53 protein-coding genes, 1 tRNA gene, 1 pseudogene and 1 other annotated feature (1 of these 56 only partly in view) are annotated in these 57,318 nt (G+C 55.2%); of the genes and pseudogenes, 28 read left to right on the top strand and 27 right to left on the bottom strand.

Translation table 11 applies throughout. From position 1 onward, the window contains the following. Nucleotides 1-982, top strand: partial view of an NADP-dependent phosphogluconate dehydrogenase gene (gene gnd / locus MWH02_RS13040; protein WP_271460794.1) — the 3' portion only. 428 nt of this gene lie to the left of the window's left edge; only the last 982 of its 1,410 coding nucleotides appear in the window; its start codon lies off the left edge, out of view; its stop codon occupies nt 980-982. 33 nt (nt 983-1,015) lie between these two features. Here the strand turns inward: gnd and MWH02_RS13035 are convergent, their stop codons facing one another. The 12 genes from MWH02_RS13035 to hisL form a co-directional block, all read right to left on the bottom strand. Further along, nucleotides 1,016-2,131, bottom strand: coding sequence for a succinylglutamate desuccinylase/aspartoacylase family protein (locus MWH02_RS13035; protein ID WP_271460793.1), 1,116 nt, complete (start codon nt 2,129-2,131; stop codon nt 1,016-1,018). 112 nt (nt 2,132-2,243) lie between these two features. Next, nucleotides 2,244-3,041 (bottom strand): ABC transporter substrate-binding protein, encoded by a 798-nt coding sequence (locus MWH02_RS13030; protein ID WP_271460792.1) that lies wholly within the window; start codon nt 3,039-3,041, stop codon nt 2,244-2,246. Between the two features lie 66 nt (nt 3,042-3,107). Beyond that, a complete protein-coding gene (locus tag MWH02_RS13025) occupies nt 3,108-3,584 on the bottom strand; it encodes a YbaK/prolyl-tRNA synthetase associated domain-containing protein (protein WP_271460791.1) in 477 nt (158 codons plus the stop codon). Nucleotides 3,585-3,672: 88 nt separating this feature from the next. Continuing rightward, nucleotides 3,673-4,284: a bifunctional phosphoribosyl-AMP cyclohydrolase/phosphoribosyl-ATP diphosphatase HisIE gene (gene hisIE / locus MWH02_RS13020; RefSeq protein WP_101763386.1), complete on the bottom strand. Its 612-nt coding sequence runs from the start codon at nt 4,282-4,284 to the stop codon at nt 3,673-3,675. After that, nucleotides 4,278-5,054, bottom strand: a complete 777-nt coding sequence (gene hisF / locus MWH02_RS13015; protein WP_137386100.1) for an imidazole glycerol phosphate synthase subunit HisF — start codon at nt 5,052-5,054, stop codon at nt 4,278-4,280. Before hisF ends, hisIE begins: the two co-directional genes overlap by 7 nt. After that, a complete protein-coding gene (gene hisA / locus MWH02_RS13010) occupies nt 5,036-5,773 on the bottom strand; it encodes a 1-(5-phosphoribosyl)-5-[(5-phosphoribosylamino)methylideneamino]imidazole-4-carboxamide isomerase (RefSeq protein WP_192411542.1) in 738 nt (245 codons plus the stop codon). The genes hisF and hisA overlap by 19 nt, the downstream gene beginning before the upstream one ends. Next, nucleotides 5,773-6,363: an imidazole glycerol phosphate synthase subunit HisH gene (gene hisH, locus MWH02_RS13005; RefSeq protein WP_101763389.1), complete on the bottom strand. Its 591-nt coding sequence runs from the start codon at nt 6,361-6,363 to the stop codon at nt 5,773-5,775. The genes hisA and hisH overlap by 1 nt, the downstream gene beginning before the upstream one ends. Beyond that, a complete protein-coding gene (hisB, locus tag MWH02_RS13000; protein ID WP_271460790.1) occupies nt 6,363-7,430 on the bottom strand; it encodes a bifunctional histidinol-phosphatase/imidazoleglycerol-phosphate dehydratase HisB in 1,068 nt (355 codons plus the stop codon). The genes hisH and hisB overlap by 1 nt, the downstream gene beginning before the upstream one ends. After that, nucleotides 7,427-8,503, bottom strand: a complete 1,077-nt coding sequence (gene hisC, locus MWH02_RS12995; protein WP_192411543.1) for a histidinol-phosphate transaminase — start codon at nt 8,501-8,503, stop codon at nt 7,427-7,429. The genes hisB and hisC overlap by 4 nt, the downstream gene beginning before the upstream one ends. Continuing rightward, the gene (hisD, locus tag MWH02_RS12990; protein WP_271460789.1) at nt 8,500-9,807 is read right to left on the bottom strand and encodes a histidinol dehydrogenase; all 1,308 of its coding nucleotides are present in this window, start codon (nt 9,805-9,807) and stop codon (nt 8,500-8,502) included. Before hisD ends, hisC begins: the two co-directional genes overlap by 4 nt. A 4-nt stretch (nt 9,808-9,811) precedes the next feature. Beyond that, the gene (gene hisG / locus MWH02_RS12985) at nt 9,812-10,711 is read right to left on the bottom strand and encodes an ATP phosphoribosyltransferase (protein ID WP_008104821.1); all 900 of its coding nucleotides are present in this window, start codon (nt 10,709-10,711) and stop codon (nt 9,812-9,814) included. Between the two features lie 53 nt (nt 10,712-10,764). After that, nucleotides 10,765-10,886: a sequence feature (His leader region), on the bottom strand. Further along, a complete protein-coding gene (gene hisL, locus MWH02_RS12980) occupies nt 10,862-10,909 on the bottom strand; it encodes a his operon leader peptide (protein WP_100396937.1) in 48 nt (15 codons plus the stop codon). Its footprint overlaps the feature before it by 25 nt. Nucleotides 10,910-11,604: 695 nt before the next feature. On the opposite strand from hisL, the gene MWH02_RS12975 reads away from it, so the two are divergent. Further along, nucleotides 11,605-12,054: a carboxymuconolactone decarboxylase family protein gene (locus MWH02_RS12975; protein WP_271460788.1), complete on the top strand. Its 450-nt coding sequence runs from the start codon at nt 11,605-11,607 to the stop codon at nt 12,052-12,054. 246 nt (nt 12,055-12,300) lie between these two features. On the opposite strand, the gene MWH02_RS12970 is transcribed toward MWH02_RS12975, so the two are convergent. From MWH02_RS12970 to MWH02_RS12960, 3 genes are read right to left on the bottom strand one after another with little or no spacing between them, the layout of a single operon-like run. Continuing rightward, entirely contained in the window at nt 12,301-12,780 is a 480-nt protein-coding gene (locus tag MWH02_RS12970; protein WP_271460787.1) for a carboxymuconolactone decarboxylase family protein, read from the bottom strand. A 15-nt stretch (nt 12,781-12,795) separates the two neighbouring features. Then, entirely contained in the window at nt 12,796-13,404 is a 609-nt protein-coding gene (locus MWH02_RS12965) for an FMN-dependent NADH-azoreductase (RefSeq protein WP_271460786.1), read from the bottom strand. Beyond that, complete coding sequence (locus MWH02_RS12960) at nt 13,401-13,838, bottom strand: GNAT family N-acetyltransferase (RefSeq protein WP_271460785.1); 438 nt, start codon at nt 13,836-13,838, stop codon at nt 13,401-13,403. Before MWH02_RS12960 ends, MWH02_RS12965 begins: the two co-directional genes overlap by 4 nt. A 109-nt stretch (nt 13,839-13,947) precedes the next feature. On the opposite strand from MWH02_RS12960, the gene pdxR reads away from it, so the two are divergent. Further along, nucleotides 13,948-15,327 (top strand): MocR-like pyridoxine biosynthesis transcription factor PdxR, encoded by a 1,380-nt coding sequence (gene pdxR, locus MWH02_RS12955; RefSeq protein WP_271460784.1) that lies wholly within the window; start codon nt 13,948-13,950, stop codon nt 15,325-15,327. 259 nt (nt 15,328-15,586) lie between these two features. Here pdxR and MWH02_RS12950 read toward each other — a convergent pair whose 3' ends face one another. Together MWH02_RS12950 and MWH02_RS12945 are read right to left on the bottom strand one after the other, a co-directional pair. Beyond that, nucleotides 15,587-16,615, bottom strand: a complete 1,029-nt coding sequence (locus MWH02_RS12950; protein ID WP_271460783.1) for an HlyD family secretion protein — start codon at nt 16,613-16,615, stop codon at nt 15,587-15,589. A 40-nt stretch (nt 16,616-16,655) separates the two neighbouring features. Further along, complete coding sequence (locus MWH02_RS12945) at nt 16,656-18,218, bottom strand: MFS transporter (protein ID WP_271460782.1); 1,563 nt, start codon at nt 18,216-18,218, stop codon at nt 16,656-16,658. A 149-nt stretch (nt 18,219-18,367) separates the two neighbouring features. Between MWH02_RS12945 and MWH02_RS12940 the strand changes: the two are divergent. After that, a pseudogene (locus MWH02_RS12940) lies at nt 18,368-18,682 on the top strand (helix-turn-helix domain-containing protein); the annotation flags it as partial. 254 nt (nt 18,683-18,936) lie between these two features. Next, complete coding sequence (locus MWH02_RS12935) at nt 18,937-19,764, top strand: SDR family oxidoreductase (RefSeq protein WP_271460781.1); 828 nt, start codon at nt 18,937-18,939, stop codon at nt 19,762-19,764. A gap of 88 nt (nt 19,765-19,852) precedes the next feature. Here MWH02_RS12935 and MWH02_RS12930 read toward each other — a convergent pair whose 3' ends face one another. From MWH02_RS12930 to puuD, 3 genes are read right to left on the bottom strand one after another with little or no spacing between them, the layout of a single operon-like run. Further along, nucleotides 19,853-21,130 (bottom strand): NAD(P)/FAD-dependent oxidoreductase, encoded by a 1,278-nt coding sequence (locus MWH02_RS12930; RefSeq protein WP_271460780.1) that lies wholly within the window; start codon nt 21,128-21,130, stop codon nt 19,853-19,855. Nucleotides 21,131-21,154: 24 nt separating this feature from the next. After that, nucleotides 21,155-21,712, bottom strand: a complete 558-nt coding sequence (gene puuR / locus MWH02_RS12925; protein ID WP_271460779.1) for an HTH-type transcriptional regulator PuuR — start codon at nt 21,710-21,712, stop codon at nt 21,155-21,157. Further along, nucleotides 21,709-22,473 carry a gamma-glutamyl-gamma-aminobutyrate hydrolase gene (gene puuD / locus MWH02_RS12920; RefSeq protein ID WP_271460778.1) on the bottom strand — a complete coding sequence of 255 codons (765 nt, stop codon included), beginning with the start codon at nt 22,471-22,473 and terminating at the stop codon, nt 21,709-21,711. The genes puuR and puuD overlap by 4 nt, the downstream gene beginning before the upstream one ends. A gap of 213 nt (nt 22,474-22,686) precedes the next feature. Here puuD and MWH02_RS12915 point away from each other — a divergent pair, with 213 nt between their 5' ends. After that, the gene (locus MWH02_RS12915; RefSeq protein WP_304623368.1) at nt 22,687-24,102 is read left to right on the top strand and encodes a glutamine synthetase family protein; all 1,416 of its coding nucleotides are present in this window, start codon (nt 22,687-22,689) and stop codon (nt 24,100-24,102) included. 371 nt (nt 24,103-24,473) lie between these two features. After that, on the top strand, nt 24,474-25,832 hold the full coding sequence (locus MWH02_RS12910; RefSeq protein WP_101763400.1) for an APC family permease: 1,359 nt from the start codon (nt 24,474-24,476) through the stop codon (nt 25,830-25,832). A gap of 193 nt (nt 25,833-26,025) precedes the next feature. Here MWH02_RS12910 and ygbI read toward each other — a convergent pair whose 3' ends face one another. Next, nucleotides 26,026-26,787 (bottom strand): DNA-binding transcriptional repressor YgbI, encoded by a 762-nt coding sequence (gene ygbI / locus MWH02_RS12905; RefSeq protein WP_222212121.1) that lies wholly within the window; start codon nt 26,785-26,787, stop codon nt 26,026-26,028. 259 nt (nt 26,788-27,046) lie between these two features. Here ygbI and ltnD point away from each other — a divergent pair, with 259 nt between their 5' ends. From ltnD to MWH02_RS12880, 5 genes are all read left to right on the top strand, one after another. Beyond that, nucleotides 27,047-27,955 carry an L-threonate dehydrogenase gene (gene ltnD / locus MWH02_RS12900; RefSeq protein ID WP_101763402.1) on the top strand — a complete coding sequence of 303 codons (909 nt, stop codon included), beginning with the start codon at nt 27,047-27,049 and terminating at the stop codon, nt 27,953-27,955. Between the two features lie 2 nt (nt 27,956-27,957). Continuing rightward, the gene (gene otnK, locus MWH02_RS12895; protein WP_271460777.1) at nt 27,958-29,217 is read left to right on the top strand and encodes a 3-oxo-tetronate kinase; all 1,260 of its coding nucleotides are present in this window, start codon (nt 27,958-27,960) and stop codon (nt 29,215-29,217) included. Next, nucleotides 29,214-29,840, top strand: a complete 627-nt coding sequence (gene otnC, locus MWH02_RS12890; protein ID WP_271460776.1) for a 3-oxo-tetronate 4-phosphate decarboxylase — start codon at nt 29,214-29,216, stop codon at nt 29,838-29,840. The genes otnK and otnC overlap by 4 nt, the downstream gene beginning before the upstream one ends. Beyond that, nucleotides 29,840-30,619: an HPr family phosphocarrier protein gene (locus MWH02_RS12885; protein WP_271460775.1), complete on the top strand. Its 780-nt coding sequence runs from the start codon at nt 29,840-29,842 to the stop codon at nt 30,617-30,619. The genes otnC and MWH02_RS12885 overlap by 1 nt, the downstream gene beginning before the upstream one ends. 119 nt (nt 30,620-30,738) lie before the next feature. Continuing rightward, nucleotides 30,739-32,091 (top strand): GntP family transporter, encoded by a 1,353-nt coding sequence (locus tag MWH02_RS12880; RefSeq protein WP_101763406.1) that lies wholly within the window; start codon nt 30,739-30,741, stop codon nt 32,089-32,091. A gap of 128 nt (nt 32,092-32,219) precedes the next feature. Here the strand turns inward: MWH02_RS12880 and sbcB are convergent, their stop codons facing one another. After that, complete coding sequence (sbcB, locus tag MWH02_RS12875) at nt 32,220-33,641, bottom strand: exodeoxyribonuclease I (protein ID WP_271460774.1); 1,422 nt, start codon at nt 33,639-33,641, stop codon at nt 32,220-32,222. Nucleotides 33,642-33,843: 202 nt separating this feature from the next. Between sbcB and dacD the strand changes: the two genes are divergently transcribed. The 5 genes from dacD (at nt 33,844) to MWH02_RS12850 (ending at nt 37,620) form a co-directional block, all read left to right on the top strand. Further along, a complete protein-coding gene (dacD, locus tag MWH02_RS12870) occupies nt 33,844-35,010 on the top strand; it encodes a serine-type D-Ala-D-Ala carboxypeptidase DacD (protein ID WP_271460773.1) in 1,167 nt (388 codons plus the stop codon). Between the two features lie 308 nt (nt 35,011-35,318). After that, nucleotides 35,319-36,377 carry an FUSC family protein gene (locus MWH02_RS12865; protein ID WP_101763409.1) on the top strand — a complete coding sequence of 353 codons (1,059 nt, stop codon included), beginning with the start codon at nt 35,319-35,321 and terminating at the stop codon, nt 36,375-36,377. Nucleotides 36,378-36,538: 161 nt separating this feature from the next. Continuing rightward, the gene (gene tmaR, locus MWH02_RS12860) at nt 36,539-36,859 is read left to right on the top strand and encodes a PTS system regulator TmaR (RefSeq protein WP_008110563.1); all 321 of its coding nucleotides are present in this window, start codon (nt 36,539-36,541) and stop codon (nt 36,857-36,859) included. A 141-nt stretch (nt 36,860-37,000) separates the two neighbouring features. After that, nucleotides 37,001-37,189 carry a type II toxin-antitoxin system HicA family toxin gene (locus MWH02_RS12855; protein ID WP_007891008.1) on the top strand — a complete coding sequence of 63 codons (189 nt, stop codon included), beginning with the start codon at nt 37,001-37,003 and terminating at the stop codon, nt 37,187-37,189. Between the two features lie 17 nt (nt 37,190-37,206). Continuing rightward, nucleotides 37,207-37,620, top strand: a complete 414-nt coding sequence (locus MWH02_RS12850; protein ID WP_101763410.1) for a type II toxin-antitoxin system HicB family antitoxin — start codon at nt 37,207-37,209, stop codon at nt 37,618-37,620. A gap of 87 nt (nt 37,621-37,707) precedes the next feature. On the opposite strand, the gene MWH02_RS12845 is transcribed toward MWH02_RS12850, so the two are convergent. The 3 genes from MWH02_RS12845 to MWH02_RS12835 form a co-directional block, all read right to left on the bottom strand. Beyond that, nucleotides 37,708-38,535: a glycosyltransferase family 8 protein gene (locus MWH02_RS12845; protein WP_271460772.1), complete on the bottom strand. Its 828-nt coding sequence runs from the start codon at nt 38,533-38,535 to the stop codon at nt 37,708-37,710. Between the two features lie 18 nt (nt 38,536-38,553). Beyond that, entirely contained in the window at nt 38,554-39,936 is a 1,383-nt protein-coding gene (locus MWH02_RS12840) for a D-arabinono-1,4-lactone oxidase (RefSeq protein WP_271460771.1), read from the bottom strand. A gap of 74 nt (nt 39,937-40,010) precedes the next feature. After that, the gene (locus MWH02_RS12835) at nt 40,011-40,652 is read right to left on the bottom strand and encodes a TetR/AcrR family transcriptional regulator (protein WP_271460770.1); all 642 of its coding nucleotides are present in this window, start codon (nt 40,650-40,652) and stop codon (nt 40,011-40,013) included. A 214-nt stretch (nt 40,653-40,866) separates the two neighbouring features. Between MWH02_RS12835 and MWH02_RS12830 the strand changes: the two genes are divergently transcribed. The 5 genes from MWH02_RS12830 to MWH02_RS12810 all read left to right on the top strand — a co-directional run bounded on the left by MWH02_RS12830 (nt 40,867) and on the right by MWH02_RS12810 (nt 46,075). Next, nucleotides 40,867-41,694 carry a MetQ/NlpA family ABC transporter substrate-binding protein gene (locus MWH02_RS12830; protein ID WP_271460769.1) on the top strand — a complete coding sequence of 276 codons (828 nt, stop codon included), beginning with the start codon at nt 40,867-40,869 and terminating at the stop codon, nt 41,692-41,694. Nucleotides 41,695-41,706: 12 nt separating this feature from the next. Beyond that, nucleotides 41,707-42,837, top strand: coding sequence for a methionine ABC transporter ATP-binding protein (locus tag MWH02_RS12825; protein WP_271460768.1), 1,131 nt, complete (start codon nt 41,707-41,709; stop codon nt 42,835-42,837). Then, a complete protein-coding gene (locus MWH02_RS12820) occupies nt 42,818-43,474 on the top strand; it encodes a methionine ABC transporter permease (RefSeq protein ID WP_192233454.1) in 657 nt (218 codons plus the stop codon). The genes MWH02_RS12825 and MWH02_RS12820 overlap by 20 nt, the downstream gene beginning before the upstream one ends. A 97-nt stretch (nt 43,475-43,571) precedes the next feature. Next, nucleotides 43,572-44,771: a M20 family metallopeptidase gene (locus MWH02_RS12815; RefSeq protein WP_271460767.1), complete on the top strand. Its 1,200-nt coding sequence runs from the start codon at nt 43,572-43,574 to the stop codon at nt 44,769-44,771. A gap of 11 nt (nt 44,772-44,782) precedes the next feature. Then, complete coding sequence (locus MWH02_RS12810) at nt 44,783-46,075, top strand: NtaA/DmoA family FMN-dependent monooxygenase (RefSeq protein WP_271460766.1); 1,293 nt, start codon at nt 44,783-44,785, stop codon at nt 46,073-46,075. 75 nt (nt 46,076-46,150) lie between these two features. Here MWH02_RS12810 and MWH02_RS12805 read toward each other — a convergent pair. Continuing rightward, nucleotides 46,151-46,226 (bottom strand) — tRNA-Asn (locus MWH02_RS12805). 507 nt (nt 46,227-46,733) lie between these two features. Here MWH02_RS12805 and MWH02_RS12800 point away from each other — a divergent pair. The 6 genes from MWH02_RS12800 (at nt 46,734) to MWH02_RS12775 (ending at nt 53,896) form a co-directional block, all read left to right on the top strand. After that, nucleotides 46,734-47,657 (top strand): sugar ABC transporter substrate-binding protein, encoded by a 924-nt coding sequence (locus MWH02_RS12800; protein ID WP_101763419.1) that lies wholly within the window; start codon nt 46,734-46,736, stop codon nt 47,655-47,657. Nucleotides 47,658-47,690: 33 nt separating this feature from the next. Continuing rightward, nucleotides 47,691-49,175, top strand: a complete 1,485-nt coding sequence (locus MWH02_RS12795) for a sugar ABC transporter ATP-binding protein (protein WP_101763420.1) — start codon at nt 47,691-47,693, stop codon at nt 49,173-49,175. A gap of 14 nt (nt 49,176-49,189) precedes the next feature. Continuing rightward, a complete protein-coding gene (locus MWH02_RS12790; protein WP_101763421.1) occupies nt 49,190-50,221 on the top strand; it encodes an ABC transporter permease in 1,032 nt (343 codons plus the stop codon). 569 nt (nt 50,222-50,790) lie between these two features. Further along, entirely contained in the window at nt 50,791-51,708 is a 918-nt protein-coding gene (gene nac, locus MWH02_RS12785; protein WP_101763422.1) for a nitrogen assimilation transcriptional regulator NAC, read from the top strand. A 268-nt stretch (nt 51,709-51,976) separates the two neighbouring features. After that, nucleotides 51,977-52,936 carry an HTH-type transcriptional regulator Cbl gene (gene cbl / locus MWH02_RS12780; RefSeq protein ID WP_101762578.1) on the top strand — a complete coding sequence of 320 codons (960 nt, stop codon included), beginning with the start codon at nt 51,977-51,979 and terminating at the stop codon, nt 52,934-52,936. Nucleotides 52,937-53,050: 114 nt separating this feature from the next. After that, nucleotides 53,051-53,896: a GNAT family N-acetyltransferase gene (locus MWH02_RS12775; protein ID WP_271460765.1), complete on the top strand. Its 846-nt coding sequence runs from the start codon at nt 53,051-53,053 to the stop codon at nt 53,894-53,896. A 229-nt stretch (nt 53,897-54,125) separates the two neighbouring features. On the opposite strand, the gene MWH02_RS12770 is transcribed toward MWH02_RS12775, so the two are convergent. Further along, on the bottom strand, nt 54,126-57,318 hold a 3,193-nt coding region (locus tag MWH02_RS12770; RefSeq protein ID WP_271460764.1), incomplete at its 5' end, for an Ig-like domain-containing protein.

The raw sequence follows: 57,318 nt of genomic DNA, 5'->3' as shown, positions 1-57,318 counted from the left end.
TGGCCAGAAAGAAGCGTACGAACTGGTTGCTCCAATCCTTGATAAGATTGCTGCACGTGCAGAAGATGGTGAAGCCTGTGTGGCTTATATAGGTCCCAATGGTGCCGGCCACTATGTGAAGATGGTTCACAATGGCATCGAATACGGCGACATGCAGTTGATTGCAGAAGCTTATGCATTGTTGAAAGGTGCATTGGGCCTGAATAACGAAGAGCTGGCCGAAACCTTTACAGAGTGGAACAATGGTGAGCTGAGCAGCTACCTGATCGACATCACCAAAGATATCTTCACTAAGAAAGATGAAGACGGTAAATATCTGGTTGATGTCATTCTGGATGAAGCAGCTAATAAAGGCACCGGTAAATGGACCAGCCAGAGCTCATTGGATCTGGGTGAGCCACTGTCATTGATCACCGAATCTGTATTTGCCCGCTATTTGTCTTCTCTGAAAACCCAGCGTGTTGCAGCTTCCAAAGTACTCAGCGGCCCGCAGGCGAAAGCCTTTACCGGAGATAAAGCTGAGTTCGTAGAAAAAGTGCGTCGTGCATTGTACCTGGGCAAAATCGTCTCATATGCTCAGGGCTTCTCTCAACTGCGTGCTGCTTCCGAAGAAAACAACTGGGATCTGCATTACGGCGAGATTGCTAAGATTTTCCGCGCTGGTTGCATCATCCGTGCTCAGTTCCTGCAGAAAATTACTGATGCTTATGCTAATGATGCAGACATCGCAAACCTGCTGCTGGATCCATACTTCAAGAATATCGCTGATGAGTACCAGCAGGCGCTGCGTGATGTAGTGTCTTACGCTATTCAGAACGGTATTCCGACGCCGACCTTCTCTGCTGCTATTGCATACTACGATAGCTATCGTTCAGAAGTTCTGCCGGCGAATCTGATTCAGGCTCAGCGTGACTACTTTGGTGCGCATACTTACAAGCGTATCGATAAAGACGGTGTGTTCCATACCGAATGGCTGGACTAACAGCATTAAGGCTTCCTTCGGGAAGCCTTATTTTTACCCAACCAACAACTCCCCCCGTCTCCCAGCATTCTCCCCAGCCAACCGCACCACCAACATCCCCGCCGTCACAAACTTGGTCAAATTCCTCGCATACAACACGCCACCAAACTCAGCCACCAGCGGCATCACCTGGTCAGTAATCGGATCAACAACCTCAGCCACCACTTCCCCCGCCTTAATCCACTCACCCAAATTACGTCGGTAAAACACCAATCCAGATTGCGCCGCATGGATATACTCACATCCCGCCAGCGCCGTCGCTGGATGAATCAGGGCAGGGGATTCACCCACTTCACCGGCAATATATCCGCCCTCAATCAGTGCATTGATAATCGCGTCAGCATCTTTCTCCGCCATCTCAGGCGATACATCCGCCACACCGCGCAGTTCCAGCGTCACCGGCAGCAAGCCGCGCGGCATTGGATACTCATCGCCAAAGCGCTCTGCCAGCGTCAGCCACGGCTCGCAGCAAGCCTCATCAAACGGTTCGCCGCCCGAAATCTGCGCCAGTAACTGCACTTCACTACCTAACCAACGCGCCAGCGGTTCAATATCCGGCCACGCGTGCGGCGTGGTGTAGAGGTGCGGCAGCGCATCCCAGTCACAATGTAGATCAATCATCAAATCGGCCTGGCTCGCCATACGCATCAGCGTAAAGCGCTGGGCATCCAGTTCGGTGCGGGCAATGCGGTCACGATAATGGCGATCAATCGCTTCCCTGATCAGGCGTTTATTTTCGTATTCACTTTGTGTCAGGGAATCAGCAAGTTCTTCAGCCAGCGCTTCACCCAATGCCGGGAAGCGGCGGTTAAAATCTTGTCCTGATAACGTATGGAAACGCCCGAGATGGCTACCGTGCCAGTGTTGTCCCATGGCTAAAGGATTCGCCACCGGCACCAATGTGATTTTAGATTTGAGTTGTCCGGCAGATTCCAGCGCCAGCAATTTCTGTTTCAAGTACCATGCCACCGCCATGCCCGGCAGTTCATCGCCGTGCAGCGCAGCCTGAATATAGACGCGTTGCTGTGAATCCGTACCGAAGTGGAAGCTGACAATTTCGCGTTGCGTGCCCAGCGAGGCGCTTAATAGAGGATGATGTTGTTGTTGCATAACGCTATCGATGTCCTTTATTCATGGCACGCTTTCAGCGACGCCAGATGCATTTTCTGATGGAATTATAGTGCTGAGTGCAAAAAGGGCGGCAAAAAAGCCGCCCAAAAGATTACTGCTGGATGGAGATGTCAGTTGCGAAGTACTTTTTCTGAATTTTATCGAAAGTGCCGTTCTTCTTCAGTTCGGCAAACGCGTTATCCAGTGCGGTTTTCAGTTCGGTGTCGCCTTTACGCAGACCAATCGCGGTGCCCGGACCGATAATCGGATCCTGCACAATCGGGCCGGCCAATTCGAAATCTTTGCCCTGCGGATGTTTCAGGAAACCATTGGCGGCTTGAGCAGCATCGGTAAACACCACATCAAGACGACCCGAAATCAAATCGCTCTCAACTTGTGCCTGATCGCCATAAGGTACAACCTGCACGCCATGCGGCTGCCATTTGGCCAACGCATAACGCTCCTGCACGGTGCCTTGCTCAACGCCCACGGTTTTGCCTTTCAGCGATTCAGCAGTTGGCAGCAGGCCAGAACCTTTACGCGCAATCAGCTGGGTATGGGTGTCGTAGAGCGGCACGGTGAAATCAATCTGCTTCAGACGTTCTTCGGTGATACCCATATCCGACAAGATGGCGTCGAACTTACGCGCTTTCAGCGCAGGGATCATGCCATCGAACTGGCTCTCCACCCACACGCATTTGGCCTGCATCTGCTCGCACAGCGCATTACCGAGGTCGATATCAAAACCGACCAGTTTGCCCTGCGGCGTTTTGGATTCGAAAGGAGGATAGGTGGGATCAACCGCGAAACGCACCTGATCAATTTTTGCCTGCGCACCAAACGCGCAACCTGCCAGCACAGCCAGCGCCAGCGTCTGACGCAGGCGGGCGGTTAAACGAGAACTTGCCATAATATCGGTCTTCTTTTGATGTGATGTTGAGTCAGAAAGAGTACCGCTCAGGGCCTGGCAAGGCAATTAGAGGATTATTTTCATCACGTTACCATTATGCAGCGCCCGATAATCCGCAACATTCAGCACCACCGATTGCTCCAGCAATCCGGCATTGAAGGCGATTTCGTCATAGCGTTCAAACAGCAGTGGATCGACCACCAGCTGTAAATCAGGATGGAAGCTAAACGGCGGAATAGCCCCAAATACGCAGCCGGTCAGCGTATCCACTTCCGCAGGCGAGGCCAGCGAAGCACGGCGACCGCCAACCGCTGCAGCAACCTTGCTGAGATCCGCTTGCTGATCGGCAGGCAGCACCGCCAGCACATGCTGTTTGATACCGTTGCCTTTCACATGGCACACCAGCGCCTTCGCACCTTGACCCACTTGCGTACCACGAATCGCTGCCACCGCTTCGCACTTGCCGGTCGCTTCATGCTCCATCACGCGATAGCGCGCCTGATGTTGGTCAAGCAGGGCGATCAATTTTTCATGTGTGGTCATGGTGTTTTCCATGCTGATGAATAGCGTAGGGTGCGCATTTATGCGCGCCTGGGACATTGGTCGCCATGAATGGCGACCCTACGAAACGTTATTTATGACGCGCCCGCAGATTATTGATGATGGTGCTCAAATCCAGCTCCTGATCCTGCAGCAGCACCATCAGGTGATACAGCAAATCAGACGCTTCATTGGTCAGCTCGTGACGATCGTTAACCGTTGCCGCCAAAGCCGTTTCCACGCCTTCTTCCCCCACTTTCTGCGCGATGCGCTTGGTGCCGCTGGCGTACAGCTTCGCGGTGTACGAACTCTCTGGATCGGCGCTTTTGCGCGAAGCCAGCAGCTGCTCCAGCTGATAGAGGAACGTCCAGTCTGGCGCAGCCGGTGAGAAGCAGCTGGAAGTGCCGAGATGGCAGGTTGGGCCAATCGGATTGGCCAGCACCAGCAGCGTGTCGTTGTCGCAGTCCGGCGTAATGCTCGCCACTTGCAGGAAGTGGCCCGAGGTTTCGCCTTTGGTCCATAAACGGTTTTTGGTGCGTGAGAAGAAGGTGACGTTGCCCTCACTCAGGGTTTTTTGCAGCGCTTCTTCGTTCATATAACCGTGCATCAGCACTTCGCCGGAAACGTTGTGCTGGACGATAACGGGCATCATGCCCGCGGTTTTGACCCAATCCAGCCTGGCCAGTTGTTCTGCAGTTAACACGCGCGAATCTCCACACCGTTGTCGATCAGGAAGTTTTTCAACTCGCCGATATTGATAATTTGTTTGTGAAACACCGAAGCCGCCAGCGCGCCATCGACGTTCGCCTGCTCAAAGGCGTCGAGGAAGTGCGGCATAGTGCCTGCGCCGCCGGAGGCGATCAGCGGCACTTTGCAGACATCGCGCACTTTCTTCAGCTGCACCAGATCGTAGCCGTTACGCACGCCATCCTGATTCATCATGTTGAGGACGATTTCACCCGCGCCCAGCTTCTGCACTTCCTGCACCCAATCCAGAGTTTCCCACGTGGTCACTTTGGTACGAGCTTCGTCACCGGTGTATTGATTGACGTGATATTTGCCGCTCGCTTCGTCAAACCAGGTATCGATGCCCACCACGATGCACTGCACGCCAAAGCGATCGGCCAGGCGCGTAATCAGCGTCGGATCGGCTAAGGCCGGCGAGTTGATGGAAATCTTGTCGGCACCAAACTGCAGAATGCGCGCCGCGTCTTCTTCGCTCTTAATGCCGCCCGCCACGCAGAAAGGAATATCGATCACTTCCGCCACGCGCGACACCCAGCTTTTGTCCACGACGCGGCCATCTGATGAGGCGGTGATATCGTAGAATACCAGCTCGTCCGCACCTTCCTGCGCATAACGCTGCGCCAGCGGCACAATGTCACCGATGATTTCGTGGTTGCGGAACTGAACGCCTTTCACCACTTGCCCGTCACGCACATCGAGACAAGGAATTATCCGTTTTGCCAGCATGCGATTGCCTCCGCCACCGTGAATTTATCTTCCAGTAACGCGCGACCAACGATCACGCCCTGTGCGCCGCTGCCGCGTAACGCCGCGATGTCATCCAGCGAACCGATGCCGCCTGAAGACTGAAAAGCGATGTCCGGGAAGGCCGCAGACACTTCTTTATACAGCGCGACGTTGGATCCGCTCAGCGTACCGTCGCGCGAAATGTCAGTGCACAACACATGCTTGAGGCCAACCGGCTGATACCAGCCAATCACCTCTTCCAGCGTAACGCCCGCCGCTTCCTGCCAGCCGCTGATTGCCACCTCTTTGCGGTTGTTGGCATCAATGCGCACATCTAATGCCAGCACAATGGCGTCGGCGCCAAACTCGTTAAACCAGCTTTTGACTTCTTCCGGTTGCTTCACCGCGGTGGAACCGACCACCACGCGCGTGGCACCCGCTGCCAGCAGCGCCGCCACATCATCGCGATGGCGGATGCCGCCGCCGACCTGTACCGGCACGGTCACACCGCGCAGTAAGGTGGTGAGCAGGGGAATCTGACGTTTGGCCGGATCTTTCGCGCCGGTCAAATCCACCAGATGCAGCACTTCAGCACCCTGGCGTTGGTAATCCTGTAAGCGCGGCAGCGGATCGCTACCGTAATCGCGCTGCTGGCCGTAGTCGCCCTGATGCAGGCGCACCACTTTGCCGTCGATTAAATCTAATGCGGGGATAATCATCACATCTCCAGGAAATTTTTCAGCAGCTGCGCGCCGGCTTTGCCTGAACGCTCCGGGTGAAACTGAACGCCGAAGAAGTTATCTTTTTGCAGGGCAGCGGTGAACGGATAGCCGTAATCGCACTGGGCGATGGTGGCGGCATTCACCGGCATGGCGTAGCTGTGCACGAAGTAGAAGTAGCTGCCATCGGGAATGTCGCGGAACAGATGATGGCCCGCTTTGGCGGTGATCTGGTTCCAGCCCATGTGCGGCAGCGGTAAATCCTGCGTGTCCATCAGCGTGACGGGCTCATCAACCAGGCCGAGCGTGGTGACGCCGCCATTCTCATCGCTACCGCGACCGAGCAGCTGCATGCCGAGGCAAATACCGAGCACCGGCTGAGTACAGGCTTTGATTAAGTCGATGAGATCGCGCTCCTGCAGCTGATTCATCGCCGCCTGCGCGGTGCCCACGCCGGGCAGCAGCAGCTTGTCAGCATGCAGCACCACATCCGGGTCGCGGCTCACCTGCGGCGTATACCCGAGGCGCTCAATCGCCCACTTCACCGACGACAGGTTGGCGCAGCCGGTATCGAGGATCACCACGTTCATCACAGCACTCCTTTCGAGCTCGGCAAGGTGTTGCCTTCCACGCGAATCGCCTGGCGCAGCGTGCGGCCAAAGGCTTTGAACAGGCTTTCAACACGATGGTGATCGTTGCGGCCTTTGGTTTTCAGGTGCAGCGTGCTCATCATCGCGTAGGAGAGGGAGCTGAAGAAGTGCTCGACCATCTCGGTGCTGAGATCGCCGACGCGCTGGTAGCTGAACTCGGCTTTGAATTCGATGTGCGGACGGCCGGAGATATCCAGCGCGCAGCGCGCCAGGCACTCATCCATTGGCAGCACAAAGCCGAAACGGCCGATGCCACGTTTGTCGCCCAGCGCTTTCAGCAGCGCTTCGCCGAGCGCCAGACCGGTATCTTCCACGGTGTGGTGATCATCGATGTAGAGATCGCCTTTCACATCAATGTTCATGCGGAAGCCGCCGTGCACCGCAATCTGGTCCAGCATGTGATCAAAGAAGCCGACGCCGGTGTTAATTTTGCTGCCGCCTTCACGATCCAGCCACACTTCGACTTTGATCTGCGTCTCTTTGGTGTTGCGTTGCACCAGCGCGTAACGATCGCGCTGGGTCAGGCGCGCCTGAATCGCATCCCAATCTTCGCCTTCCGCACCGTAACGCAGGCCCTGAATGCCCATGTTCTGCGCCAGCTGAATATCGGTGAGACGATCGCCAATCACGTAGCTGTTGGCGGTATCGAGCGCACCGGCGGCCAGCCAGGCTTCCACCATTTTGGTCTTCGGCTTGCGGCAATCGCAGTTATCTTCCGGCATATGCGGGCAGATCAGGATGTCGCTGAAATTCACGCCTTGTGAGCGGAGAATCTGCATCATCAGGTTGTGCGGGCCGTCAAAATCGGCCTGCGGGAAGCTCTCGGTGCCGAGGCCATCCTGATTGGTGATCATCACCAGCTGATAGCCCGCTGCCTGCAACGCCAGCAGAGCCGGAATGGCGTTCTTCTCAAACGCCAGCTTCTCCATGCGATCCACCTGATAATCGGTGGGTGGCTCAGAAATGATGGTGCCGTCGCGGTCGATAAAAAGGATCTTCTGACTCATGCTTGCTCCACTGATAAGGCTTGCAGCGCGGCGATCAGGCGCTCGCACTCTTCACGGGTGCCGATGGAGATGCGCAGGCATCCCGCAAGGCCGGGGTTTTTATTTTGGTCGCGCAGAATAATGCCTTGATCCCACAGCGTTTTAAACACTTTTGGCGAATCAGTGAAGCGCGCCAGAATATAGTTGGTTTCACTCGGGAACACCTGCTGCACTACGCTAATCTGCGGCAACTGCTCAAACAGCCAGGCACGATTGGCGTTCAGCTCGGCAACGTGTTGACGCATCAGCGCAATGCCTTGTTCGCTCAGCGCTTGCCCAGCCACATCCGCCACCGGCGTCGCCAGCGGATAGGGCGCAATCACCTTCATCAGCAGATCGATCACCGGCTTGTTCGCCAGAGTGAAGCCGCAGCGCAAACCGGCCAGCGCGAAGGCTTTGGACAGCGTGCGCAGAATCACTAAGTGCGGATATTCCTGCAGCCAGCCCGCCAGCGTCGCGTCCGGGCAGAACTCGATATAGGCTTCATCGGCCACCACCAGCGCTTTACCGGCGGTCATCGCCAGCAATTCGCGGATGTCATCCTGATTGATCAGGTTGCCGGTCGGATTGTTCGGGCTGCACATATAGACGACTTTCACGCCGTCGAGCTGGTCAGCAATCGCCGGCAGATTCAGCTGCCAGTCATCGAGTGCCGCCACGGTGCGGTATTCAATGCCGATGGTTTCGGCGCTGACGCTATACATGCCGTAGGTTGGCGGGCAGAACAGAATCGCATCTTTGCCCGGCTCGCAAAACGCGCGCATCAGCAGTTCGATACCTTCATCCGCACCGCGGCTGACCAGAACCTGCTCCGGCGTCAAACCGGCGTAAGCGGCATAGCGCTCAATGACAATCTTTGGCTGGCATTCCGGATAGCGGTTCAGCGTCTGCTGCGACAGCTCAAACGGCACCGGCAGCGGGAATTCGTTGGCATTCAGCCACACATCACCGTTACCACCCAGACGACGCGCCGATTGATACGGCGTCAACGCTCGCACGTTGGCGCGCGCTAACTCTTCAATATTCAGGCTCATGCTTGCTCCTTTAGCGCGGCAACACGCAGGGTAACGGCATTTTTGTGGGCTTCCAGCTGCTCGGCGGCGGCCAGCGTTTCAATCGTCGCGGCAAGATTGAGGAAGCCTTGCGGCGTCAGCTCTTGCACCGTCATACGTTTCTGGAAATCGGCCAGGCCAAGGCTGGAACAGGTTGCGGTGTAACCGTAGGTCGGCAGCACGTGGTTAGTGCCGGACGCGTAATCGCCGGCCGATTCCGGGGACCAGTCGCCAAGGAATACCGAACCGGCGCTGGTGATGCTTTCGACCAGATCGCGCGGCTGGCGCGTCTGAATGATCAGGTGCTCCGGGCCGTACAGGTTGGAGATCTCAACGCACTGCTCCAAATCGCGCAGCACAATCAGGCGGCTGCTCGCTAACGCCTGACGTGCGGTAGCCGCACGCGGCAGCTGCGCCAGTTGCTCTTCAACCGCTTGCGCCACGCCTTCGGCCAGTTGCAGCGATGGCGTCAGCAGAATCACCTGCGAATCCGGGCCGTGTTCCGCCTGCGACAGCAAATCGGATGCCACGAACGCGGGCGTGGCGCCTTCATCGGCAATCACCAGCACTTCCGATGGGCCGGCTGGCATATCAATTGCCGCGCCATCTAAACGCTGGCTGACCTGACGTTTGGCTTCGGTGACATACGCGTTGCCTGGGCCAAAAATCTTGTCCACTTTCGGCACGGTTTCGGTGCCGAAGGCGAGGGCGGCGATGGCTTGTGAACCGCCCACCTGAAACACCTCTTTCACGCCACACAGCTGTGCCGCGTAAAGAATTTCATCGGCAATTGGCGGCGGCGAGCACAGCACCACGCGACCGCAACCGGCGATGCGTGCCGGTGTCGCCAACATCAATACGGTTGAGAACAGCGGGGCGGAACCGCCAGGAATGTACAAACCCACCGATTTGACCGGACGGGTAATCTGCTGGCAGCGCACGCCAGGCTGAGTTTCCACATCCACTTCCGCCAGAATCTGCGCGTTGTGGAATGTCTCGATATTGCCCACAGCCACGGCCATCGCCTGCTTCAACGTGTCGCTCAAACGATCGCTGGCCGCTTGCATCTCTTCAGCGCTGACGCGCAGGTTATCCACCTGCGCTTTATCGAAGCGCGCGCTAAATTCACGCAGCGCCGTATCGCCGCTCTCTTTCACATTAACTAACACGTCGCGCACGATCTGGCTGATAGTTTCTGAAGCCGAAATCGCCGGACGCATCAGCAGCGCTTGCTGCTGCTCTGCGCTGCATTGCTGCCAATCAATGGGTGTCATCAGCGTGCTCATGGTATTACTCCAACATTTTTTCAATTGGCAGCACGAGGATCGAGCTGGCACCCAGCGACTTCAGCTTTTCCATGGTTTCCCAGAACAGCGTTTCGCTGCTCACCATGTGCATCGCCACGCGGCTCACATCGCCGGCCAGCGGCAGCACGGTTGGACGCTCAGCACCCGGCAGCAACGCAATCACCTCATCCAGGCGCTCGCTTGGCGCGTGCAGCATGATGTACTTGGATTCACGCGCTTTAATTACGCCCTGAATACGCGTCATCATTTTGTCGACCAGCTCTTGCTTGGCGGCAGGCAGTTCGCCATCGCGCTGAATCAGCACCGCTTTAGAGCGGTAGATCACTTCCACTTCGCGCAGGCCGTTGGCTTCCAGCGTGGCGCCGGTTGAAACCAGGTCACAAATCGCATCGGCCAGACCCGCGCGTGGTGCGACTTCAACCGATCCGTTCAGCAGGCAGGATTTAAAGGCGACGCCTTGTTTATCGAGGTATTTTTTTAGCAGGTGTGGATAAGAGGTGGCGATGCGAGCATTATTCAGGCATTGCGGGCCGGTGTACTCTTCATCAACCGGCATCGCCAGCGACAGGCGACAACCGCCGAAATCCAGACGACGCAGCGTGAAGTAACGCGGATCTTCGCCCTGAGCACGACGGTTCAGCAGTTCCTCTTCCAGCACGTTTTCACCGACGATACCGAGATCGACCACGCCATCCATTACCAGGCCAGGGATATCGTCATCGCGCACACGCAGGATGTCGATCGGCATGTTCTCCGCAAACGCAATCAGACGCTGCTGCTGAAGGTTAATTTTGATACCGCAGCGTGCCAGCAGTTCGCGTGATTCATCACTTAAACGGCCAGATTTCTGCATAGCTATGCGAATACGGGTGTTATCTAACATGGTTCCTGTCCTCTTATTCAATCCTGTCTGAACGTGTTGGTTGGCGTTCGCCCATAAAAAAACCCCCGGAAGATGATCTTCCGGGGGCTCTCTTTGCGTTCGCACCACTGGAAGATCCTAATCGTCTCCCAGCACACATCGCCTGAAAGACTAGTCAGGGTGATGGTGATGATGGTGGTTGAACTGAACGCGTGTCATAGTAAATTCCGTTGCTGAATGAGTATTCATTTGCGTGCTGAATAACCTAACGAAGATGGTGACAATTGGCAACCCTTTTTTAACCGTCTGTTAATCCTATGCAGTAATGTCCCTTTTGGCGAGTTTGTTGGGGGTTGTTGCCTGTTCTACCCCGTTCCCGTCAGAAACGCTCTCAGGCCTTCTGAGCTGTGCGCGTAATGAGACGTTATGGTAAATACCCTGAGGGCATGTCCGCTATAAGCGAGAGGTAGACGAATAGAACAAATTTCATTACATATGAATTAAACATTTCTTCCCTGGAACGTCGATTGTCGTTTGGGATAGCCAGGCTTTAGCCTGTTGGTAAACATCAGTTCAGCCAGAAGAAAGAGTTTTCCGACAATGTATCCTGCATTTTTTACCATAATGTTGAAGGGCTCCACCATGTAACCTCCTCAGGTGCCATTTCTGCATAAAGACTAAAACTGGCCATTCAAACAATCATCATTGTTGAATCAAAGTTAAACCCATATTAGTTTCATGGCATTCCATTTTTATCATGTCCTACACATTTTCCTCTCCTTTGTGTCTTTTTTATATGTCAATTTTGATTATGCTGACTTAACACAGAAGTATCCATCAGCAACCCTTCTGAAGAAGGTGAGGCATATTTCCGTAGATAAATCAATCAACTAACACTTTCTAAAGGAAAGCAAATGAAACGTCCAAATTGGTTCCAAGTATCTGCAGAAGGCTCAAAAGCACTGGGAGCGCTGCATCATTTCGCCACAACAGGAACAAATCTCCCGGAAGAGTTAATACATTTGGTTTTTTTAAGAGTATCTCAGATTAATGGCTGCGCGCATTGTATTGATATTCACACCCGCGATCTTATGAAATGTGGCATGTCGGTAGAAAAAATAGTTCTGATTCCCGTATGGGAGGAAGCTACATATTTATTCTCGGATCTGGAGCAAGCGGCACTGGCATGGGCTGAAGAAGTTACCCGAGTAAGTGAGACACATGCTTCGGATGAAGCGTATTCTGCAGCGCTTTCAGTATTTGGTGAAAAAAATTTGGTCGAATTGACTATCGTTATTGCAACAATGAATGCACTTAATCGTATGGGCGTCAGTTTTCGAATGAAGCCGCTGGCCAAGGCGTAAATTACCATTCGTTTTCTTCTCGCGATTGGTTACTCATTTCCCCCAAAGTAAAAACTGCCGAAAGGCAGTTTTTACTTTTTTAACAGTTAGCGATGAATATAATCGATCTTAATATTCTTTTAAGCATGTATAATATTTGGTTAAAAATACACTATGAATACTATTCGTGTGCGATTATTACAACATATGTAAGCTAATTATTAAAAAATAAAGCCGCCAACAAGAGGTGTTGCTGGCGGACATATATTAATTTAATTCAGCACGATCCAGACCGTAAGCGCTATCCATCGATCCTGGTGCCATCTGTGATAAAATCTGGAGACGATTCCAGGCGTTAATTACAGCAATGGTGAATGTTAACTCTGATACTTCTACTTCAGAGAAATGTTCGCGCAATTCGCTGTAAAGCACTTCGCTTACACCACTATCACCAATGCGTGTCAACGCTTCGGTCAGTGCCAGAGCCGCTTTCTCTTTGGCGCTGAATAATGGCGATTCCCGCCAGATTGCAACGTGATAAAGGCGCAGTTCACGCTCCCCATGCATTTTTGCTTCTTTAACATGCATATCCAGACAAAACGCACAATGATTCAGCTGTGAGGCACGGATATCCACTAAGTGCTTAAGTTTTTTATCCAGCGAGATTTTTCCTAATGCCATAGAAGCATCGGCAAGTGTTTTAGCCAGTGCGGGAATGGTTTTAAAATGATTCACACGTGACGACATATTGTAATCCTCTTTTTAAAATAAACGATCAATGGTTTGCAGTGCATGAGGTAACGCTGTATTACGAGCGACGGGGTCATGCGTGCCGTCTACCCGAATAAGTTGCACGTCGGTAATGCCAATATATTCAAGCGCTACGCGAATGTATGGCGTGAACTGGTCGTCCGCTGCAAATGGACCGTGGGCAAATACGCTGCCGCTGGCGACTACGCAATACACCTTTTTGCCGCTGACGAGCCCTATTTTTTTGCCCTCTGGCGTAAAGGCGAAAGTTCGTCCGGCGCGGGTTATATGATCGAACCAGGCCTTTAACACAGAAGGCAGACCGAGGTTCCACATCGGTGATGAGATAACCAGCGTGTCACAATCTAAAAGCTGATCTACCAGTTGTTCCGAAGTCTGAATAGCGGTGAGCTGAGCTTCACTGCGTAGGTCTGGTGGGGTAAAAAAACCAGCAATGGTAAATGCATCAAGATGTGGTAGCGGCCGTTGAGCCAGGTCCAGCACTGATTCTTCAAGCTCGGCATGATGCGCGCGTAATTTTTCTACCAGGCGCTCAGACGCCGCGCGGGATGCCGATCCTGATAAATCCGGGCTGACTTTAATGTGAAGCAGTTTCATCATTTTTTTCCTGAGGTGAGATCGCGATAAAAGTGCAGGCCGAGGGCGGTATATCCGACCCGTTGATAGAATGCCTGGGCTCCTGAATTACTAATGGCGGTATCAAGGACCATCTGACCGCAACCGTATTCACGTGCGATTACCGCTAAGTGATTCAACAGCGTTGCACCTATCCCCTGACCGCGAGCCTCGTCCACTGTTACCAGATCGTCGATGTAACAGAATTGCCCGTGAATGAAGTTTTCGAGCAGTCGATAACCGGCCAGCGCCATTGTTTTGCCATCCTGCTCCAGTCCTGCAAGCCGATAGCCTTGCGCCTGCTGGCGCTGTACCTGGGCGATAAATTGTTTCTCATTCGTCAGTTGGCTGCGTAGCTCCTGCATCAGTGCAAAGCAACGGGCAAGGTCAATGACGGTGTCGTAATGTACAATCTTCATGACGCCTCATAGTGAGTAGCTTGTTTAATAGTCATATCTTAATCTTGTATGTCTTGTTGAAAAGGGTCATTATTCGATTTAATTGATAGGACATTAAGGGGTGCATTTGATGGGGTACAAAGAGATTTATGCCCGCTATCGTCAGCAAATTCAGGACGGCCTTTTGAAACCGGGGGAGCGCGTTCCCTCGATTCGTTCGCTAGCGAGCGAGTTGCAGGTCGCGCGAAAAACGGTGGAAACCGCGTATGAAATTCTTACTGGAGAAGGCTATTTCGTTAGTCTGGGGCCGAAGGGGACCTATATAAATCCGGAACTCCGGCTGACCTCAACGCTCAGCGAAGACAATTATGTATCGTCTCTTTCACCTAACACGCCGGTTACTGAAAGGAAGGGTGATCTGCGGCTCGGCATTCCTGCACTGGATGAATTCCCCCATAAAAAATGGCTATTAATATCGGGAAAAGCGGCGCGAAGTCTGCGTCCGGAAGAAATGCTAATGCCCCCGGTAATGGGCTTTCAGCCGCTACGTGAGGCCATTTCAAGTTATCTCAATATTTCAAGAGGGTTGAATTGCCGGCCGGAGCAAATCTTTGTCACCAGCGGCTATCGGGCCAACTTACGGTTAATTCTGTCGGTACTTGCACAGCCTGACGATAAAGTGCTGTTTGAAGATCCTGGCTACTTTTATGGTCAGCAATTATTGAAGCGAATGGCATCCAATCTACACTATATACCTGTTGATCGGCAGGGCATGGATGTTGATTATCTTCAGCGCTATCACAACGATGCACGCTTTACTATCGTTACACCCACTCATCAAAGTCCGCTCGCAGTTAGCCTCTCATTACCGCGTAAGCATCAGCTGCTGGCCTGGGCACAGCAAAACAGTAGCTGGATAATCGAAGATGATTATGACGGAGAGTTTCATTACACACGAAAAGTAATCCCGGCGTTGAAAAGCCTCGATACGCATGACCGGGTTATTTATACCGGTACGTTTAGTAAAACGATAATGCCAGCTATGCGTATCGGCTATATGGTATTACCACAGGAGACGGTAGCCCATTTCAGTGAACTGGGCGAAATCCTTGAAACGGGTCTGCCATTACTGCCACAAAAAATCCTTGCGCAATTTCTTAGTGAAGGGCACTTCTACCGGCATATAAAAAAGATGCGCTTACTCTATCAGCAGCGGCGTCGCATGATGCTTGAAGCAATTGAAACGAGCTTTCCAGGGTTATTTGAATTTGAGCTTACAGATGGCGGGATGCATATCGTTGCCTTCCAGCAACGTGGAATTGCAGATACTGCATTAGCTGCATTATGGACACAGCACGAGCTTTACGTCCGGCCACTCTCGAGTTGGTATGCGCAGACACAAAAACGTTATGGTTTAGTAATTGGATACACTAATATTCGCTCAACCGAAGAGGCGCAGAAAATTTTGCAGCGGGTTAAGGAAAAAACACTGGCGCTTATGAAGGATTAAGTTTTTTTGATAGCCAGGCGTGAAGGATAACATCTTGTTAAACAGTATTGTTGCCTGAGAAAAAATAATTAGTCGATCACTCCCTGTAAATGAGGGGCGACTAAATATGAGCGTGATGGTACATACGTTTTTTGTAACAGGAACTTAGCCTGGTGTCAGTGCCATTTATTCCCTACAGGATATCACGTCCAGATGATGGGATAATCGTTTTCACGACAGACGTTCAAAAATAGAGAGGTTTTTGTGAATATCGGGAACATTAGCGGATCTCAATTTCAGGAACGGCTGACATCCCAACGCGCAATAATTTTGCATCGGGTTGATTGCCATCCAGCACTATTTTCACCGGTAAACGCTGAACGACTTTAGTAAAGTTACCCGTTGCATTGTCTGGCTGGATGGCAGAAAACGTTGCGCCGGTTGCAGGAGCAATACTGTCGACATGTCCGGTAAAAGTTTTGCCAGGCATGGCATCAATTTTAATTAAGACCTTTTGTCCCTGCTGAACATTTGCCAGCTGTGTTTCAAGATAATTGGCAGTAATGTAAGTTTGATGTAGCGGAACCACGGCCAGCAGACGTGTCCCTGCGTTAACGTAGGCACCGAGGCGCACCGAACGCTGGCCTACCATCCCATCGACTGGTGCAACAATACGTGTATAAGAAAGATTAACTCTCGCCTGGCTGACCTTTGCCTGCGCGACTGCAACATCGGCTTCCGCCTGACGTAGTGCAGCCCTCAACACGCCTACCTGTTTTTCTGCTGAGGTCAGAGCAGCTTCGTTCTGACGAACGACTGCGGATGCAGAACGCTGCGTTGAATGGGCTTTTTGTTGTTCGTCCGCAGCGACGGTACCTCTTTGATAAAGCTTGTTAAAACGTTCAGCGTTCTGACTGGCGTACTGCGCCGATGCCTGACTGGCTAAAAGGGTCGCTTTAGTCTGAGCAATAATAGATTGTTGCTGCTCCAGTTGTGCAAGGCTGCTCAGGTGTTTTGCTTGACTAAGCTGCAAATTAGCTTGCTCCATTTCAAGCGCTATTTTGTAGTCACGGTCATCCAGAGTGGCCAGCGTTTGCCCTGCTTTAACGCGTTGGTTATCTACGACATAGATATTTTTGATATAACCCGATACTTTTGGTGCTACCAGTGTGTAATCCGCATTCACATAGGCATCATTGGTACGGGTATCATTATTCAGCATTGTCGACCAGACGAAAAATATCATCGTCATCATCAGAATTAATAATGCGCTGAGCAGAATTGTCCTTCTGGGTACAGAAAACTTCATTTAACCACCTCTATTATGGCATGGCAGGTTGAAAACGTGTCTAGGGTGGCCAGACACGTTTTGGCAACCAGACAGTGAGTAATAACAGCAGGACGGCAAAGCCAGTCATCAGCAGATAGCTGTCGCCCAGACTCAGAACAATTGCCTGATGTTTTAATAAGGTGATAAATCCAGCGATGTTCTCGGTGTTGCTGATGCTGCCGTCGTGTAATAAAGGAATGCTGCTGCTGGCCTGCTCACTGACCGGTGTCGATATCAACCATGGGCGGTTGGCTACGTTATTGACCAGAACATTAGAATGAAATTGTTCTCTGTGATTTATAAACCATTCCACTAAAACGCCAGCAGCGATGCTTGAAAAAACCCGTACGGTATTGAACATAGCAGAGGCATAATGTCCTTCCGGGGGCGCCACAACGCTGGTTGCGCTCATAAGCAACGGTAAAATAATTGACGGTAATCCAATCGCCTGCAGAACCTGTATGGCCCAGAAATTCTGGCGTGTCCAGTCGCTGGTTATCTGCATACCCATCAGGCTGGCAGCAATCATCAGAGCAATCCCGAAAGCTATCAGCCAGCGACAATCAACCCAGCGCAGACTAAGAAGTGCGGCAACAAGCGGGGTGATAATTAACTGCGGGAGCCCAATGGTCAAAGCCAGTGGGGCAAATTGCACTGTTCGAAAGCCCTCTACTTTACCAAAGAAACTAGACGGCAAAGCCGAGCCAGCCAGCGCTAGTACCAACACTACAGCGAGCGCCATCAGGCCATATGAAAAGTTACTTCTCTCCAGCATCTGTAATTTGAACAAAGGGAGGGGATGAAACCATTCATTAATCAGGAAAATCGCCAGGCACACGACGGCGCTGGATAACAGACCACTAAATAAAGGCGATTCAAACCAGTCCAGACGTCCACCCTGAGTGATAGCGATTATTAAAAACGCCATTCCAGAACAGCCCGTAAGCATACCAAACAGGTCGATCTGTTTAAATCGGTCGAGGTGAATCGGGTCCTGCGGCAAACCCCAGCCAATAAATAGCATCGAAATCAAAATGGCGGGAACCACTTGCCAGAACATGAACATCCAGCTCACATCATCTGTCCAGAATGCCGCCAGTGAAGGGCCCACATTTGGACCAAAAGTCGCAGTCAGAGCATAAGCGCCAAGTCCATAAAGTTTTATCGATGGTGGCAGAAAACGTAGCGCCACAGTCATGAGTAAGGGAGGGAGGGCGCCGCTAAACAGGCCCTGTATCGTTCGCAGTAGAATAAACAGCGGCGCATTCGGCAGTAAGGGTAAAAGTATGCCGCAAACCATAAAACCGCCAGCGCAAACAAGCGCGAATTTACGCAGCGAAAAAGTCACAGCAAACCATGGTGCGATCATCATCGCCACTACTTCTGCGGCCTGGTAGGCAGAGGTGAACCAACTGGCTTGATCATAAGTCACGCCAATTCCGGCACGCACATCCGCAAGCGCTATATCTATAACCCGACCATTAAGTCCGGAGGTTAAGGCTGCAATCAGCACCCCCATAAACCCTATTGCAAGGCGCCAGGTAAAGGGGGGCGAGGGTGGGGTAGAACGCTGTGCATTCATACAAAGTTCCCGATTATTTGTTCGATGCAATGTACCACAATGTGATACATTGAGGCATCTTACATTGCGATAGCATCCATTGCAATGTGATAATTAATACGTGAACTGAGGTAACAGGCTGTCCGTCACCGGACAATAAGGAGCTCTATATGGCCGTAAATGCTTCAAGCTTTGAGGATGAAAAACCCGGCGGGATTCAGGTTATAGCGCGCGCAGCGGCAATTTTGAATGTGCTGGGTAAACACCCTGGCGGCATGAGTCTGGGGGAAATTGCGCAGGAGGTTGCTCTCCCTCGTTCAACGGTGCAGCGTATTGTCGCGGCTTTAGATAGCGCTCAACTTGTGCGTAGCAGTGGGGCTGGAGGCCTGCGTCTGGGACCTGCACTACTCAAACTTATTTCCAGTGTGCACAGCGATGTCGTGGATCTTGTGCGGCCTTTCCTGGAGCGACTTTCATTCAGAACCGTTTCGCACCGATTTCCTCGAGGCGATCTCCGTCATGTTAAGCGATGTCATCAATGTGCGCTCCTGGCACTTAGCTGCCATAGACAGTTAAGCAACTCACAGGACATTTCTGCCTTGCAATGAAGGTGCCGTTTCTGCTTTGCGTTGACACCCTTTTTTAACCGTCAATTTCCGGAATCTCCCGAAACAGTTTGCGCTGGTTTGGCACATCTACCCGCACTAAGATGAAGTGTGAGCCCATAGCAGGAGTCGATATGAAAAAGGTCGCGATTGTAGGTCTGGGGTGGCTGGGTATGCCGCTGGCGATGGCGCTAACGGCACGCGGCTGGCAGGTCACCGGCAGTAAAACCTCGCCGGATGGCGTGGACGCCGCACGCCGCTGTGGCATTGAAGCCTTCCAGCTGGTGCTAACCCCCGAACTGGAGTGTGAAGCTGAAGAGTTAGATACGCTGATGGCAGTCGATGCGCTGGTGGTGACGTTACCTGCCAGCCGCACGGTGAAAGGCGGTGAAGATTACATGCAGGCGGTGCAGAACGTGGTGGATACCGCGCTGGCGAAGAAAGTGCCGCGCATTATTTTCACCAGCTCAACCTCAGTGTACGGCAGCGGTGAGGGCGTAATGAAAGAGAGCAGTCCGCTGCAGCCGGAAACCGTCGCCGGCAAGACGTTGGTGGAGCTGGAAAATTGGCTGCACGATCTGCCCGGCACCAGCGTGGACATTGTGCGTCTCGCGGGATTAGTGGGGCCGAATCGTCATCCGGGGCGTTTCCTTGCCGGTAAAACCGGGCTGGAAAACGGCGGTCATGCGGTCAATCTGGTTCATCTCGATGATGTGGTCGATGCGATTGTGCTGTTGCTGCAAACCCCTAAAGGCGGGCATGTCTACAATTTGTGTGCCTCGAAACATCCGTCGCGCGACAGTTTTTATCCTAGCGTTTCGAAGCAGCTGGGGCTTGAGCCACCGACGTTTGTCGCTGAGCCAGTGCGTTCAAACGGCAAGGTGATTGATGGCTCGAAGATCGCGAGTGAGCTGGGTTTTGAGTATACGTATGACGACCCGATGAAAATGCCGGTGGAGTGATTTCCCCTCTCCCGCAGGCGGGCGAGGGAATCTTTTGCTCCCTCTCCCGTGGGAGAGGGCCGGGGTGAGGGCATCAGCGCGCAGCAGATTAAACCCCAAACCGATCCCTTAACGCATACCACGCCGCTCCCATCGCGGTAAGCGGCACCTTAAACCGTCTCCCACCTGGAAACGGCAGATGCGGCAATTTTGCGAACGCATCAAATCTCTCGGCGTGCCCACGCAGCACTTCAGCAATCAGCTTCCCCGAAAGATGGGTACAGGTCACGCCGTGTCCGCTGTCGCCCTGCATAAAGAACGCATTCTTCTCCACCTGCCCAAACTGCGGCATGCGCGATAGCGTGAGCAGGAAGTTGCCGCTCCAGCGGTGGCTGATTTTGATGTCACGCAGCTGCGGAAAGGTGCGCTGCAACTTGGGGCGAATCAGCGCTTCAATGTCATCCGGCTCGCGTGCGCCATAAACTACGCCGCCGCCGTAGAGCAGGCGGTTATCGGCGGTGAGGCGAAAGTAGTCGAGCAGATAGTTACAATCTTCAACGCAATAATTGTTTGGCAGCAAGCCCAGCGCCTGATCGCGCGTTAAAGGTTCGGTGGTGACGATCTGCGAGCCGCACGGCATGCTTTTGCCCGTCAGGCGCGGTTCAAGCTGTGACGGCAAATAAGCGTTACCGGCAAAAATCACGAAGGTGGCGCTGACTTCGCCCTTAGCGGTTTTTATGCGATGCGGTGCGCCATATTTCACTTCAATCGCCGCCGACTGCTCATAAATGCGCCCGCCGTGACGGCGAATCGCTTCGGCTTCGCCCAGCGCCAGATTAAGCGGATGAAGATGCCCGCCGCGTTTATCGAGTAAGCCACCGACGTAGCGATCGGTCGCCACTTCGCGCCGAATGCCGCGTTCGTCGAGCAGCTCCAAATCGTGATTGCCGTAGCGTGCCCAAAGGGCTTTTTGGCTACGCAGATGGCCCATTTGCCGCTGATTCAGTGCGGCAAAAATGCCGCCGGGACGATAGTCGCAGGCGATAGCGTAACGGTCGATGCGGTCGCGAATAATCTCCGCGCCTTCAAACATCATGCTGCCAAGCATTTGTGCGGTCTGTTTGCCGTAGCGCTGCTCAATCACATCCACGTCGCGGCTGTAGGAGTTGACGACCTGGCCGCCATTGCGGCCGCTGGCGCCAAAGCCGATTTTCGCCGCTTCAAGCAGCACCACGTCGTAACCGGCTTCGGTGAGAAACAGCGCGGATGAAAGTCCGGTAAAGCCGCCGCCAATGATGCAGACATCGCACTGCACTGACTCTTGCAGCTCTGGCCACGGCTGGTGGGCGTTGGCGGTAGCGGCGTAATAACTTCCCACATGTTGCATGACATCCTCCTTAAGCGCGAAACCTTAGAAATTGGCGGGCGTATGCGCGCTAACAATGCGACACGGCTGATCTGAGGTATTGGTAAAACTGTGCGGCAAGCCGGTATCAATCACATAGCTTTCACCGCGATAGAGATGGTAACTCTGGCCGTTGACCACCAGCGTGATTTCCCCTTCCAGCACGGTGCCGGTTTCCTCGCCGGGATGGCGTAACTTCTCGCCGGTGCTGGCACCAGGTTCATAACGCTCCAGCAGCATCGCCAGCGCGCGTCGTGCAGATCCGTTATCGATCAGCAACAGCGATACGCCCAAGCTGCCGATCTCCACGCACTCTTCCGGGCGTACAATCACCCGCGGCGTGGCATTGATTTTGGGTTCAGAGAAAAACTCTGAGAGCGAAAGCCCATAAACTTTCAGCAGCTTCTGTAAGGTGCTTACGGCCGGGCTCACTTTGTCCTGTTCGATAGTACTGATGGCGCTGTGCGTTAAACCTGATAACTCAGCGACGCGACGCTGAGACAATCCCAACTCCTGCCGGATCTGCGATAAGCGACGTCCGGGTGCCAGAGTGGCATCATTCATGGCTGTTTTTCCTTGTGATAACAGACAGCGGCGTGGATAAAAGCCTCAAACAAACGGCGCGAGACCGGATCGCGTTCGGAGTGCCATTCCGGATGCCATTGCACCGCAAGGGCGAAAGGGTGCTTTGGCAGGCTTACGGCTTCAACCAGCCCGTCGGGCGCGCGCGCTTCGATACGCAGCTGTGGACCGGTTTCGCGGATGCCTTGCCCGTGCAGCGAGTTGACCGCAAAAGGTTCGGCGCTGCCGAGCAGCTGGCTCAGCATGCCATCCACTTCTGGCTGCACGGTATGTGCCGGCGCGTATTGCTCATCCAGCGGCAGCGCGTCGTTTTCGCGGTGCTCCTGAAACAGATGTGTCATATGCAGCTGGCGATGCAGCGCACCGCCATTAGCGACCACCAGCTCCTGCAAACCGCGGCAGATGCCGAACATCGGCATCTTTTTACCGATCGCATGGGTGATGAGCCCAAAGGCGAGGCGATCGCGCGCCGGATCGGCATGCGTCTCTTTACCGTCTGCGCCATAATGCCAGGGCTCGATGTTGCTGGGGCTGCCGGTCAGCAAAATGCCATCCAGCACGGTCATACTGTTTTCTAATAGATGAGGTGCCTGCATCAGTTGATGCGGCAATGGCAGCGGCACGCCACCGGCAAGCACGATAGCGTCGAGATATTTGTTGTGAACCGTTTGCCCTGGATGGTTGCCGATTAAGTTCTGGCACATCACTACGCCAATCAAGGGCTTGTCAAAAATAATGCCCATAACGTCTCCGCGTTGCTGTTCAATATTTTCGCCGGAAATGCGCGGCTGGCCTTAAAAGTGTGCAATATTTTGTCAATCTAGCAACCGATCGTTCATTCCTCAAACAGAATTGTTACATTTGCACACTTTTTGCGTTAGCGCTATGTTAGTGGAGTGGCTGTTATTTTGAGCATTGCGCGCACCAATATTAAACGGTAAAGGGCGGGTGGGATCATGACGAACCTCGTAGAAGTAGAAGACTTCACGCGACACAGTGAAGAGAAACGAACAAGCGCGTTCCAGCTGGAGGTCAAAACCTGGCTGGAACGCCATCCTGAAACGCAGTATGTCGATATTCTTCTTAATGATTTAAATGGGGTATTTCGCGGTAAACGCATTCCCATCTCCGCATTGGCAAAACTGGAAAAAGGGTGTTACTTCCCGGCCTCGGTTTTCGCTATGGATATCCTCGGTAACACCGTCGAAGACGCCGGACTGGGTCAGTCACTGGGCGAACCCGACCACCTCTGCATGCCGGTGCCCGGCACCTTAATTCCTTCTGCCGCCGATCCCACGCACGTCGCTCAGCTGTTGCTGACCATGTGTAACCAAGATGGCACTCCCTTTGACGTTGAACCCCGTAATGTCCTTAATCGGCTGTGGCAACAGCTGCGCAATCGAGGATTGTTCCCGGTGGTAGCGGTAGAGCTGGAGTTCTATCTGGTGGATAAAAAGCGTGATGCGGAGGGCTTCATTCAGCCGCCGTGTTCGCCGGGCAGTGACGAACGCAATATGCAGAGCCAGGTGTATTCGGTGGATAATCTCGATCACTTTGCTGACGTACTGCGGGACATCGATCATCTGGCCAAGCTGCAAGGCATTCCCGCCGATGGCGCGCTGGCGGAAGCGTCGCCTGGCCAGTTCGAAATCAACCTGCATCACACACGCGACGTGTTGAAAGCCTGCGATCACGCTATTCAGCTGAAACGGTTGGTGCGTCAGGTGGCGGAAAATCACGGCATGACCGCCACTTTCATGGCCAAGCCTTATGAAGAGTACGCAGGCAGCGGCATGCATGTGCACATCAGCATGCTGGATGCCGCCGATCACAACGCCTTTGCGCTTGATGACGGCAGCGATTCACCGCTGATGAAACGCGCGCTGGCGGGCATGATCGATTTAATGCCGGCTTCGATGGCGTTGCTGGCGCCGAACGTGAACGCTTATCGCCGCTTCCTGCCGGAAGCCTATGTACCGCTGCAGGCGTCATGGGGACACAACAACCGCACGGTTGCGCTGCGTGTGCCTTGTGGCGATGCGGACAACCATCGCATCGAGTATCGCGTGGCCGGTGCGGATGCAAATCCCTATCTGGTGGTGTCAACAATTCTTGCCGGTATTTTGCACGGTCTGGATAATCAGCTACCTTTACCGCATGCGGTGCAGGGCAATGGACATGAAGCTGAAGGGCTGGCATTACCGATTCGGCAGAGTGATGCGCTGTATGAATTCGAGAATAGCTATCCGCTGCAAAAGCTGCTGGGCGAGCGTTTTAGCGGGGTGTGGCACAGCTGCAAACAGTACGAACTGATGCAGTTTGAGCGCTTAATCACCTCGACGGAAATCGACTGGATGCTCAAGAATGCCTGAGTGCCGGAAGAATTGATCTAACGTCTTGTGCCGATGGCATAAGTTGGGGCAAAATACGCGCCCTGCAAAATGAGAACTAACCGACGTTAACCGCGTCGGTTATTTTTTTGCATGATGTACTCACTGACATTCACACGAGGCCGGACACGCATCCGGATAGATAGATACTGACAAACACGCTTGTGCGTGAGATTTGAGGAAAACAAAGATGGGACTGTTTAACATTGCACCAGCGCAGGCTGGTTCTCGCTTCCGTGATGACTACGGCGCCGCGACAATCGTAAACACTAATATCACTTCTCACTGCAGCAAATTGCGCAGTAGCCCTGTAGCCCAACCGATCGCGGTTGTCGTCTGCGGGGGCCTGAACAATGTCGCTTAACACCTCTGCCGCACCTCAGCGTGCACACCTGAAAAAATCTCTGACCCTGATCCCGGTTGTCATGATGGGCCTGGCGTATATGCAGCCAATGACCCTGTTTGATACTTTTGGTATTGTGTCTGGATTGACCGACGGCCACGTCGCCACCGCTTATGCTTTCGCCCTGATCGCGATTCTGTTTACTGCCGTGAGCTACGGCAAGCTGGTACGCCGCTTCCCATCTGCGGGCTCCGCTTACACCTATGCTCAGAAGGCAATCAGTCCGCACGTCGGCTTTATGGTTGGCTGGTCATCACTGCTGGACTACTTGTTCATGCCGATGATCAACATCCTGCTGGCGAAAAGCTACTTTGAGACGCTGGTGCCGGGCATTCCGTCGTGGATTTTCGTGGTGCTGCTGGTGGCCTTTATGACCATCTCCAACCTGCGTGGGATCAAAACCGTTGCCAACTTCAACAGCGTGATCGTGGTGCTGCAGGTGGTAGTGATGGTAGTGATTACCGGCATGGTGGTTTACGGTGTGGCACACGGTGTTGGCGAGGGGACATTGACCAGCAGCAGACCGTTCTGGTCTGAGAATGCGCACGTAGTCCCGATGATTACCGGTGCGACCATTCTCTGCTTCTCGTTCCTTGGCTTTGACGGTATCAGTTCGCTGTCAGAAGAGACCAAAGATGCTGAACGCACGATCCCGCGCGCAATTTTCCTCACCGCGCTGATTGGTGGTGTGATCTTTATCGGTGTTTCTTACTTCCTGCAGCTGTACTTCCCGGACATCTCGCGTTTCCAGAATCCGGACTCTTCACAGCCAGAGATTATGCTGTTCGTGGCGGGTAAAGCGCTGCAAATTGGCATCCTGATCTTCTCGGTGGTGACGGTGCTAGCATCCGGTATGGCCGCGCACGCAGGCGTTTCACGTCTGATGTACGTGATGGGCCGCGATGGCGTGTTCCCGCAGCGTTTCTTTGGCTTCGTGCACCCGAAATACCGCACGCCGTCACTGAACGTGCTGCTGGTGGGTGCGGTCGCGCTGATGGCGATCAACTTCGACCTGGTAACCGCAACTGCGCTGATTAACTTCGGTGCGCTGGTGGCGTTCACCTTTGTGAACCTGTCGGTGATTGCGCAGTTCTGGATCCGTGAGAAGCGTAACAAGACGCTGAAAGATCACATCAACTATCTGGTGCTGCCGGTAATGGGTGCCCTGACAGTGGGTGCGTTGTGGATTAACCTGGAAGAGACCTCCATGGTGCTCGGCCTGGTGTGGGCAGCGATTGGTATTATTTACCTCGCCTTTGTGACTCGCACCTTCCGCAACCCGGTTCCACAGTTCAGCGAAGAAGTGTGATTTGATCGACGTCGCTGTCCCCCATCCCGGCCTTCCCCCGCAAGCGGGGGAAGGAGACGCTGCCACATGCACCTCCTCACTCGCATAGAGCACCATCTTCCTCCCCCATTTATGGGGGAGGACCGAGGAGGGGGACAGCAAGCACGGACCAGGGATAGGGGACAGCGAGCACCGACCGAAGGGACAGCACGCACTATCCCGCCAACACCAACTCCCAACGCCCCGCACCTAACGCCTCGCGTCCCGCTTTACTCAACCCCGCATCGGTAATCAAGGTATCAAACCGCTCCAGCGGCAACGCCAGGTGCGTCGCAATCTTGTTGTACTTCGAACTGTCGCTTAACAACACGCGCTTACTACTCACATCGCTCGCCGCCAGCTTCACCGGCACCTTATCCTCATCCGGCGTAAACAGCCCGCGCGGGCCCCAGCAGGACGCGGAGATAAACGCGATATCAATCGCCAGCTGGCGCAAACTTCTGGCGGCCGCTTCACCGACGCTGGAACGGTTCTCACGACATACCGTGCCGCCGGTGTGAATCAACTTGCAGCCGCTGCTCTCCATCAGCAGGCGCGCAATCACGAAATCGTTGGTCACCACCAGCAAGTCATCACGCTCAAGCAACTCGCGCGCCAGCGCCAGTGTGGTAGTGCCGGCATCGAGATAGATGCAGCTATTACGCGGAATATGACGCGCGGCATACTGCCCAATCGCCATCTTCTCGCCGCTGTACATATTGGTCTTCGCCAGATGCGACGGCTCCGCCGCCAGACGATCCGCCGAGCGCACGCCGCCCGAAACAGACAATACCGCACCTTGCTCTTCCAGCTTCTGCACATCGCGACGTATCGTCATATGCGACACACCCAAGCGCTCAGTGAGCTCGGCAATGCTAACCACGCCGCGTTCGCCAACCAGCGCTAAAATTTGTTGATGACGTTCAACCGGAATCACCTTGCTCTCCCTGAATTATCATTTTTTCACATTGTAGATCATCGATTCACAGCCCGCAGCACAATTTATCTTGGCGGAATCTAAGCAGAAATCCCATCTGGACTGACTTCGAAGCGCTGACCTCCGGCTGTGAATCCATGTTAATCGTTGAGCAGCTAAGTTAATTTTTGTGATATCACGCACGTTTATTCGCCACTGACTGCGGCAGACTTAACACCAATGAACAAATTATCACTTAAATTAACAATGGAGGTTTGCTATGTCAGCAACCGTGAATAACATCGGCGTGATTGGTTTAGGTTCCATGGGCATGGGTGCAGCGCAGTCTTGCATCCGTGCAGGATTAAATACCTGGGGTGTTGATCTCAATCCGCAGGCGCTGGAAACCCTGCGTCAGGCCGGTGCACGTGATGCGCAAACCTCCGCTGCCCGCTTTGCCGCTGAACTCGATGCGGTGCTGTTGCTGGTGGTGAACGCCGCGCAGGTTAAAGCAATCCTGTTCGGTGAAAACGGCGTGGCGGCGCAGCTCAAGCCCGGCACCGTGGTCATGGTCTCTTCTACCATCTCTTCACAGGATGCGCAGGCGATTGAACAACAGCTGGCGCAGCATCAGTTGCTGATGCTGGATGCACCGGTTTCCGGCGGCGCAGCCAAAGCTGCAGTTGGCGAAATGACGGTAATGGCGTCCGGCAGCGATGAAGCTTTTGCCCTGCTCAAGCCTGTACTGGATGCGGTGGCGGCGAAAGTCTATCGCGTGGGCAGCGAAATCGGTCTCGGCTCAACCGTAAAAATCATTCACCAGCTGCTGGCGGGCGTGCACATTGCCGTGGGCGCTGAAGCGATGGCGCTGGCCGCGCGCGCTGGAATCCCGCTCGACACCATGTATGACGTGGTGACCAACGCCGCCGGTAACTCATGGATGTTCGAGAACCGCATGCGTCACGTGGTGGATGGCGATTACTCGCCGAAATCAGCGGTCGATATCTTCGTTAAAGATCTCAATCTGGTGGCGGATACCGCCAAGTCGCTGCACTTCCCGCTGCCGCTGGCTTCTACTGCGCTCAATATGTTTACCGAAGCCAGCAACGCCGGCCACGGTCGTGAAGATGACAGCGCGGTGATCAAGATCTTCAGCGGCATCACGCTGCCGCAGGCGAAGGAGCAATAATCATGCGTTTAGGCGTTATTGCAGACGATTTTACCGGCGCAACCGACATCGCCAGTTTCCTGGTGCAGAACGGTTTGCCGACCATCCAGTTCAACGGCGTGCCGGAAAGTCATGACGCGCTGAGCGCGCAGGCGATTGTTATCAGCCTGAAGTCGCGCTCATGCCCGGCGCAGCAGGCGATCGATCAGTCGCTGGCGGCGCTGCAGTGGCTGCAACAGCAGGGCTGCGATCGTTTCTACTTCAAATATTGTTCCACCTTTGACAGCACCGAGCAGGGCAATATCGGCCCGGTGACTGATGCGCTGCTGGCGGCGTTGGGCGAAACGCAAACGGTGATCTCGCCGTCGCTGCCGGTTAACGGTCGTACGGTGTATCAAGGCTATCTTTTTGTCGCCGATCAGCTGCTGTCCGAATCGGGCATGCGCCATCATCCGGTAACGCCAATGACCGACAGCAATCTGGTGCGTTTGATGACGCGCCAGGCCAAAGGCCAGGCCGCAGTGATCAACGCCGCGCAGCTCGATCAAGGTGCTGATGCGGTGCGTGCGCAGCTGGATACCCTGAAAGCGCAGGGCATCAACTATGTGGTGCTGGACGCGCTGCACGAGCAGCATCTGCTGACGCAGGGCGAAGCGCTGAAAGAGACGCGCCTGGTGACCGGCGGTTCAGGCCTGGCGATCGGTATCGCCCGCGCCTGGGCAACGCAGCAGCAGAACAGTGATGCTGAACACGCCGGGCGCCCACAAGGCGATCGCGCGGTGGTGATCTCAGGCTCCTGCTCGCAAATGACCAACCGTCAGGTGCAGGCGTATCGTCAGCAAGCGCCCTCGCATGAAGTGCTGGTGGAGCGCTGCCTCGATAACGCCGAAAGCTATGCACAGGAGCTCTGTGACTGGGTGGAAGCCAATTATCAGTCCGAACTGGCACCTTTGCTGTTTGCTACCGCCGATGCCCAGCAGCTGCAAGCCATTCAGCAGCAATACGGCGCAGCGCGCAGCAGTCAAGCGGTTGAACAGCTGTTTGCTGCGGTAACCCGTGAACTAAAAACCCGCGGCTGGCAGCGCTTCATCGTTGCTGGCGGAGAAACCTCGGGCGTGGTGGCACAAAGCCTTGGCGTCACCGCATTCCACATTGGCCCAATGATTTCGCCGGGCGTGCCGTGGGTACGCGATATCCATCAGCCGCTGTCGCTGGCGCTGAAATCAGGCAATTTTGGCGACGAACAGTTCTTTGCCCGCGCACAACAGGAGTATTCAGCATGACGGAACAACAAGCACGCGAAGAAATGGTACAGCTCGGCGCGTCCTTCTTTCAGCGCGGTTACGCCACCGGTTCAGCGGGCAATTTGTCGCTGCTGCTGGAGGATGGCAACTTGCTGGCGACGCCAACCGGCTCCTGCCTCGGCGAGCTGCAGGCCGATCGCCTGTCGAAAGTGACGATTCAGGGCGAATGGATCTCCGGCGACAAGCCCTCGAAAGAAGTAGCTTTTCACCGCGCGCTCTACCTGAACAATCCCGCGTGCAAAGCGGTGGTGCATCTGCACAGCCACTATTTGACGGCGCTCTCCTGCCTCAACGATCTCGACACAGCAAACTGCATCCGTCCGTTCACGCCGTATGTGGTGATGCGCGTTGGCGATGTGCCGGTGGTGCCGTATTACAAGCCGGGCGATCAGCGGCTGGCAGACGATCTGGCCAATCTGGCCTCGCGCTATAACGCCTTCCTGCTGGCCAATCATGGTCCGGTGGTGGTGGGCAAATCCCTGCGCGAAGCTGCCAATAACACTGAAGAACTGGAAGAGACCGCGCGTCTGATGTTTACGCTCGGTGACCGCTCGATTCGTTATCTGACCGATAGCGAAGTCGCGGAATTGAGGGATTTCTAATGCCTAAGTTTGCAGCTAATTTATCTACGCAGTTCGGTGAGCTGCCGTTTATCGAGCGCTTTGCCGCCGCGGCCAACGCCGGTTTTCGCGCCGTTGAATTCCTGTTTCCGTATGACTTTCCGGCCGAGGTGATTAAAGCCGAGCTTGAAAAACATCAGCTGGAACTGGTGCTGTTCAACACCGCCGCAGGCAACGTGCAGGCGGGCGAGTGGGGCGTTTCTGCCATTCCGGGCCGTGAACAGGAAGCGCGTGCCGATATCGATCGGGCACTCGAGTATGCGCTGGCGCTCAACTGCCAGCAGGTGCATGTGATGGCGGCAACCGTGCCAAACGGTGCCGATCGTGCAGCCTATGAAGAGACTTTCGTGCGTAATATGCATTATGCCGCCGAGCGTTTTGCGCCGCACGGCATTCGCCTGCTGCTGGAAGCACTTAATCCAGTGACCAAGCCGAATTATCTCTACGCCAGCCAGTATCAGACGCTGGCGATGATGGCGCGTATCGATCGGCCCAACGTCTTTACCCAGCTCGATCTGTTCCATGCACAGCTGGTGGACGGCAATCTGACGCATCTGATTCGTGAATACGCTGGTCGTTATCGCCATATCCAGATCGCCTCGGCGCCGCATCGTCACGAGCCGGATGAAGGCGAGATCAACTATTCCTATCTGTTCAACCTGCTGGATGAAGTGGGTTATGACGGTTGGGTGGGATGTGAATACATCCCGCGCGGCCGCACTGAAGCCGGCCTCGGCTGGTTCGCGCCTTACGCTAAATAATTTTTGTTTAACCACCCAGCACAGGGATTTTCAGCACTGTGCTGGGTAAGTCATACCTGAATTCGTCAATACCAGATAGAGCTGTACCCAAACTATACTAATTAAATCAGAGGATTATCATGTCTACCGCGTTGTTGTTAGCCATTGCTACCGCCAGCATTGTGATCTTGCTGCTGCTGGTTATTAAAACCAAAGTTCACCCCTTTGTGGCGCTACTGATTGTCAGCTTGCTGGTGGCGATTGCGACCGGCATTCCAGCCGACAAAATTATGGAAACCATCTTTAGCGGGATGGGTAACTTGCTGGGGCATATCACCATTATCATCGTGCTGGGGGCGATGCTCGGCGCAGTGATTGAAGCCTCGGGCGGTGCCGAGTCGCTGGCGCAACGTTTCAGTAAATCGCTGGGTATCAAGCGTACCGTGGCGGCGCTGACCATGGCGGCGTTTATCCTCGGCATTCCGGTGTTCTTCGAGGTCGGCTTCATCATCGTGATTCCGCTGATTTATGGCTTCACCAAAGTGGCGCGCGTGTCACCGCTGAAGTTTGGCTTGCCGATGGCGGGCGTGATGCTGACGGTGCATGTGGCGCTGCCAACCCATCCCGGCGCGGCAGCGGCGGCGGGCATTCTGCACACTGATATGGGCTGGCTGATGATGCTCGGTATCCTGATCTCGATTCCGGTCGGTATCGTCGGTTATTACGTCGCGAAAGCGATGAACCTGCGCCAATATCATCTTTCCGTTGATGTATTAGAACAGCTGCAGCTGGCGAAGCCGGAAGGTAAGCCGAAGAACGACGCGCCAGCGCCGGGTGCACTGACCATTACCGGTCTGATTGTTGTGCCGATTCTGTTGATCGTCATGGGCACCGTCGCGCACACCACGCTGGAAGAAGGCAGCACGCTGCGTGCGGTGATGACGGTGATCGGTACGCCAGCCATTGCGCTGCTGATTGCGCTGGGACTGGCTGCGTGGCTGCTCGGCGTGCGTCGTGGCTGGAGCAAAGAGAAACTGGAAGATCTCACCGGACGTGCGATTCCCAGCTCCGCCAGCGTGATTTTGGTCGCGGGCGCGGGCGGTGCGTTTGGTAAGGTGCTGGTGGAATCGGGCGTGGGCAAAGCGCTGGCGTTGACGCTGGAAACCTTGCATCTGCCATTAGTTCCGGCGGCCTTTATTCTGTCGCTGGCGCTGCGTGCTTCGCAGGGATCGGCAACGGTGGCGATTCTGACCACCAGCGGCTTGCTGAGCCAGGCGGTGGGCGATGTGACGGATATGCAGCGCGTGTTGGTGACGCTGGCGGCCTGTTTCGGCGGGTTAGGCTTGTCGCACGTCAATGATGCGGGTTTTTGGGTGGTGACGCGCTATCTGGGCTTGTCAGTGGCCGATGGCCTTAAGACCTGGACGGTATTGACGACGGTGATGGGGCTGAGCGGTTTTGCACTGACGTGGCTGGTGTGGGGGATGATTTAAGGGTTTTCCCTCACCCTAACCCTCTCCCACAGGGAGAGGGAACCGATCGAGCGCTCACGCCAGCATCTGGCAGCGTCTCCCTCTCCCTGTGGGAGAGGGCCGGGGTGAGGGCATCAAATCGCAGAGGACTATGACACCAGCTCCTGCGCATACAAATACAGCGCCTTCAGCTGCGCCATCTTCTCCGTATTCCCCTCATGCAAACTCGCCAGCGACTCCAGCTCCAGCAAGAACGCCTGCACGCGCTCGGCATTCAGCGCTTCGCGGCGATGCTGCAACCAGCGCTGCTGTTCGGCGTCATCCAGGGTGCCAGGGAAGTTGCGCGCACGGTAGCGGAACAACAATTTAGCAATGCGCTTGTCGTCGAAGGTCAAATCCAGCGCCGGTAAGTTCTGCGGCGGCGTCTGGCGGATGATATTCATGCCAGCGCGATCGGCATCGCTAAAGAAGCCGTCATACAACTGCGCGTCAACATCATCTGACGGGGTAAACGGCTCGGCGTCGGCAAACAGCGCCACCACTTTCTCACGCACTTCCGCGTGGTCACGCAGCAGCTTGAGGTTTGCAAGGCACTGCTGACGATCGATGTTGAGGCGCGCGGCATCTTCCGGACGCAGCGTGCTGGCAGGCGCCAGCACCGGACACTTATTAATGTGCACCAGCTTGATCGGCACCGCAGGCAGATCGCCTAAATCGCTGTGGCGGGTATATAAACGTTCGCGCAGTTCGTCAGATTCCAACGTCAGCAGCGGCGACATATCACCGGCCAAATCGGCAACAATCAGCGCGTTACGGTTATCCGGATGCCACGCCAGCGGCACAATCCAGCTGGTGTTACCGCGCGCCGCACCGAACATGCCGGAGACGTGCACCAGCGGTTTCATCTGCGGGATATCAATCAGCGTCATCAGTTTCTGTTTGTTGCGATGGGTAAACAGAAACTCAAACAGCTTCGGCTGCTTCTCTTTTACCAGTTTTGCCATCGCCAGCGTGGCATAAACGTCGGACATCGCATCGTGCGCCTGTTCGTGCGCTACGCCGTTGGCCTTAGTGAGATGCTCCAGCTTGAAGCAGGGGAAGCCATCGTCATTCTCCGGCCACTCAATGCCTTCCGGACGCAGCGCGTAGCAGGCGCGCATCACATCGAGTAAATCCCAGCGCGAATTGCCGTTCTGCCAGCTCCAGCCATAGGGATCAAAGAAGTTGCGATAGAAGATATTGCGCGTCACTTCGTCATCAAAACGCACATTGTTGTAACCAATCACACAGGTTTGCGGCTCGCTAAACAGGCCGTGAATGCGTTCGGCAAACGCCGCCTCGGTCACGCCGCGCGCTTTGGCGGTTTGCGGCGTAATGCCGGTGATCATCACCGCTTCCGGCTGCGGCAGATAATCGTCGGCTGGCTGGCAATAAAATACCTGCGGTTCACCTACTGCATTGAATTCTTTATCGGTACGCAGGCCCGCGAACTGCGCCGGACGGTCCAGCGACGGGCTTTTACCGAAGGTTTCATAATCGTGGAATAAGAAGGTGAACTCAGAGGCGGGCACGGCGTTATCCTGGCAATGGAGAATCAACGCACAGGATAGTCGTCCATGGGTAGCAGTACAACCTCGATCATCCTCGCTGCGAGCAGGCGCGCAGCATTTATGCGCAGTTCATACTTTTTTTCAATTTATTCAGATCTGTAAGCGCTATTTGCCGTAAAACGTGCGGCGGTAAATCCATTTTTTTGATTTTGAGGAAGAAGTGTTGAAAAGGCGTCTGCTGGTAACTGTATCTGGAATAATTATTTGGGCATCGTGGGCGCAGGCTGACGACAGCATGCCGTTTCCCCTGACACCACCGCCGATTGATGCGGCTTCGTGGGTGTTGATGGACGCCACCACCGGACAAATTCTCACCGCTGGCAATCCGGATGAAGAGCGTAACCCGGCCAGCCTGACCAAACTGATGACCGGCTATGTCGTGGATCGCGCTATCGATCAGAATAAAATCAGCCGCGATGACAAAGTCACTATCGGCAAAGATGCGTGGGGCGCAGGCAATCCGGTGTTCAAAGGCTCCTCGCTGATGTTCCTCAAGCCTGGCGATCAGGTCACGGTGCGCGACCTGATGCGCGGCGTGATCATCGATTCCGGTAACGATGCCTGCGTAGCGCTGGCGGATCACGTGGCCGGCAGCGAAAGCAGCTTCGTCACCATGATGAACAGCTACGTGCAGAAACTCGGCCTGTCGCACACCCATTTCGAAACCGTGCACGGCCTCGATGCGCCGGGCCAGCACACCACCGCACGCGATCTGGCGGTGCTGTCGCGCGCCATCATCAGCGGCGAGCCCGATTTCTACGCCATGTACGGGGAGAAAACCCTGACGTGGAACGGCATCACTCAAAACAATCGCAACGGCTTGCTGTGGGATCAAAATCTGCACGTCGATGGTCTGAAAACCGGCCACACCGAAAGCGCCGGTTTTAACATCATCGCTTCTAACGTGGTCGGACGTCATCGCCTGATTGCGGTGATCATGGGCGGCAAGAGCCCGAAAGGGCGTGAAGATCAGGCGCGCAAGCTGCTGGTATGGGGCCAAAACAGCTTTGATACCGTGCAACTGTTCCACGCAGGCAAAAAAATCGGTAGCGAAAACGTCTGGTACGGCAATCCGCATAAGGTCGATGTCGGCACCACGCAGGATATCTACCTGTCGCTGCCGCGCACAGAAGTGGCCAACGTGATGGCGAAATACGTTATCGATCACAAAGATCTGGAAGCGCCGCTGAAAGCGGGCGAGCAGATTGGCGAAATTCAGGTGATGGACAAAGATAAGCAGTTGGCCAGCTATCCGCTTTACGCGCTGCAAGCGGTGGAAGAGGCGGGCATCATTACGCGTATCAGCGATTACGTGAAACAGAAACTGTAATCTGTCGCGTCTTTCCGCGTCATCATCTTCGCCGTGATGCGGCGATGATGACACAATCGCTGTTGGCGTTGCAGACCAGAAAGGTGTGCTGGTGTACGATGACATGATTTTCCGATCGCCATTCATGGCAACCGTTTTAATGCGCGCACCAAACCCACTGCGTTACATCAATGTTTCTATTGAGAAAACCTGATGTAACGTCCATGTTGTATTTCAGCAAAACCTGAAAAATAATTGCGTTCGACCCTGATGATGCAGCCGTCGCCAGGGTAACATAGCGCGCAAATTTTTAGCGTTCCCGGACAACCATGTTACGCGCTGACAAGCCCATCTCGCAGATTGAGTTCTGGTTCTACCGCCACTATCGCACCGTACACGGCGTGCGTATCGCTATCGCCTTTGTGCTGTGTTTCCTGTTTGTGCGGCTCACCGACATTCCCGAAGGCACCTGGCCGCTGATTACGCTGGTGGTCGTGATGGGGCCGATTTCCACCTGGGGCAACGTGCTGCCGCGCGTGGTGCAGCGCATTAGCGGCACTTTTGCCGGTCTGATTTCTGGCCTGATCGCGCTCAAGCTTGAGCTGTTTTCACTGCCGGTGATGCTGGTGTGGTGCGCCGTTGTGATGGTGGTCTGCGGCTATCTGACGCTGGGAAAACATCCCTACATGGCGCTGCTGATCGGCATCACGCTCGGCGTGGTGGTTGGCGCACCGGCCGGGGATTTCACCATCGCCATGTGGCGCGGAGGCGATGTGATTCTCGGTTCACTGATGGCGCTGCTGTTTAGCGCCATCTGGGCGCAGCGTGCCTATACGCATTGGCGCATCCAGTTATCGGATGCGTTTATCGCCATGGCCAAACTGCATCACACCGGCTTCTCCGCCAATTTGCTGGAGAAGCCGCGGCTGAATAAACCTTTTCAGAAATTGCTGAGCAGCGTGATCAAAATGCGCGCGCTGCTGGAGCCGGCGAGTAAAGAGACGCGCATTCCGAAATCGGTGTTTGAGGCGATCCAAACCATCAATCGCAATCTGGTCAACACCATGCAGATGCAAATTGATGCATGGTGGTCGTCGCGTGAAAGCCACTTGATTATGCTCAACGCACCTACGCTGCGCCGCACCCAGCAGATGACAGAAGACACGCTAAATGCGCTGGCCACGCTGATGGTGAAAGGCGAAACCGAGCAGATCACCGCCAACAGCCACGCGCTGGAGGAGATCACCCAGGAACTGGAGCAGCTGATTGCTAATCGCAGCGGACGTTCCGAAACCACGGCGATTTACGGCTACGTCTGGCTGAGCCTTGAACAGGCGCGTCAGCTGGAGCGTATGACTGATTTAGTGCGTCTGGCGCTGCGTAAATAGTTTTCTCAGGCAAGGACTTAATGTGAATCACCCTTTCTTTGCGCTAAGATAAGCGCCAGTCCGAAATTAGCGGTGAGAATTGCAACCCTGGCGGCCAAGCCGCTAAGCTAAACGTTATGACTATTCCGCCTGCCGACGCAGGCCTCAAGAAAGGTGCCAACATGGAAAATGCCAAGCAATCATTTCAGGACGTACTGGAGTTTGTGCGTATGTTCCGTCGTAAAAACAAACTGCAGCGCGAAATCGTGGATAACGAGAAGAAAGTCCGTGATAACCAGAAACGTGTGCTGCTGCTGGACAACCTGAGTGAATACATCAAACCCGGCATGAGCATCGAGGCGGTGCAGGAAATTATCGCCAGCATGCGTGTGGACTATGAAGACCGCGTTGATGAGTACATCATCAAAAACGCTGACCTCTCCAAAGAGCGTCGCGAGCTGTCGAAGAAGTTGAAAGCGATGGGCGAGCCAAAAGCGCAATAAATTTCCATTCACCACTCATCTTGAGGTCGTCATTTATGACGACCTTTTTATTTGGGAAAAAGATAACCCCAATAACTCTTCTTGCGATTTAGAGTTATTGGGGTTATTTTTTATGCTTTCAGGACGCGGTAAGGCAATGGCATGGATAGCAGATCATTAATGGCCGAGATCAAGGCCGATGGCTGGGAACTGATACGAGTAAACGGTAGCCATCACCATTTTGTCCATCCGGTAAAAAAAGGGCTGGTGACGATACCGCACCCCAAAAAGGATTTGCCGATCAAAACGGTGAAAAGTATCAGGAAACAAGCCGGACTGACTGTCCATTAATTCGAAAGAGGTGACGTATGTTTTATCCCATCGCGATTGAGGCGGGTGACCAAAGCACGGCATTTGGCGTCACGGTGCCGGATTTGCCGGGCTGTTTTTCTGCTGGAGATACGCTGGAAGCGGCGGTAACAAATGCCAAAGAGGCGATTATCGGCCATCTGGAGCTGCTGGTAGAATTAGAGCAGGACATCCCGGCGGTTTCTGAATTGAAATCGTTGATGAAAGATCCGCAATATGCAGGTTATGTTTGGGTACTTATCGATGTGGATGTCACTCGCATTTTGGGCGGGTCCGAGAAAATCAACGTAACCTTGCCAAAACTGCTGATTGATCGCATTGACCGCTGCGTAGCAACGCATCCCGAATTCAAAACCCGTTCAGGTTTTTTGGCGCAGGTCGCGCTTGAGCGCATTGCGAAGACCCGTTCATAAGCTTCGTAGGAAACCCATTCGCGGCGAACTGGCCCGCAGTAACGGGCAATTCATATGAAACAGCGCGACGAATCGCGCTGTTTTTTTTTATTCCGCCGCTAACTCCCACCATAGCTTATCCAGCGCGTAGTAGCGGTCGCGTTCCGATTCAGGCTGATTCAAGTCGCGTTTCCACGGCTTCGCCAGAATAAAGTGCAGGTTCTTCACTTCATCTTCGCGCCACATCTTACTGTGCTGGAACTGTAAGGTTTTCAGCGCATTGTATTTGTACGAAAGCGGCAGCCAGCGATCCTCGAACACTTCATTAAGCAAATCCTGCTCGGAGAAGGGATAGCGGCGCAAATCGGTAATGCCCGCCACTTTTTCCTGCAGCCACGCAAACACCGCCAGATCCGGCTTCAGCACCAAAAAACCGCCGTTCAGATAGCGATCAAGCGTGGACGGTGCCGGTTCGCCGCGGTCCTGCCAGGTATAGTGACAATTCTCTGGCTGCCAGCTGGCGGGATAACTGGCGATCTTGTTGGGATTGCAGCGACAGGCGTGGCACGCTGCCAGCGCATGCTTGCCCAGATCGAGCGTAAACAGCTCATCCATGTTGCGCAGCACCAGCATGTCGGCATCGAGAAATACTACGCGCTCACAATCAACCAGCTCCCACGCGCGCAGCTTGCTCCACACTTCTCCGAACTGCGCCGAGGCGTAATGCTGCTCCAGTTCGGCGTTTGGCATCAGCGGATCCACCGGATGGATCACGCAGCCCAGCGCCTGCAACGCTTCACGCGTCTCCAGATCGATGGCGTCGGTGACCATGACAATCAGCGGCCAGCGGGTTTCGCTGCGCTTCAGCGAGCGGTGCAGCGCCTTCACGCCAATGAAATAGTCCGGCTGCGTTAACAGCGTTACCCATGCAAACATGGTTTCTCCCCTTCAAACTTAATCAAACAAAGCAGTGACATAGTCATTGCTAAAACGGCGTTGTGGATCGAGCTGGTCGCGCACCGCGCGGAAAGCGTCCCACTGCGGATAGATATCGCGCCACTGATAGCGCTGCGGATCGTAATATTTGCCCCAGTGCGGACGTCCGCCTTCGGCCGCCAGCAGCTTCTCGACTTCAGTGAGAAAATGCAGGCCATCCTGCGACAGCGAACCGTCATCAGCGTAATAAACCACAAAGCCAAAGAAGCAGGTGGCGTGCTGATACGCCGGGCTGAGCCAGCCTTCAGACGCGCCGGTACAGCGCAGAATGATCGGATAGTGCATGTGCGGATGATTCTCGGCATACCACGCTTTGATCTTGCTGATAATCTGCGGCGTTTTCTCCAGCGGCACGCCGATCTCGACGTTGATCTGCGGCACGGCAATGCCGCGACAAAATAGCTGATAGATATCGCCGCTGATGTCGGTGAAATCGCGGAAGCGCGTCACGGTGCGGAACTGTTTGCCGCCTTTGCCGTGAATCTGCGTATCGCGATGCATCTGCGCCAGCGTCTGGTCGATGGTGTCATTCAGGCTGCTGTCGGTGTCATCGCCATGCTCAATCACCTCGCGCTGCTTGGCGTGCCATGCCTGCGAATCTTCAGCGCTGGCTTCGTGCGCGTTCCACACGTGCATCAGGTTGTCATCGACAAACCACCAGGCTTTGCTCATCTCATACTGCTGGTTCCATTCGATCAGATCGTTCTCCAGCGTATCGGCGGAGACGGCGAATTTGTGGCAGGTAAACAGGCGGAAAGGGCGGGTGCGCAGCGTCACGGCCGTCACAATGCCTAGGGTGCCGAGCGAAACCTGGGCGGCAGCGAAATCGGGCTCACCGCGCACAAATTCACGCACGCTGCCGTCAGCCAACACCATGCGGATGCGCAGCGCTTCATCGGCGATGGAGCTTTGTGCTAAACCCTGGCCGTGCGTGCCGGTGGCCATTGCGCCCGCCAGCGTCTGCACCGCAATCACGCCCGGCGACGAGGCCAGCATGCGATCCATCTCGGTTAAGGAGCTGTAAACCTGCTCCAGCGGCGTACCGGCGGCAAAGGTGACGCTCTCTTCGTCTTGGGCGATCACGCCGTTGAACGCGCTGAGATCCAGCAGCAAATCCTGCTCATCAACGCCCAGCATGCGGCCCGGCGACAAGCGGTTGCCCAGCACGCGCACTTTGCCGCTGGCGGTGCGCAGCAGTTGTTGCAACTCCGCTTCAGTTTGCGGCTGATGTAACTGACTACGCTGACCAACCACCGAGTTTTGCGCCCAGTTCCACAGTGCGCTGTCCCGATCGGTATTCTGCGTATGGCGTAAGGGATAAAGGTGGGGATCTTTGTTCACTACGGCGTTCCTTAGTCTGTGGTCTGTGACGGTCCCAAATTTAAAAGCGTAGACCATCAGCGCGCAGCCGCAGCCTACGGGGCTTTGCGCACATAACGCAGCGTGGCGGTGACGGCTAACTGGCGGTTGCGACGGATGCTGTCTTCCTCGCTATCGTTCGGCGTGAAAAGCGTGTGAAAGGTGTAGCGATTGGAGACGTGATGCACACAAATGCTGCTCAGCAAGCGGTGCACATCCACGGTATCCAGCCCATCCATAAACAGCCCTTGCTGCTGGCCGCGCGTCAGAATGTCATCCAGCACATCGAGTGCACTTTTGTTCAGCGCCTTGATGCGTTCGGATTGCATGATGTAGCGCCCGCGCAGCAGGTTTTCGGTACACACCAGCCGCATAAAATCCGGGTGCGAAACGTGGTAATCAAAGCTGGCTTCCACCAGTTTGGTCATCGCCAGTTCCGGTGCCATCTCGGCGAGATTAAGGCCGGTTTCATGCTGCCGAATCGCCTGATACACCTGCTCCAGCACCTCAATATAGAGCTGCTCTTTATTGCCGAAGTGATACACCACCATGCGTTTAGTGGTTTGCGCGTGCTCAGCGATCTGCTCCAGCCGCGCGCCCTGCATACCGAACTCGGCGAACATTTTCAGCGCACCAGCAAGGATGCGTTTCTTCAGCCCTTCAGGGTCATTTTTTCGTTTAGGTGTGGTGTTCGACATAGCGCTTATAGTAACAAGTCCATCAAAAGGGGGAGGATAGCACAGCCATTTCTCGCGTGTGGCGATGCGAGCGGCGCCGCGGCTTTATGCTTTTCAGGAATAGCATTCCTGAATAAATCATAATGCAGGAATAAGCAACTGCGTATACTGCGGTCATCTGTCGTTACGACAGCTAATTTTGACTCGCGCAATTATAACGATTAGGAAGCACTTTATGCACACACGTCTGTCATCAGTAAAAAATAAATTCCTGTTAACGGCTGGCGCCTTGCTGCTGGCCAGCGCGGCGCTGTCGCCGCTGTCCATCGCGCACGCGGCGGACAAAACCTCGGTAAAAGTCGGCATTATGAGCGGCGAAGATGAAGACGTCTGGCGCGAAGTGATCAAACAGGCGGCGGCGAAAGACTTAACGGTGAAAACCGTCATTTTCAACGATTACAACCAGCCGAACGAAGCGCTGCAAAACGGCGAAGTGGATGCCAACGCCTTCCAGCATCAGCCGTTCCTCAATAACCAAATCAAGGTCAATCACTACGACATCGTACGCGTCGGCGATACCGCCGTGTGGCCGATTGGTCTCTACTCGAAGAAAGTGAAAAGCGCCAAAGCGCTGAAAGAGGGCGCGGTGATTGGCGTGCCAAACGATCCCTCTAACGAAGCGCGCGGTCTGGTGCTGCTTGAGCAACAAGGCCTGATCAAACTGAAGCCGGGCGTCGGCATCGCGGCCACCACCGCCGATATCACCGCCAATCCGCATCATCTGAAAATCAAAGAGCTGGATTCCGGCATCATCGGCCGCTCCGTTCCTGATCTGGATGCCGCCGTCGTCAACACCGATTGGGCGCTGAAAAGTGGCCTGACCGCCGAAGATCGCATTGCGCAGGAGCCGGTAAAAGATAACCCGTACAACAACTTTATTGCGGTGAAGAAAGAGAACGTCAGCGCGCCGTGGGTGAAAACGCTGGTGGCTTCTTATCAGAACGATGCCGTGAAGACCGTGTTTGACAAGGTCTACAAAGGCACGGGCGAAACGGCCTGGTAAGGAACGATAAAGATGACGTTATTCTCAGCAGCCGAAACGCCATTTACCGCCGTGAAACGCGGCGTGGCGGAAAGTGCCCATGACGAGGCGCAGGTGAAGTTTCGCGACAGCGGCAGCGTGGTGCGCCTGCAAGGTGTGTCACGTCGTTTTGGACAAACCCAGGCGCTGCGCGACATCTCGTTGACGGTGCAGAAAGGCGAAATCCTTGGCCTGATCGGACGCAGCGGCGCGGGGAAATCCACGCTGATCCGCTGTCTCAACGGGCTGGAACAACCTGATGAAGGCGTCATTGAAATCGAAGGCCGTAACATCACCGGCCTGTCAGAAAAACAGCTGCAAACGGTGCGCAGCCGCGTTGGCATGGTGTTCCAGCACTTCAATCTGTTATCAGCAAAAACGGTGGCGCAGAACGTCGCGCTGCCGCTGAAAATCGCCGGCATGGATAAAGCGCAACGCCAGCAGCGCGTGTCGGAACTGCTGGCGCTGGTGGGATTGGCGGACAAAGCGCAAAGCTATCCGGCAGCGTTATCCGGCGGCCAAAAACAGCGGGTTGGCATTGCCCGCGCGCTGGCGGCCAGCCCGGCGCTGCTGCTGTGTGACGAAGCCACCTCGGCGCTCGATCCGGAAACCACGCGCTCAATTCTGGCGCTGCTCAAATCCCTGAATCAAAAACTCGGCATCACCATTTTGCTGATTACGCATGAGATGGAAGTGATCAAATCCGTGGCGCATCGGGTGGCGGTGATTGATGCCGGTGAAATCATTGAGCAAGGTCCGGTTTGGCAAGTGTTTGCGCATCCGCAATCGGCCCTGACGCGCACGCTGCTGCGCGGTTTGCTGCCGCAGCTGCCGGAAAATATTGCTGCGCGCCTTAGTGATGACAAGCAAGGCGATGCCATCTACAGCGTGCACTTTGCCGGTGACGATGCGCAGGGCGATCTGCTCACCCGCTTTGCCGGCGCGCTGCCGGGCAAGTTCCGCCTGCTGCAGGGCGGCATCGATCACATCCAGCATTACGCGGTGGTGCGTTTCTTTATTGCGCTCCCGGCAGCCAACGTGGCCGACGAGCAGCAGATTCTCAGCTGGCTGCACGCGCAGCAGGCTCAAGTGGAGTTGGTGGGTTATGTCGCCAGTCATGATTGATCTTTTACTCAATGCGTTAGGCGAAACGGTTTTAATGACGGTGATCTCCGGTCTGTTTTCGCTGGTGGCGGGCTTGCCGCTCGGCCTGATTCTGGTGATGACCAGCCCCGGCGGCATCGCCGAGCATCGCGGCGTGAATCGCGTGCTGGGCCTGATCATCAACAGCTTCCGCTCGCTGCCGTTCATTATTCTGCTGGTGGCGTTGATTCCCTTTACCCGTTTTCTGGTCGGCACCTCGCTCGGCACCTGGGCAGCAATTGTGCCACTGTCCATCACCGCCACGCCGTACTTTGCGCGCGTGGCGGAAGTGTCGCTGCGTGATGTCGATCGCGGCCTGATTGATGCGGTGCGCGCCATGGGCGCCAGCAAGCTGCGTATCGTCTGGGACGTGCTGATCCCGGAAGCGCTGCCCGGCATCTTGTCGGGGTTTGTGGTTACGCTGGTGGCGCTAATTGGTGCTTCGGCCATGGCCGGCGCGATTGGCGCAGGCGGACTGGGCGATCTGGCGATCCGTTATGGCTATCAGCGCTTTGAAACCTCAGTGATGATCGCGGTGATCGCGGTGCTGATTGTGCTGGTGTGCGGCATTCAGTGGCTCGGCGACCGGTTAGTGCAGCGTATTGATAAGCGCCATTGATTATCACTGATGCGTGATAAATCGCGCCGCTACGAATACCTGCATCTAAGGTAGCGGCGCAATCTATTGCGCATTGTTTTGCCAAAGGAGAATGCTCATGTCGCTGAATCCACTTCAGCTCACGCTCGAAAACAGCCTCGAACAACACAGCGCCGCTTATATCAAGGTATCGCAGGCGATATTCCAAAATCCCGAAACCGGCAACAACGAATATTTTGCCAGTGAGCAACTCACGCAACTACTTAGCGCTGAGGGCTTTGCGGTCACGCGCAACGTCGCCGGACATGAAACGGCGTTCTACGCGGTGAAGGCCAGCGACAAACCGGGCCCCACCATCGCTTTTCTCGCGGAATATGACGCGCTGATCGGCATCGGTCACGCCTGCGGTCATAACCTGATTGGCACCACCAGCGTGGCGGCGGCCATCACGCTATCGCAGGTGCTGGATCAAACCGGCGGGCGCGTGGTGGTGTTAGGCACGCCCGCGGAAGAGGGCGGATTAGCCGGACCGGGCGGCCCCAAAGGCAACGTGAAAAAGCGCTTTGTCGAAGCCGGCTACCTCAAAGATGTCGACGTGGCGCTGATGGTGCATCCTTCGGGCAAAACCCGCCTGACTGAATCGACGCTCGCCAATAATCATCTCTATTTCCACTTCTACGGCAAGCCGTCGCACGCCGCCAGCGCGCCCCATGAAGGGATCAACGCGCTGGATGCGCTGGTGCTGCTCTACAACGGCATCAGCGTGTTGCGTCAGCAACTGCCGGATGGCGTGCGCGTGCACGGCATTATCACCAACGGCGGCCAGGCCCCGAACGTGATCCCGGAATACGCCTCCGCGCATTACTACATCCGCGCGGACAGCCGCGAAGTGGTGGAATCCCTTGAGCCGCGTCTGCGTGCCATTGCTGAAGGCGTGGCGCTGGCGACCGGCGCGCGCGTCGAGATTGACCATCAGATTGGCCCGCGCGATTTCAAACTCAACGCAGCGCTGGATGCCTTGCTGCTGGAGGAGTTCACCGCGGCAGGCGAGCAGGTTGATCTCTCGCCGCAGAAAAACAAAGTCTCCACCGATGCTGGCGACATCAGCCACGCGGTGCCGACGGCGCATCCGTGGCTGAAAATCGGCCCCGACGATCTGATTTTCCATACCGTGCCATTCCGTGAAGCGGCCAACTCTGAGCGCGGTTATCAGGCGCTGCTGATTGGCGCGCGCGTACTGGCACGCACCGGCTTACGTCTGCTGACCGATGCGGACGCCTTAAACCATGTCAAAGCGGATTTCGCGCGACAACCATAAAGGAGAGTGTTGTGTCGCAAACCTATAGCAGAAAACTGAAAACGCTGGTCGGCGCCAGCAGTGTGATTTCCGCCGCCAATGACAGCCAGCCCGGCGTGGGCATCACGCGCGCCATCGAACTGGCGAAAATTGCCGAGCGCGAAAAAATCACCGGCCTGTTCACCGCCGATTTGCTGCAGGCCGATCCGGTCGGATTAGCGGGCACCACCGGCACGCAAGATCCGCTGATTGCGCTGGCGGCATTGAGCCAGGTCACTTCGCACATCGGTTTAATCGCCACCGTCAGCACCAGCTGGCTGCATCCGTATAATCTGGCGCGTCAGGTTGGCACGCTCGACCACATCAGCGGCGGCCGCGCGGGCTGGAACGCGGTGACTTCTTCGGTTGGCGAAGAGAACTTTGGTGAAAGCCAGCTGCCACCACCGCAGGAGCGCTACGCGCGCGCCACCGAATTTATCGAGGTGATGAACGCGCTGTATGACGCCAACGAACGCGCGGCAGTGCAGCGCACCGCCAGCGGCGGTATTCGTCTCGACCACAGCAAACTGCATCCGATTCACTATCGCGGCGACTATTTTCAGGTGGCGGGACCGCTTAACGTACCGCCGCCGCCACAGCGCCGTCCGGTGCAGTTCCAGGCGGGCCAATCCGACGCGGGCGTCACGCTCGGCGCACGTTATGCCGAAGTGATTTACACCTCGCAGCCCACGTTTGATGCGGCGCAAACCTTCGTGGCTGATGTGCAGCAGCGGGCGCGACGTTTTGGCCGCGAACATAATCCGCCGCTGATCATGAACTCGTTCCACGCCATCATTGGCGACAGCGACGCCGATGTGGCGCGCCGTCTGCGCGATAAGCATGAACGCATCAACTATGAACAGGGCAGATTACGCGTGGCCGATATGCTGGGCGGCGAGGTGGATCTGCGCGATGTGCCGCTCGACCAACCGCTGCCCGCCGCGTTAATTCCCGAACTGGCGCAGGTGCATCGTCGTCAGGGGCGCGCCGCCATTTTCCGTGGCTATGCGTTGGAAGGATTAACCTTGCGCGAGCTGATCATCAAAGCCGAAGAGACCGGCCACTGGTTTGTTGCCGGTACGCCAGAAACCCTGGCCGATGCCATCGAACAGCGCTACCGCGCCGGCGTGCTGGATGTGATTTCGTTGCATGGACTCGGCCAGCCCGATCAGCAGGATTTGCTGCTCAACGGCCTGCTGCCAGAACTGCGTCGCCGCCAGCTGATCGATACCGATTATGTCGGCAACGATTTCCGCAGCAGTCTGGAGCTGGCTCCGCTGACGTAGTTGCTCGTGGCGACCTGGCAAATCCTCAAAAACGCAAAACCCCGCTCAGGTTTCCCTGAGCGGGGTTTTTGAATTTGGCTCCTCTGACTGGACTCGAACCAGTGACATACGGATTAACAGTCCGCCGTTCTACCGACTGAACTACAGAGGAATCGTGTGAACGAGGCGCATATTAGCGATGCCGATCCCCGTTGTCAAAGCCCGACTGCACACTTTTGGTTTAAGTGCGCGTAAAAGCAGCGGAATGCTGCTTTTCTGCCTTGAATGATCAGATTCTAAACTGCCAGCAAGATCTCACTTTAAACGCAATTCCTTTAAGATGTTAGATGCATGTCAAAGTTTTGTTATTTGCCGATTTTAAAACAATCATTTCAGTGCTTTTATGATGAAAGTTTCAAATGCAAGTTAGATGAAATAAATGAACTGCTAATCATCACCGGCGAAATGAGTTGTGTCATCTGAAACGGCATTTCGAAAATAACTGGCTGATTAGTAGCAAGTTACACAGAAAAGATGCAGTAAACCGATAGCGTTAGACCAGAAGCCTTACCTCTACAACCACAAAAAAAACGCCAGCGACGTTGGGTGAATGTAAAAGATATTTTTCATTCGCGGTCTCAGCCAACCTGAGCATGTTAACGAATAAGAAGGGTTACCTATGAAATTCAAAAAAGCGTTATTAACTTCCCTGTTAGTTTGCATGTTACCTGCCGCCGTGATGGCAAAAGACCTTCAGGTAGGCGTTTCTATGGCGCTGTTTGACGACAACTTCCTCACCATTCTGCGCACCGCAATGCAGAAAGAGATGCAAAAAGACAACATCAAAGGCCAGGTTGAAGACGCCAAAGGCGACGTGGCCCAGCAGCTGCAGCAGGTGCAGAACTTCATTGGTCAGGGTGTTGACGCCATTATCGTTAACCCCGTGGATACCAACGCGGTGAAACCGCTGGTGGATGCCGCAGCGAAAGCCGGCGTGCCGCTGGTGTTCGTCAACCGTAAACCGGCAGGCGAGTTGAAAGACAAAATGGCGTTTGTCGGTTCGGATTCTGAACTGGCGGGCCGTCTGCAGATGGAAGCGCTGGCTAAAAAGATGAACGGCAAAGGCAACGTGGCGATTCTGCTGGGTGACCTGGCTAACGAATCCACCCGTGAACGCACCAAAGGTGTGGAAGCGGTGGTCGCCAAATATCCGGGCATTAAAGTCGTGCAGAAACAGACCGCCAAATTCACCCGTAATGATGCGGTGGACGTGGTGAGTAACTGGCTGACCGCGGGCGATGACATTCAGGCGATTGCCTCTAACAACGATGAAATGGCAATCGGTGCGCTGCAGGCGCTGGGTAAAAACCCGAATCACATCCTGGTAGCGGGTGTGGATGGGACGCCGGACGCACTGCAGATGATCAAGAACGACAAAATGGTCGCCACAGTCTTCCAGGATGCAAAAGGTCAGGGCGAAGGCGCGGTACAAACGGCGGTCAAGCTGATTAACGGCGAGAAAGTGCAGAAAGTGGTCGATATCCCGTTCCAGCTGATTACCAAAGATAACTACGAAAAATTCGCCAGTCAGAATCAGAAATAAACCGTAACCGACTTAGCCGTACGGAGGTGATGTATGACCGCTTTTGCGCTTGAAGCCGAAGGCATCAGCAAGTTCTTCCCCGGAGTGAAGGCACTCGACAATGTCTCACTGCGTATTAAACCGGGGTCGGTACATGCCCTGATGGGTGAAAATGGCGCGGGCAAATCCACTTTAATGAAATGCCTTATCGGGATGTATCGTCCCGATAAGGGCACCATTCGCATTAAAGGGGAGCCGGTGCAGTTTCAGGACACCATGGATGCGCTGCGTTCCGGCATCTCCATGATTCACCAGGAACTCAATCTGGTGCCTTACATGACCGTGGCCGAGAATATCTGGCTCGGCCGCGAACCGATGAAGTACGGCTTTGTTGATCACGGCAAGCTGAACAAACAGACGCAGGAACTGCTGAACAAACTCAATATCCGTTTGAAAGCCGATCGTCTGGTCGGCGAGTTGAGTATTGCGTCGCAGCAGATGGTGGAAATCGCGAAAGCGGTGTCATGGAATTCGGACATCGTGATTATGGATGAACCGACCTCGGCACTGACGGAAACCGAAGTGGCGCACCTGTTCACCATCATCCGCGACCTGCGTGAGCAGGGCAAAGCCATCATCTATATCAGCCATAAGATGGATGAGATTTTCACCATTACCGATGAGATCAGTATTTTCCGTGATGGATCCTGGGTCGGCAGCAACAGCACCAGCGAATACACGCGTCAGTCACTGATTACGCAAATGGTGGGCCGTGAATTAACTCAGCTGTTCCCGAAATTCAACGGTGAAATCGGTGGGGATGTGCTGACGGTGCGCAATCTCACCTGCAAAGATCGCTTCACCGACATCAACTTCACGGTGCGCAAGGGCGAAATCCTCGGCGTAGCGGGATTGGTCGGTGCCGGACGCAGCGAAGTGATGGAAAGCCTGTTCGGCATGGAGAGTTTCGACAGCGGTGAAATCCTGATTGATGGCGTGCCGGTCAAGATCGATTCGCCGTCAACGGCGATTGAGAAGGGCATGGCGTTCCTGACCGAAGACCGTAAAAAGTCGGGGCTGTTCCTGGTGTTGTCGGTGATGGAGAACATGAGCATCGTCAACATGCCCGATTACACCCATAAAAGCGGTTTTGTCAGCCACATCAAAATGGCGCAGGACTGCATGGATCAGATTCGCAAGCTGAACATTAAAACCCCCACCATGGATCAGATCATCAATAACCTCAGCGGCGGTAACCAGCAGAAGGTGCTGATTGCCCGCTGGCTGCTGGCGCAACCGAAGATCCTGATTCTCGACGAACCCACGCGCGGTATCGACGTGGGGGCAAAAGCAGAGATTTATCGCTTAATCAGTGAACTGGCGAATCGCGGCGTGGCCATCATCATGGTGTCGTCCGAACTGCCAGAAATTCTCGGCATGAGCGACCGCGTGATGGTTATGCACGGCGGACGTATAACCGGCATCCTCGATAAAGAAGAGGCCAATCAGGAATCCATTTTGTCGTTGGCATCCGAGTGAGGCGTGAGACACCTATGAGTAACGTAAAAATTACGGCCCCGCAGGCCGCAGAACAGAGTTCTTTCTTTGGTAACCTGCGTCACAAGCTGCCAAAAGACACCGGGATTTTTGTCGTGATGGTGGGCATTGCCCTGATTTTTGAAATTGCCGGTTGGTACGTACGTGACCAATCTTTCCTGATGAACACCAACCGCTTAGTGCTGATTATTCTGCAGGTGGCGATCATCGGTATCATCGCGGTGGGCGTGACCCAGGTCATCATCACCACCGGTATCGACCTGTCATCCGGTTCGGTTATTGCCCTCACCGCGGTGGTGGCGGCCAGTCTGGCGCAAACTTCAGACAGCCTGTCGCCGATGTATCCGTCGCTGGTGAACCTGCCTGCGGTGATTCCCATCGTCGCCGGGATTGGCGTAGGGTTGCTGTGCGGCGTAATGAACGGCGTGCTGATCACCAAAACTGGTATTCCGCCTTTTATCGCCACGCTTGGCATGATGGTGTCGGCACGCGGTCTGGCGCAGTACTACACGCAGGGTAACCCGATTAGCTTCCTGTCAGATGGCTTCACCTCCATCGGCCAGGGCGCGATGCCGGTCATTATCTTCCTGGTGGTGGCGTTCCTGTTCCACATCGCACTAAAACACACCCGCTACGGCAAATATGTCTACGCGATTGGCGGCAACATGACCTCCGCCAAAGTGTCCGGTATCAACGTTAATAAGTACCTGATCATTGTCTACACCATCGCCGGTGCGCTCTCTGGCCTGGCGGGTGTGGTGCTGGCGGCGCGCGTCAGTAGCGGCCAGTCCAGCATGGGGATGGCGTACGAACTGGATGCCATCGCCGCTGCGGTTATCGGCGGCAGCAGCCTGATGGGCGGCGTTGGCCGCATTACCGGTACGCTGATTGGTGCAGTGATCCTTGGCCTGATCAAGAGCGGCTTCACCTTTGTCGGTGTCGATGCTTATGTGCAGGACATCATCAAAGGCATCATCATCGTCGCAGCGGTTTCAATAGATATGCATCGCAACCGTAAAAAACGCTAATACGCTTCATACTTCACGCTGTAGCGGCGTTGGCTGTGAAAATTCCCCCCGGTCACATAGTTAACTATGCTCCCGGGGCTGAATTTTCTTGCCGCCTTGCTACAGCGCGAATTATTTTGCGTAGTGACATTGTGCACGGTCAGTTCCCTCTCCCGCGCGCGGGAGAGGGTTAGGGTGAGGGACAACGCGCATCGCCCGCCACATAAGTTTTCCAACTGGCTAGCTCCATACTTCCCGCTCGTTTTTGTTCCATTCCCGCCGTTTCTGTTCACTTTCTGTGTTTTCTGCACCAAACCAGCTCATCCGGTCATCACTTTTTTGCACGCCTGACTCGCATTTTCTGCCCCACGGCGGTGCATGTTGTTCAACGCTTACGCAAATCACGTCATCGCCCACGCTTATTAACTCCTTCGAGGTAATCACAAACGCTTATTTTCCGTGCCGTTAGGAAAAATCTGGCAACGCAATTTTGCATCGCGAACAAACCTGGCCTGCATATTGCAACTTCATTTCCACAAGCCAGCAGGCTGAAACACCCAACTGGGTATTCGGGGATTGACGGAGGCAACATGAATTTAAGACGACTCAAGTATTTTGTAAAAATCGTCGATATCGGCAGCCTGACTCAGGCAGCAGAAGTGCTGCACATCGCGCAGCCTGCGCTTAGCCAGCAGGTGGCGACGCTGGAAAATGAACTCGATCAGCAATTGCTGATCCGCACCAAGCGCGGCGTGACGCCCACTGAAGCCGGAAAAATTCTGTATGCCCACGCTCGCACCATTCTGCGCCAGTGTGAACAGGCGCAAACGGCGGTGATTAACGCCGGCCAGGCACTGAACGGCCAGGTTTCGATTGGTTTAGCGCCGGGCACCGCCGCATCCTCGCTCACCATGCCGCTGCTGCACACGGTGCGTGAGCAGTTCCCGGATGTGCTGGTGTATCTGCATGAAAACAGCGGCACCTCGCTCAATGAAAAAGTGATGAACGGCCAGCTGGATATGGCGGTGCTGTACGACCGTGCGCCAACGGCGGGCATCAACAGCATTCCCTTAATGAAAGAAGAGCTCTATCTGGTGGGCGCAACGGCGTGCCCGGGTGCGACGGTCGATTTGGCCGATGTGGCGCAGATGAGCCTGTTCCTGCCACGCGATTACAGCGCGGTGCGTAAACGTGTCGATGAAGCGTTCTCGCTGCGTCGTCTGAGCGCGCGCATCATTGGCGAGATCGAATCCATTTCGACGCTGACGGCGGCGGTGTCCAGCGGCATGGGCGTGACGGTGCTGCCAGAATCTGCAGCGCGGGCGCTAGTGAGTTCAACCCATGCGTGGATGGCGCGCATTAACAGTCCGTCACTCAATCTGCCGCTGTCGCTGAACATCTCGGCGCGTCTGCCGCTGTCGCCATCGGCGCAGGCCGTGAAGAATATTTTGCTGTCGCTGCTGAATAAGCCAGCGGTAGAGGACCGCGAATTGATGCTGGTGGGATGAGTTAAGCGCACTTTTTCCCTCACCCTAACCCTCTCCCATCAATGGGAGAGGGGACCGATCCCGCCCATTTTTAGTCACAATGATCACCTTACCAACCAACCGCTCGATCAACTCCCTCGCCCGCTTGCGGGAGAGGGCGGGGGTGAGGGCGTACTTCAAACGACTCCTTATTACTATTCCGCATAACACACCGTTTTTTATTATTTGTTGCGATGACACCAACTTCATAACATGGACGAAACAGGGGCAGGAATCAGGAGAAAAGGGTGTGAATTTCCAGCAACTTAAAATTATACGTGAAGCGGCCCGTTGCGAGTTCAACCTGACCGAAGTGGCGAATACGCTGTTTACCTCCCAATCCGGAGTCAGCCGCCATATTCGCGATCTGGAAGATGAACTGGGCGTAGAAATCTTTATTCGTCGTGGCAAGCGACTGTTAGGCATGACCGAACCGGGCAAGGCGCTGTTGACCATTGCTGAGCGCATCCTTGATGAAGCGGGCAAAGTACGCCGCTTAGCGGATGTGTTTACCAATGAAACCAGCGGCGTGCTGACCATCGCCACCACGCACACCCAGGCGCGTTACAGCCTGCCGCGCGTGATCAAAGCGTTTCGCCAGCTCTATCCCAACGTGCGCCTTGAGCTGAATCAGGGATCGCCGCAGGAGATCGTCGCCATGCTGCTGGCCGGTGAAGCCGATATCGGTATCGCCTCCGAGCAACTGGTGAATAACAGCAGTCTTGCGGCGTTCCCGTGGTTCAGCTGGCATCACTCGCTGCTGGTACCGCACGATCATGAACTCCTACAGCAGCAGCCCATTACGCTCGCCAGTCTGAGCCGTTATCCGTTAATCACTTATCGTCAGGGCATCACCGGCCGTTCGCGGGTGGATCGGGCATTCCAGGCCGCTGGTCTGCGTCCGGATATCGTGCTCAGCGCGCAGGATTCTGACGTGGTGAAAACCTACGTGGAACTCGGTCTTGGCGTGGGGATTCTCGCCGATCAGGCGTGCGATATTTACGAAGGGGAAGATCTGGTAAAAATCGATACTCATCATCTGTTCGATGCCAATACCGTGTGGCTCGGCCTGAAGCGCGGCCAGCTGCAACGCAATTACGTTTGGCAGTTCCTCGAACTCTGTAATGCCAACCTGTCGCTGGAGGAGATCAAGCGTCAGGCGCTCTCATACGAAACCGAAAACGAACCGGCCATCGACTTCCAGATCTAAGCCAGTACGGTGCGGCGCAACCCGGCCGCACCGCCTCGCAACCGCGTTCCCGCTTTCATCCCCGCCCTGAAATGTGCTAAAGACAAGGGCATTTCCCGCACATCAGGAGCAAACATGATCAGGCTACGCGCTATGACGCCACGCGACATTGATTCCGGCGTTGCCCTCACGCAGCAACTGCACTGGCCGCATCGCCGCGAAGACTGGCAGCAGGCGCTGACGTTCGGCGCAGGCACGGTGGCTGAACATCAGGGCGACTACGCCGGCAGCGCGCTGGGATTTCGCTGGGGCGAGCAGGCGGCCACCATCGGACTCGTCATCGTCAGCCCACGCTGGCAAGGGCTGGGCATCGGCAAACAGTTGATGCTGGCGCTGCTGGAACAATTCCCTGATTACCGGCTGCGGCTGCACGCCACCGAGAGCGGCAAACCGCTGTACCAGAAACTCGGTTTTACGGTAGCGGGCCAGATCCTGCAGCATCAGACGCGCGCGCTGGCGGCGGTGCCGGCGTTAACGGTGCCACCCGGTTTCACGCTGCGTCCCGCACTGCCCGCAGAGGCACAACCGTTGACCGCCCTCGATCACCAGGCGCACGGCCTGTGGCGCCCCGCGTTAATCACCCACCTGATCACCGCTGCACAAACCCGGATATTGCGGGATGCGCAGCAGCGCGTGCAGGGCTTTGCCAGCCTGCGCCGTTTTGGTCACGGCTGGTCGATTGGCCCGGTGATTGCGTTGAATCTGGCGAGCGCGCAAACCTTGATTGCCGCCCTGATGCAAACCCTGCATGGCGAGTTTGTGCGCATCGATACCGACGCCGCGTTACCGCTGGCGCAATGGCTGAAAACCCTGGGTCTGGAGCAGGTGGATGCGCCCACCATCATGGTGCGCGGCACGCCATGGGCGCCACAGCCCGGCGCGATGCAGGCTTATGGTTTGATGACGCAGGCGATGGGGTGATGCCGGATGAAGAGGGGATCGCTGCCGCGGCCGTCGCGGAGGATGCGGTGTACCGTGATCGCCGCACAACGTAGCGGCGCGATTTATCGCGCAATGCCAGCCGGTGCGCAATGCCAGCCAGTGCGCAATGCCAGCCGGTGCGCGATGCCCGAAGGTTCTGAGTGGGTAAACAAAAAAAAAGCCACCGAATTTCGGTGGCTTTCCAGACAGATTTAGAAGGATCTAACCGTTAAATCAGCTCGGTTTTCACCCCCTGCTGCACCAGCAGTTCCGCGTCATCGCCGTGGCTGTACACCTCATACTCCACGCCCGCGACCGTCACGGTTCCCTGCTGATGCTGCCATTCACTGATATCGCTGCCTTCCGGCAGAATATCTTTCAGCTGCACCACATCGCCGGCACCGCCGTTTACCATCAGCTGGGTTTTACCGTCTTCGATAAACAGATCTTTTTCGCCGTAATGCAGCAGCGCATCCAGATCGATTTTCAGCGTATTATCCCCGCTGCCGCGAATATCAAAGATCTCCACCGATTGAATCTCTGCTTTATGCTGAGATAAATCGAGCAGCTGATCTTTCCCAGTTAATTGCAGGGTATCCACCTGCGTTTCACTGCCGGTAATGGCGTGATCGGTTAATGCGTCGACGCCGTCGAGGAAGTGGACGATATTATCGGGTTCAAGAGTAAGCGTTTTTTGTGTGTATAGATTTATTTCAACTGAATAAATATTATCAATATAAACACCTTGTGGATTTCCTACGAGTGTTATACCCATGCTCAGGAAGTATGAATGTGAGACTAAATAATCTAAGCTGCTCAGCGAAATGGATTCTCCTGCTTTTACTGTAAAGGATACTTCTTCTCTCCCACCGCTTGCAGGAGAGGCACCTAAAATGAAGGTAGCTGTACTTGAGCCGCTATTCCAAATGCTACCGCCAAACTCCGTGAAGGCGTTGGTTGTCGTATAATCGTTTTTATTAGGAAATATAACAATTGTTGTATCCTCTTTTAAAAGAGCTGTTTTCTCTCCCCAATTTTCCGGAGCACCATCAGGTGTTTTAACTATTTGTGAAGCTAAATTTCGACCAGGTCCTTCAGTTTTAAAAAATACTTTTGTGTTATTATTGAATAACAAATGACTTCCTGATGTTATATTCCCTAAATCGGTGCTTTCGAAATCTAGCATTCCCCAATCTCCTGAATATTCTCTAACGATGTTCAGTTCGAATGGTTTACCCCAATTCTCCGCTCCGGATTGTTTCACCTGGAAATCCCAGTCCCCCTTCGCCAGCGCCGTATCCGGCGTCCAGCTCCACTTACCATCCGCACCCGCCTTCACGCTGTAGGTTTTCTCGCCCGAGGCATGCTGTGCACGGATCATCACCACGCTATCTGCTGGCGCGGTGCCGCGCAGGGCAGGCGTTTGGTCGTCAGTGGTGTCACCACTGGCGAGGCTGCCGGTCTCGGCACCGAAATCGTCAAACGCATCGGTAATGGTCGGCGTCGGATCGGTGTAGTTCAGAATAAAGCTGTCTGACCAGTCGCTTGTGCCGTTGCTGTTCTCTGCACAGGCGCGGAAGTGCCAGTTGTCGCTGTGGTCCAGCGCTGGCGACGTCCACTCCCAGCTGCCGTCCGCGTTCACCACCGTGCTGCCCACGTTCACCCACGCCTGATTCCACGGGCCGTTCTGGAAGTGAATGATACTGCCCGCCACGCCGCGCCCGCGCAGGGTTGGCGTGCTGTCATCGGTGTAGCCCTCGCTCTTCACGCTGCCCGTCACCGGACCGACGTCGTCAAACGCATCGACGATGACCGGCTTGTCAGGCGCCGCCGCGACGTATTTCACCACGAACTTGTTGCTCCACGCGCTGAAGTGATCGCCGTTCTGCGCCTGGGCCCGGAAGTCCCAGGTGTTGCTGCTGCTCAGCGCCGGTGAGGTCCACTCCCAGGTGCCGTCGGCTCTCACCACGGTGCTGCCCACTGGCTCCCACGGCACGCCCGGCGGGCTGCTCTGAATATGGATGATGGTGCCGGCCACGCCTTTGCCGCGCAGGGTCGGCGTGCTGTCGTCGGTGGTATCACCGTTCTGCAGGCTGCCGGTCTGGGCACCAAAATCATCAAACGCGTCAATAATGGTCGGCGTCGGATCGGTGTAGTTCAGAATAAAGCTGTCTGACCAGTCGCTTGTGCCGTTGCTGTTCTCTGCACAGGCGCGGAAGTGCCAGTTGTCGCTGTGATCCAGCGCCGGCGACGTCCACTCCCAGGTGCCGTCGGCTTTCACCACCGTGCTGCCCACGTTCACCCACGGCTTATCCCACGGGCCGTTCTGGAAGTGAATGATGCTGCCCGCCACGCCGCGCCCGCGCAGGGTTGGCGTGCTGTCATCGGTGTAGCCCTCGCTCTTCACGCTGCCGGTCACCGGACCGACGTCGTCAAACGCATCGGTGATGGTCGGCTTGTCAGGCGCTGCCGCAACGTATTTCACCACGAACTTGTTGCTCCACTCGCTGAAGTGATCGCCGGTCTGCGCCTGGGCCCGGAAGTCCCAGGTGTTGCTGCCACTCAGCGCCGGTGAGGTCCACTCCCAGGTGCCGTCGGCTCTCACCACGGTGCTGCCCACGGCCTCCCACGGCACGCCCGGCGGGCTGCTCTGAATGTGGATGATGGTGCCAGCCACCCCTTTGCCGCGCAGGGTAGGCGTGCTGTCATCGGTGGTGTCTCCGTTCTTCAGGCTGCCGGTCACCGCGCCAAAATTGTCCCAGGCATCGTCGATGGTAGGCTGCATATCCAGCGCCGGATCGATGGTCAGCTTAAAGCTGCTCCAGCCGTTCTGGCCGGCCTTCTGCACCTCAAAGGTCCAGCTGCCTTTCGCCAGCCCGGACGGCGTCCACGACCAGTTGCCTGCGTTGTCCACGCTCACCGTGGTGGAGGCGTAGCTGCCGCCGTCCATTTTGTAGCGCAGCGTAATGGTGCCGTTGGCCGGGCCGCTGCCGCGCAGGGTTGGCGTGGTGTCGTCGGTGGACGCGCCGCTGCTCAGGCTGCCGGTCACCGGACCCGCGTTGTCGAACGCGCTGTCGATGCTGGCGTTGCGATCCGCGTTGGAATCGATGGTCAGCTCGTAGCGGCTCCAGTTTTCCTGGCCGTCCTTCTTCACCTCAAAGGTCCAGTGTCCGTCCTCCAGATCTGGCGCGGTCCACGTCCAGTTACCGCTGGCATCCACTTTAATAATGATGCCGCCGCTGCGGTCGCCATTGCTGTACTTCAGCGAGATGCTGCTGTTGGCCGGGCCGGTGCCGCGCAGCGTCGGGGTGCTGTCGTCGGTGGTCCCGCCGTTGGCAATGGTGCCGGTCACGGCGCCGAAGTCATCCCAGGCGCTGGTGATCACGGCATCGCGGTCCACGGTCGGGTCGATGGTCAGCGTA

It is taken from the genome of Pantoea leporis, assembly GCF_028048155.1.
GTDB lineage: Bacteria > Pseudomonadota > Gammaproteobacteria > Enterobacterales > Enterobacteriaceae > Pantoea > Pantoea leporis.
Note: the sequence above shows the minus strand (reverse complement) of the source record. Positions and strands in the feature narration are given on the sequence as shown.

What these genes read in the sequence shown, in the direction of transcription:
- MWH02_RS13035 (WP_271460793.1), bottom strand. Translation starts at nt 2,131, where the DNA reads ATGCAACAACAACATCATCCTCTATTAAGCGCCTCGCTGGGCACGCAA.
- MWH02_RS13030 (WP_271460792.1), bottom strand. Translation starts at nt 3,041, where the DNA reads ATGGCAAGTTCTCGTTTAACCGCCCGCCTGCGTCAGACGCTGGCGCTG.
- MWH02_RS13025 (WP_271460791.1), bottom strand. Translation starts at nt 3,584, where the DNA reads ATGACCACACATGAAAAATTGATCGCCCTGCTTGACCAACATCAGGCG.
- hisF (WP_137386100.1), bottom strand. Translation starts at nt 5,054, where the DNA reads ATGCTGGCAAAACGGATAATTCCTTGTCTCGATGTGCGTGACGGGCAA.
- hisA (WP_192411542.1), bottom strand. Translation starts at nt 5,773, where the DNA reads ATGATTATCCCCGCATTAGATTTAATCGACGGCAAAGTGGTGCGCCTG.
- hisH (WP_101763389.1), bottom strand. Translation starts at nt 6,363, where the DNA reads ATGAACGTGGTGATCCTCGATACCGGCTGCGCCAACCTGTCGTCGGTG.
- hisB (WP_271460790.1), bottom strand. Translation starts at nt 7,430, where the DNA reads ATGAGTCAGAAGATCCTTTTTATCGACCGCGACGGCACCATCATTTCT.
- hisC (WP_192411543.1), bottom strand. Translation starts at nt 8,503, where the DNA reads ATGAGCCTGAATATTGAAGAGTTAGCGCGCGCCAACGTGCGAGCGTTG.
- hisD (WP_271460789.1), bottom strand. Translation starts at nt 9,807, where the DNA reads ATGAGCACGCTGATGACACCCATTGATTGGCAGCAATGCAGCGCAGAG.
- hisG (WP_008104821.1), bottom strand. Translation starts at nt 10,711, where the DNA reads ATGTTAGATAACACCCGTATTCGCATAGCTATGCAGAAATCTGGCCGT.
- MWH02_RS12975 (WP_271460788.1), top strand. Translation starts at nt 11,605, where the DNA reads ATGAAACGTCCAAATTGGTTCCAAGTATCTGCAGAAGGCTCAAAAGCA.
- MWH02_RS12970 (WP_271460787.1), bottom strand. Translation starts at nt 12,780, where the DNA reads ATGTCGTCACGTGTGAATCATTTTAAAACCATTCCCGCACTGGCTAAA.
- MWH02_RS12965 (WP_271460786.1), bottom strand. Translation starts at nt 13,404, where the DNA reads ATGATGAAACTGCTTCACATTAAAGTCAGCCCGGATTTATCAGGATCG.
- MWH02_RS12960 (WP_271460785.1), bottom strand. Translation starts at nt 13,838, where the DNA reads ATGAAGATTGTACATTACGACACCGTCATTGACCTTGCCCGTTGCTTT.
- pdxR (WP_271460784.1), top strand. Translation starts at nt 13,948, where the DNA reads ATGGGGTACAAAGAGATTTATGCCCGCTATCGTCAGCAAATTCAGGAC.
- MWH02_RS12950 (WP_271460783.1), bottom strand. Translation starts at nt 16,615, where the DNA reads ATGAAGTTTTCTGTACCCAGAAGGACAATTCTGCTCAGCGCATTATTA.
- MWH02_RS12945 (WP_271460782.1), bottom strand. Translation starts at nt 18,218, where the DNA reads ATGAATGCACAGCGTTCTACCCCACCCTCGCCCCCCTTTACCTGGCGC.
- MWH02_RS12935 (WP_271460781.1), top strand. Translation starts at nt 18,937, where the DNA reads ATGAAAAAGGTCGCGATTGTAGGTCTGGGGTGGCTGGGTATGCCGCTG.
- MWH02_RS12930 (WP_271460780.1), bottom strand. Translation starts at nt 21,130, where the DNA reads ATGCAACATGTGGGAAGTTATTACGCCGCTACCGCCAACGCCCACCAG.
- puuR (WP_271460779.1), bottom strand. Translation starts at nt 21,712, where the DNA reads ATGAATGATGCCACTCTGGCACCCGGACGTCGCTTATCGCAGATCCGG.
- puuD (WP_271460778.1), bottom strand. Translation starts at nt 22,473, where the DNA reads ATGGGCATTATTTTTGACAAGCCCTTGATTGGCGTAGTGATGTGCCAG.
- MWH02_RS12915 (WP_304623368.1), top strand. Translation starts at nt 22,687, where the DNA reads ATGACGAACCTCGTAGAAGTAGAAGACTTCACGCGACACAGTGAAGAG.
- MWH02_RS12910 (WP_101763400.1), top strand. Translation starts at nt 24,474, where the DNA reads ATGTCGCTTAACACCTCTGCCGCACCTCAGCGTGCACACCTGAAAAAA.
- ltnD (WP_101763402.1), top strand. Translation starts at nt 27,047, where the DNA reads ATGTCAGCAACCGTGAATAACATCGGCGTGATTGGTTTAGGTTCCATG.
- otnK (WP_271460777.1), top strand. Translation starts at nt 27,958, where the DNA reads ATGCGTTTAGGCGTTATTGCAGACGATTTTACCGGCGCAACCGACATC.
- otnC (WP_271460776.1), top strand. Translation starts at nt 29,214, where the DNA reads ATGACGGAACAACAAGCACGCGAAGAAATGGTACAGCTCGGCGCGTCC.
- MWH02_RS12885 (WP_271460775.1), top strand. Translation starts at nt 29,840, where the DNA reads ATGCCTAAGTTTGCAGCTAATTTATCTACGCAGTTCGGTGAGCTGCCG.
- MWH02_RS12880 (WP_101763406.1), top strand. Translation starts at nt 30,739, where the DNA reads ATGTCTACCGCGTTGTTGTTAGCCATTGCTACCGCCAGCATTGTGATC.
- MWH02_RS12865 (WP_101763409.1), top strand. Translation starts at nt 35,319, where the DNA reads ATGTTACGCGCTGACAAGCCCATCTCGCAGATTGAGTTCTGGTTCTAC.
- tmaR (WP_008110563.1), top strand. Translation starts at nt 36,539, where the DNA reads ATGGAAAATGCCAAGCAATCATTTCAGGACGTACTGGAGTTTGTGCGT.
- MWH02_RS12855 (WP_007891008.1), top strand. Translation starts at nt 37,001, where the DNA reads ATGGATAGCAGATCATTAATGGCCGAGATCAAGGCCGATGGCTGGGAA.
- MWH02_RS12850 (WP_101763410.1), top strand. Translation starts at nt 37,207, where the DNA reads ATGTTTTATCCCATCGCGATTGAGGCGGGTGACCAAAGCACGGCATTT.
- MWH02_RS12845 (WP_271460772.1), bottom strand. Translation starts at nt 38,535, where the DNA reads ATGTTTGCATGGGTAACGCTGTTAACGCAGCCGGACTATTTCATTGGC.
- MWH02_RS12835 (WP_271460770.1), bottom strand. Translation starts at nt 40,652, where the DNA reads ATGTCGAACACCACACCTAAACGAAAAAATGACCCTGAAGGGCTGAAG.
- MWH02_RS12830 (WP_271460769.1), top strand. Translation starts at nt 40,867, where the DNA reads ATGCACACACGTCTGTCATCAGTAAAAAATAAATTCCTGTTAACGGCT.
- MWH02_RS12825 (WP_271460768.1), top strand. Translation starts at nt 41,707, where the DNA reads ATGACGTTATTCTCAGCAGCCGAAACGCCATTTACCGCCGTGAAACGC.
- MWH02_RS12820 (WP_192233454.1), top strand. Translation starts at nt 42,818, where the DNA reads ATGTCGCCAGTCATGATTGATCTTTTACTCAATGCGTTAGGCGAAACG.
- MWH02_RS12815 (WP_271460767.1), top strand. Translation starts at nt 43,572, where the DNA reads ATGTCGCTGAATCCACTTCAGCTCACGCTCGAAAACAGCCTCGAACAA.
- MWH02_RS12800 (WP_101763419.1), top strand. Translation starts at nt 46,734, where the DNA reads ATGAAATTCAAAAAAGCGTTATTAACTTCCCTGTTAGTTTGCATGTTA.
- MWH02_RS12795 (WP_101763420.1), top strand. Translation starts at nt 47,691, where the DNA reads ATGACCGCTTTTGCGCTTGAAGCCGAAGGCATCAGCAAGTTCTTCCCC.
- MWH02_RS12790 (WP_101763421.1), top strand. Translation starts at nt 49,190, where the DNA reads ATGAGTAACGTAAAAATTACGGCCCCGCAGGCCGCAGAACAGAGTTCT.
- nac (WP_101763422.1), top strand. Translation starts at nt 50,791, where the DNA reads ATGAATTTAAGACGACTCAAGTATTTTGTAAAAATCGTCGATATCGGC.
- MWH02_RS12775 (WP_271460765.1), top strand. Translation starts at nt 53,051, where the DNA reads ATGATCAGGCTACGCGCTATGACGCCACGCGACATTGATTCCGGCGTT.